This window comes from Alcanivorax sp. VBW004, from assembly GCF_009718865.1.
GTDB lineage: Bacteria > Pseudomonadota > Gammaproteobacteria > Pseudomonadales > Alcanivoracaceae > Alcanivorax.
This window is the reverse complement of the sequence record NZ_WNHC01000001.1, coordinates 1,017,656-1,075,326: the sequence shown is the minus strand read 5'-3', so window position 1 is coordinate 1,075,326 and position 57,671 is coordinate 1,017,656. Positions and strand designations below refer to the sequence as shown.

Sequence of the window (57,671 nt, the reverse complement as noted above, 5' to 3'; positions counted from 1 at the left end):
ACAGCTCCGCACTGATGTTCACCGCTGTTGCCGGGTCATCTTCGTGGAGGGCCACCTCACTGATGGGCGTATCCCACAGCGGGGCATCCGCCACAGAATGAACAGTGATCGGCTCACTCTCGGTGAATTCCCGGGTAGAGCCGTCGGACAGAGACACGTCCACGGTCATGTCCAGCAGTGGATCCAGGGTCTGCAAGGAGGAATTGAGCGCCGGCGTGAACGTGAGCACACCATCCGGAATCACTGCACCGCTGCCATCAGGCACCAGTGACGATTGATCCAGGTAAGGGTTGCCATTTCCATCTACCGGCAGTGGTTGGCCATCCAGCATCAGGGTGCCGCCTTCCAGGGCGGCATTATCAAAAGTGATGCAGGTAATCGTATCCCCCTGATCCAGATCACCCGGATCGGCGCGCAAGTCTATCGCCAACGCAGTGTCTTCATCGCCTTCCACCGGTTGGACCACAACGGTGCCATCGGCATCCCGCACATTCAGGGTTAGATCCAGATTGGCGGTATCGCCATCCCCGTCCGTAACCACGGCCTGCATGGTATCGGTATCAAACGCGCCACCGATATTGAATACATCGTCCGTATCAACAGTGAAATTCCCGTCACTGTGCAACGTCATAACACCGTATTGATTGTCGGTGACGTCGGTCAGGATAATAGTGACTGGGTCTTGCGCGTCGAAGGTGTAATCCACTCCCCGATAGGTCACCTGGGTCAGTAACCCGCCATCGGCCCCGACGGTGTTGACGTCTGCCAGTAGATTACCTGCGATGTCATCACCTTCAGTGATGGTACGTTCCAGTGTGGCCCCCTCGGGCACATCATCCTCCACATGAAATGTCAGGTGAGAATCACCGGATACATCGTTATCCGCATCAGTCACCGACACATCAAAAGACACATTGATCGAGTCGCGGGTATTATCCCCTTCCGGGTGATCCAGCGGGCCCAGCAACTGCATGCTCGCGCTGCCATCAGTTTCCACTCGTACCTGGAACACCGCATCACCCGCCGAGGTGGTCGCTACCCACCAACCATTGGCATTAGCGGAAGCCGCCAGCGTCACCGCCAGGCCACCGCTGGTCACCACGGAGGTCATGGCAACGGTCGTCGCCACTACCTGATCACTACCCGCCTGTACCTCCACCGAGGATGTCCCCTCAGGCGTGGCGCCATTTTCCAGACCATCTTCATCCAGCACCCCAGGCGGGGCGGGGTGCACGGTGGGATCCCGCCCGTCAGCAATGTCCACGGCCGCATCGGCCAGGGCCATGCTGCCGTCCGCATCAATGGCCGCCACCGGGATAGTCAGAGACATCAGGTCGCTGTCCAGATGATCCACCGGGCCGAGAATCTCCAGATCCAGGGGCACGGTACCACTGGAGCCCGACGCAATATCCACATCCGACGGCAGCGTAAAACGCAGCACTGTCTGGCCATTGACCCGGGCTTCCAGGGTCTGGTTGTTGGCCACATACCATTGCAGCTGGACGCCATTCTGGGTAACCGGCTGGCCACCGGCATCCATGACATTGGTGCCGTTGCCAACCTGGAAGGCCACTTCCACCACCGGATCTTCAGAGGCGGTAATGTCCACATCAACACTGTCGGTGCCCGTCAGCGTCTCGCCGTTCTTGGCCGGCAATTCAGTCACATCCAGCGTATCGATAATCACCGCTGCAGGATCGTCCGCATCGCTGATTTCAATACCCAGGTTCAAGTTGACCACATCACCGTCACTGTCTTCCGTGCGCAGCCGTAACGGTACGGGCAGCGGGTCCTGCCGGTTGCCATTACTGTCGAGCTGATCCAGTGCCTGATACAGGGTGAAATCGTAGTTGATGGTGCTGTCCGCCTCACCGGCTACCGGGTCCAGTAGCGTGGCCACAAACACCGGGTTGTTTACATCATCGGTATAGGCGGTCAGCGTCTGGCCATCGGCGCTGAGCTGGTATTGCAACGGCTCGCCGCCACTGGAGAGGTCGGGTTGCGAAGAGCCTGCGGCAAACCCCAGTGACTCGATCCGATCACTGCCCACGGCCACATCCACCGTTCCCTGAGCAGAGATTGAGGGTTGGCCATCCAGGGAATCTTCGTCCAGAGCCACGCTGGTGGATTCATTCAGGATCGGGTTCTGCCCATCATCAATTTCCAGCTGGAACAGGCCGGGGTCGACGTCGGTGCCATCGGTATCGGTGGCAATAATGGCGAACGGCAGGTTCAACTGATCGCTGTTGAGATGATCCAGCGGCCGGCGCAGGTCCATCTCCAGACCAATTGTCAGATCACCGTTTGCCTGCGCCACCGCATCCAGGGTGGCCACAAACACCACCACACCACCGGCCATGGCAGTAATGCTGCTGCCATCCGCCGCCACTTGATAACTGAGCGGCTGGCCCAGGCTGGTGAGCCCCAGATCATTGAGCAGGGATTCCTGCTGGCCGGCATCGTTGTAGAAGCGGGCCGTATCGGCCACCAAATCATCCGAGCCGGCTTCAATGGTGACAGTGGTTGCCGGCTGGTTGAGTTGGGTGATCACCGCTTCCGTGATCATCCCGTTATCGCTGATAACCGCACCGGCGGCGCCGTCTTCAATGGTAATCAGCACATCCGCGGAGGAGGAGTCACCATCCCCGTCGCTGCCGGTATAGCTGAATGCCAACTCCTGCACCACCTGGTGATCCAGGTTGCGAGCCGCGTCCAGGGTCCAGGAACCATCCTGATAGACCGTGAGGGTTCCCTTGTCGGTATTGACCACCGCCGGGCTGTTCAGGGCGACCGCGTAATCCACTCCGTCCAGGGTAATGACGTCCAGCGTAAAGGGCGCTTCCAGCCCGGTGTCGTTGTCGAACAGATTGCCACCGGCGGAGGTATCCTCGATCACTTCGGCGGTGTCGTCTTCGGCGAAGGGGCTGGAGTCATTCACGACCAGCTGGATGTTGGCAGCAATGGTTTCCGAGGTCCCGTCCGCATCATTCTGGGTGGCATTAATGGCCACCTGGAACAGGGACTTGTCCAGCGCCGGACGCTGATCCACCGGTAACAACAGGGTGGCATTCACGCTATCACCGGCCGCGTTCAGGGCCAGCGTCATCACGGTCTGGCCATCGCTGTCACGGACCACACTCAGGGACAGACCATCCGGGGCCACCACCACCGTGACCGCACTGCTTTCCGAAGTCATTGCCGCCAGGCTGTCCTGGGTCGCAGAGAAGGTAACCTCATCCGCCTCCTGAATGCGGATATCCCCGGAATCCTGATCGATCCCTCCGGTTTCCAGCTGGGTTTCCGACAGGACCACCGCCTCTGGCTCAATCAACGTGGGCGTGGAATCCGCAGTGGTGTTGCCCGCCAAATCCGTCACCTGGGCATTGAGAGTCCACTGGGTTTGCAGGCTCAGGCCGGACACATCCACTGGAACCGTCCAGGCTCCGCCGGACACCGTCCCGGTGAAGGTATTGGTGGTGGTGCCGTCAGACAGGGTCACGGTCACGATCTGGCCATCTTCCGCATCCGTGGTGCCAGTCAGCTCATCCACTGCCCGCAGCAGGAAAGGCGTCAACGGCAAACCGTCGGGGCCGGTATCAATGTCGATAAAGACGCCCAGGTCGATATCCGCCTGGGTGGATGCCGTGGCCGGGTTGCCGGCCAGGTCTTCGGTGTTCACTTGCGCCGTCAGGCCACCGTCCACAAAGCCGGTCAGGTCCACCGGCCCGGCACTCCAGGTGCCACCACTGACGGTGGCATCCGGCACCGTGATCTGGTTGCCGGCACTGTCGGTGAGCACAATGCTGACAGTCTGCCCGTCTTCCACGCCGGTGACGGTGCCCTGCAACTGCACCTCGCTGACGCCGGCGGCGTTGTAAACGATTTCCCCGTTCGGCCCCAGGGTGGTGTCCGCATCATCCAGAAATTCCACGGTCACCTGGGCCAGGGTGTCCTTGTCCACGGTGTCCGACGCCGTGGCCGGGTTACCGGCGCGATCGTCACTGTTGAGGGTGACGGTGAGGGTGCCATCATCCAGGCTGGACAGGTCCAGATTGGTCAGCGTCCAGGAACCGTCGCTGGCCACCGTGGTATTGAACGTCAGGGTAGACGTTCCATCATTGAGGGTGACTTCAAGGGGCCGGCCCTGCTCAATCTCTGCGGTGGTGCCGGACAGGGTAACGCTGGTGGCTTCGGCCGCGTTGATCACCACGCCCGCGGACACCTGTACGGTATCGTCGATACTGGCAAGCGTGTCGTGAATGATATCGTCGGAGGCCGACACCGGGTTGCCGGCCTGGTCCGTCACCGTGGCGGAGACCGTCAGCGGCCCCTCTTCCAGGCCAGACAAGTCCAGATTATCCAGCGACCAGGCTCCGCCAGCGACCGTGGCTGATCCAGTCACTTCGATGCCGGCAGAATCGGTGATCACCACATCCACGGTCTGACCGTCTTCCACATCGGTCACCGTACCGGACACGGTGGTGGTGTCGTCTTCATCCGCGTTGAGGTAGCCGCCAAAGCCGTCATTGATGAAATCGTCCTCGAACATGACGGTGATTTCAGCGGTAGCGTCCTTGGTCGCCGGGTAGCTGTTGGTGGCTTCGTTGCCAGCATTATCGAAGACGCTGACATTGATGGTGATCGGCCCATCCGCCAGACCACTGAGGTCCGCCGGGTCCGCCGACCAGGACAGGTCGCCCTCTACCTGGGCCGTGGTGGTGACCGTGGTCACCCCATCAGTGATTTCCACCTGAACGGTACGGCCAGGCTCCACATCGGTCACGGTGCCGTTGACCACCGTGGCCAGGGATTCATCCGCGTTGATCACATCGCCCTGATCCACCGAGGTAATCGTGATCGCCGCATTGGGATCGTGCTCAATGGTGGCGGTCGCGCTGGCCGGGTTACCGGCGTTGTCCACGGTGTCTGCGGTCAGGGTAAGCGTGCCCGGCGCCAGGCTGCTCAGGTCCTCGGTGGTGGACCAGGTGCCATCACCCTGCACCTGGGTGACAAAGGTGAGCTGCGTTCCCAGGGAGTCGGTGACCGTCAGGTTCACGTCGTCCCCGGCCTCCACATTACTCACCGTGCCAGACAGCACAGTGGCATCATCTTCCGCGTCATTAAGAATGCCGGTGTTGCCTTCAAACACCTGCGCATCTTCAAAGCGGGCAGTGATGGTGGCCTCGGTATCCTTGTCGAAGGTGAAGGTCTGGGTCGCTTCATTACCGGCGATGTCGGTACCGGTGAGCGTCATGGTCAGCTCACCGTCGGCCAGGGCCGTCAGGTCCACGCCATCCAGGGCCCAGTTATTCACGCCGTCCAGGCTCTGGTCGCCATTGACTGTGACCGTGGTGGTCACGCTGTTGCCGCTCTGGTCGGTAATCTCCACATCGAGAACCCGACCACCTTCAATGCCGGTGACCGTGCCGGACAGGTCCACCCCGGCGGCGACTTCAGCGGCATTCAGCACGCCATCATCCAGTGCCGGGCTGGCCAGATCAGCATTGATGCTGGCCACCGGATCGTAGATGAAGTTGTCTGTGGCCGTGGCGGTGTTACCGGCCTGGTCGGTGACCGTGGCGGTGAGGGTCAACTCGCCCAGCTGCAGGGACGACAGGTCCACATCCGCTGCCGACCACAGCTCACCGCTCACCGTTACGCCCGGCACGTTCACCGTATTGCCGAATGCGTCTTCCACGGTGACGGTCACCGTCTGGCCGTCTTCCACCAGGGGTGCGGTGCCTTGTAGGGTGACGGTGGGGAATTCGCTGGCATTGTAGTAACCGCCCACGCCGTCCGGCACCTGTTCGTCCACGAACTCGGCAGTAATTTCCGCCTGGGTATCCTTGGTAAAGGTGGCCGTCTGGGTGGCCGGGTTGCCGGCTTCGTCGGTGGTGCTGGCTTGCAGCGTCAGCGAGCCATCATCCAGCCCGGACAGATCCACGTCGGCCAGCAACCAGGTGCCATCTGCCGCAATGGTGGCGGTGCCTTCGATACTGTTGCCGCCGCTGTCGGAAATCGTGATGGCCACATCCCGGCCGCTTTCCACGTCGAACACGGAACCGGTGAAGTCCACGTCATCCTGTTCCGCCGTGTTGATGCTGTTACCGGCATCGGACGCGATGTCCGCCACCAGCTGCGCCACCGGATCGTACTCGATGGTGTCGCTGGCGGTGGCCTCATTGCCGGCCACGTCCTGAGCCACTACTGCCAGCACCAGCGCCCCTTGCGCCAGCGAGGACAGATTGGCACCGCTGACTTGCCAGGCACCGCCGGTGACGGTGGCCGAGAAGGTCAGGGTGTCATCGTTGATATCGGTAATGGTGATGTCGACAGTCTGGCCGTCTTCGATACCGGTGACCGTACCGCCGAAGCTGGCGCTCTGCCCTTCCACCGCGTTCAGGTAGCCGGTGATGCCCTCAGGCTGCTGGGGGTCGTCGTACAGCGCGGTGATTTCCGCACTGGTGTCCTTGAGCACCGTATCGGTAATGCTGGCCGGGTTACCGGCCTGGTCCACGGTGTCGGCGGTGAGCGTCAGGTCGCCATCATTAAGACTGCTCAGATCTGCGTTAGGCACGGACCAATTGCCGGCGGCATCCAGCGTTGCCTGAAACGTCAGATCCGAGTTCACCCCATCGCTGACGGTGATATCCACCACCGCGCCGGGCTGCACGAATTCGAAGCTGCCGGAAAGAATCGTGTCCGGGGACTCATCGTTGTTGAGCACATCATCGGCCCCGGTGTCGGCGGTAATGCTGATACCGTTGGCCAGGGTGTCTTTCAGGAAAGTGTCGGTGCGGGAGGCATCGTTGCCGGCAATATCGGTACCGGTCAGGGTCACCGTCAGGGTGCCGTCTTCCAGGGCAGACAGGTCCGCGTTGGCCAGCGTCCAGCTGCCATCGGCGGCAATGGTCACCGTATCCGTAAAGGTACCGCCAAGGCTGTCCTCGATGAGGACATCCAGCGTGCGTCCGGGCTCGATATCGGTGACGGTACCGGATAATTCCACGCCCGCCGCCACTTCGGCGGCATTGACGGTATCGTCGCCAGGCTGCGGCACTGAAAACGCCGGGCTGGTGATGTCATCATTGATGATCGCCACCGGATCATAAATGAAGGTATCGGTGGCAGTGGCCGTGTTTCCCGCCTGGTCAGTCACCGTGGCAGTGAGCGTAATATCGCCCTGCTGCAAGGCCGACAGATCCACATCCGGTGCCGACCAGGTTTCGCCACTGACGGTGACACCCGGCACATTCACCACATTGCCGAATGCGTCTTCCACGGTGACGGTAACCGTCTGGCCGTCTTCCACCAGCGGCGCGGTGCCCTGCAGGGTCACGGTGGGGAATTCCGTGGCGTTGTAGTAACCACCCACGCCGTCCGGCACCTGCTCGTCCACAAACTCGGCGGTGATTTCCGCCTGGGTATCCTTCACGAAGGTAGCGGTCTGGGTGGCCGGATTGCCGGCTTCATCGGTGGTATCAGCAGTGAGAGTCAGCGTGCCTTCATCCAGGCCGCTGACGTCCACATCCGCCAGCAACCAAGTGCCATCCGCCGCGATGGTGGCGGTGCCGGTCACCGTATTGCCACCGCTATCCTCGATGCTGATGGCCACATCCCGACCGCTTTCCACATCGAAAACCGAGCCGGTGAAATCCACCTCACCCTGTTCCGCCGCATTGATACTGGCACCCGCATCAGCGGCAATATCCGCCACCAGCTGCGCCACCGGATCATATTCAATCACGTCGCTGGCGGTGGCTTCATTGCCTGCCACGTCGGACGCCACCACATCCAGTGTCAGGTCGCCCTGCGCCAGTGAGGACAAATCCTCACCGTTCACCTGCCAGGCACCGCCGGTGACGGTGGCCGAAAAGGTCAGGGTGTCATCGTTGATGTCGGTAATGGTGATAGCAACGGTCTGGCCGTCTTCGATGCCGGTGACGGTACCGCCGAAGCTGGCGCTCTGGCCTTCCACCGCGTTCAGGTAGCCGGTAATGCCTTCCGGCTGTTGCGGGTCGTCGTAGAGTGCGGTGATCTCTGCACTGGTGTCTTTAACGACCGTGTCGGTAATAGACGCCGGGTTGCCCGCCTGATCCACAGTCTCGGCGGTCAGCGTCAGGTCGCCGTCATTGAGGCCACTCAGATCCACATTGGGCACGGACCAGTTGCCGCTGGCATCCAGGGTCGCCTGAAACGTCAGCGCCGGGTTCACCCCATCGCCAACGGTGATATCCACCACCGCGCCTTCCTGTACGAAGTCGAAACTACCGGACAGGACGGTGTCGGGGGCTTCCTGGTTATTCAGTACCGCATCGGCGCCGGTATCAGCCGTGATGCTGATACCATTGGCCAAAGTGTCTTTCAGGAAATTGGTGATCTGGGTCGCTTCGTTGCCCGCGATATCGGTGCCGGTGAGCGTCAGGGTCAGCGGGCCATCCTGGAGCGTGGAAAGGTCAGCGCCGGTGAGACTCCAGCTACCATCAGCGGCAATGGTGACGGTATCGGCAACACTGCCACCGGCACCATCCTCAATCAGCACATCCAGTGTGCGACCGGCTTCGATATCGGTGACCGTACCGGAAAAATCCACACCCGCCGCCACTTCGGCGGCATTGACGGTGTTGTCATTCACCACCGGCACAGAAAACGCCGGGCTGGTCACGTCATCGTTGATGATGGCAATGGGGTCATAAATAAAGCTGTCTACCCCAAACGCGGGGTTACCGGCAAAATCCGTGGTGCTAGCCAGCACAAAAATCTGGCCCGGTTCCAGGCCGGACAGATCAACGTTATCCGCCTGCCAGGTATTGCCCGAAATCGTGACCCCGCTCACTACCACCACGTTGCCGAGAATGTCGCGAACCTGGATATCCACCGGAAGCCCGTCACTGATGAAGTTGGCACTCCCCTGCAGGGTCACCCCATCGGAGGCCTCATCGGCATTGTAGTAGCCGTCGACACCATCCGGGGTCTGCTCATCGACGAACTCGGCGGTCAGGTCGTTAAATAAAAGGTCTCACGGGTGGCTTCGTTACCGGCCAGATCCGTGGTGGTCACCGATAACGTCAGCAGGCCCTCCTCCAGCCCGGTCACATCTACACCGGTGAGAGACCAGCTGCCATCAGACTGCACCGTTGCGGAACCGCTGGCACTGTTGCCGTTGCCGTCCTCGATGACGATGTCCAGCTCACGGCCGGGTTCCACGTCGTTGACCCGGCCATTGAAGTCCACGTCGGCGACTTCAGCGGCATTCAGAATGCGTCCCACATCGGACGTAATCGGACGCGGAATTTCGGCGACGGGATCGTAAATAATGGTGTCGCTGGCGGTCGCCGGGTTGCCGGCCACGTCTTCCACGCTGGCTTCCAGCGTCAGCTCACCAGGCGCCAGTGAAGACAGGTCCTGATTGTCGAGCTGCCAGGCGCCACCGCTGACCTGGGCAGTAAAGGTAAGACTGTCGCCGGCTTCATCAGTGATGACCAGAGTCACCGTCTGGCCATCTTCAACCTCCGTGACCGTGCCGGTGAAACCGACCATCTGGCCTTCCGCGGCATTCAAATAACCGCCCACGCCATCCGGCTGCACCGCATCGACAAACTCGGCGGTGATGGCCGCCTGGGTATCCATGTCCACGGTATCGGTGATGGTCGCCGGATTGCCGGCCTGGTCCACGGTGCTGGCGGTGAGGGTTAGCGTACCGTCGTCGAACACGTCCAGATCCACATCGGGAATCGACCAGTTGCCACTGGCATCCAGCGTGGCGGTCAATACCAGATCCGCGTGCCCGGCGCCGCTGACAGTCACCTCCACGTCGGCTCCCGCCTGCACATCGGCAAAGGTACCGCTAAGGGTGTTATCCACCGCTTCCACCGCATTGACCACATCATCAGTGCCGGTGGCGGTTTCCACATCCACACCACTGGCCAGCGTATCCTTGATGCTGTCGTCGGTGCCGGTAACCCGGTTGCCGTAAGGGTCCTGATAGGTAGCGACCGCGGTGAGCGGCCCTTCTGCCAGTGAACTCAGGTCTGCATCGGGCACCGAGAAACGGCCATCCTGCACCACGGCCGTAAAGGTCACGGAACCGCCCTGGCCATCCAGAACAATCACATTCACCACGGTGTCATCGAGAATATCGGTGGTCGTGCCCACCAGATCCACCGCATCCTGCTCAAAACGGTTTACGTAACCATCGCCGCCATCCTGAATCTGGATACTGATAGCGGCATCATTGGGAAGCAGGTCCGGGGGCGGACCCTGCCTGGTATCACGGGAATGATCCCCGGCATCGGCCACGCCACGGGTCTGGTACCCGGAAGCCGGGATATCACCTGCACCATCGCGGGAAACATTGGTGAAGAAAGATGCCAGAGAGGACTGGCTTGAAGAGGACGCCAGATCGGCTTCCGGGCTGCTGCTCTCCGGAAATTCCAGCAAGGGGACATCGGGAAGAACCGCTTCTCCAGGTTCCAACGGAACCAGAGAACCATCCTCCATCAACTTCCATACGACCCCATTCAGGTTCAAATACGCCTGAATAGCCACTGCACTTCCTTCTGCCATGGCCCTACCCTTTATTGTGGTGACGTCATTGCATTATTCACGCATGAATTCAGTTCTGCCAGTGATGTCAGCCTTAACATCGTGCATAAATTGTTGCGCAACAACAGCAACCCGGTATCAAATCCAGCAGCCCGTCGACTCTGTCACAACGCCCCAGTTTCTGGTTGAATACCGTCCCTTTCTGGCAGAAACCACCCGGCCTGTCTACACTACTATTGCTGCTGTGCCGGAAGAGTTTTTCTGAACCTGTTCGACGGGGCACACGTCCAGCCACGCCGTTTTTTTGCTATCAGTCCACTTAACCGTTGCGCACGAACGCCTGGCCAGGATTCGGCAGGGCGATTGAGATCACTTAACAGACCCTTATATGGCACGCATTCCGGAAAATTTCACACATGATCTGTTGGCCCGTACCGACCTGGTAGAGCTGATTGATGCCCGCGTGCCCCTGAAAAAAACCGGCCGCAACTACAGCGCCTGCTGCCCCTTCCACCAGGAAAAAACGCCCTCCTTCACCGTGGCTCCAGACAAGCAGTTCTATTATTGCTTCGGTTGCGGCGCCTCCGGCAATGCGGTGGGCTTCCTGATGGAATACGAGCATCTGAGTTTCCCGGAGGCAGTCAAACAGCTGGCCAGCCGGGCCGGCATGGAAGTGCCCGAATCCCGGCCGGAAACCGCCGCCGACCGGCAAAAGAAGGACCGGCTACAATCGCTCTACGACCTGCTCAGCCGCGCCGAAAAGTTCTACGCGCAGCAGCTGCGCCAGGCGCCAGAGCGGCAAAAAGCAGTGAATTACCTTAAAAATCGGGGATTGAGCGGCGAAATTGCAAAAAAATTCGCGATTGGGTTTGCACCACCCGGTTACGATAATTTGATCAACGGCCTGTCACTCACCGAAACCAGCCTGGAGCACGCCCTCACCGGCGGGCTGCTGGTACGCAAGGACGACACCGGCCGCACCTACGACAAATTCCGCGATCGCATCATCTTCCCGATCCGCGATAGCCGCGGGCGCACCATCGGCTTCGGTGGCCGGGTGCTCGGCGACGGCAAACCGAAATACCTGAACAGCCCGGAAACCCCCGTTTTCCACAAGGGCCAGGAGCTTTACGGGCTGTGGGAATGGCGCCAGAGCCGCGACCGCAGTGACCGTCTCTATGTGGTGGAAGGCTACATGGACGTGATCGCCCTGACCCAGCACGGCGTCCCCAATGTGGTCGCCACCCTGGGCACTGCCACCACCGAAGATCACGCCCGCAAACTGTTTCGCCAGGTCAACGAAGTGATTCTCTGTTTCGACGGCGACAAGGCCGGCGTCCGCGCCGCCTGGCGGGCTCTCGAATCCCTGTTGCCGGCGCTGGATGACGGCAAACAAGTGCGCTTCCTGTTCCTGCCAGACGGCGAGGACCCGGACACACTCGTGCGCCAGCAAGGCCCCGAGGCGTTGCGAGCACTTACTGACAAGGCCGACGCCCTGTCCACTTACCTGTTCCGGCACCTGTCCGAAGGGCTCGACCTGGACACCGTGGACGGCCGTGCCCGGCTGGCCCGACTGGCCCTGCCATTCCTGGACAAACCCGCCGGCCCGGTTTACCGCGCCCTGCTTACCGAAGAGCTCAGTCGCCTTACCCGGCTGGACAAGGAATCGCTGATCCAGCTCAAACCCGCCCCGGCGGCGCCTCGCCCAACAGCCCCCCCCGCCCCCTCAGAGCCCCCTCAGGATGCCAGCGCGTACGGCTACGAAGACGCAGGCTATCCGCCGGCGGAGGACGACCCTGGCATGCCCTACCCGGAAGACTTCGGCTTTGCGGACGACGGCAACCAGGGCAATGCCGGCTTCAACGGCGACAGCCCCAATCGCACGCGCCCCAACCCACGCCAGAACAGCGGCCGCAAAGGCCCGCTCACCCTGGCTGAGCGCCTGGTGTTGGTGCTGCTGGATTACCCTTCACTGATTGACCAACACCCGCTGCCCGAGGGCATCGATACCCTCCCGCTGCCGCATATCGACCTGCTGGTCCAGGTAGCCGGCCTGTGCCGACAGAACCACAGCGCCGCCGCGCTGCTTGGCGCCCTGATGGCGCTGGAGCAGGGCGAAACCCTGTCTCGCCTGCTCAAGGCCAGCCTCAAGCCGCCCATGGCCGAAGAAATGGCCACCCGGCTATGGCTGGATGCCCTGTCACAGCTGGAAGTGACCCGGCTGGAGGCCGCCCTGCTGGAAGTGGAACAGGCCGGCATGCCTGACCCGGCACACTGGCAGGCACTGCACAAAGCCCTGGCCGAAGCGCGCCAGCACGCCCGCAAACCCTTCGACTAGGCCGGCCCATGCAACACCCCCAGGGTTGCATTGACTGGCCGTAGCCCCCACATCCCGGTATAATACGCCGTTTTCCCACGCCACCATCACGCTGGCCAGCGCAAGCTTCCAGCACGACGTTACGGGCTTTATTGCATGACGACTCAAAAGCAGCAGCAACAATCTCAGCTGAAGCAGTTGATCGCACTGGGTAAGGAACAGGGCTACCTTACCTACGCCGAAGTGAATGACCACTTGCCGGATTCCATTACCGACACTGATCAAGTGGAAGACATCATTCAGATGATCAACGACATGGGCATCACCGTGGTGGAAAAAGCCGCCGATGCCGATCAGTTGACGATCGATGAGAGCGCCGACAGCACCGACGAAGTCGCCGCCGAAGAAGCCGCTGCCGTGCTCGCCTCCGTAGAAAACGAACCCGGCCGCACCACCGACCCGGTGCGCATGTACATGCGCGAAATGGGTACCGTGGAGCTACTGACACGCGAAGGCGAAATCGAAATTGCCAAGCGTATCGAAGAAGGCACCCGTGAAGTCCTGCACGCCCTCGCCTTCTGGCCCGGCGCCGTCGACATGGTGATCGACGAATACGCCCGCGTGGAAAACGAAGAGCGCAAGCTCACCGACATCATTGCCGGTTACCTGGATCCCAACGACGATGGCGCTGCGGCAACCAACGTCAACCGGGATCCTGCCTTCGCCGAAAAAGCCAAGAAAGCGGCGGAAGAAAAAGCCAAGGCCAAAGAGAAAGCCAAGGAAGAAGGCACTGACGACAAAGACAGCGACGACGATGAAGAAGAAGATGAAGGCGGCCTGGATCCTGTTCTGGCGGCAGAGCGTTTCGAGACGCTGAAAAAACTGCACGAAAAAGCCGAGCGCTCACTCAAGCGCAACGGTCGCGATCACGCCTCCAGTGCCAAGGCTCTGGAAGCCCTGGCCGAACACTTCACCCTGTTCAAACTGGTTCCGCGCATTTTCGACGGCATGCTGGTCGGTGCCCGTGACAACCTGGACCTGGTGCGTAAATTCGAGCGTCAAATCATGTCCGCCACCATTCGCCGCGGCGGCATGGATCGCAAGGATTTCATCAAGGTATTCCCTGGCAACGAAACCAACATGGACTGGATCGATGGCCAGCTGAAAACCAAAAAAGGCAAAGCCATCGCCGACAAACTCGGCGCAGTCAAAGAAGATGTTCAACGTGCCCAACGCAAGATCGGCACCATTGAAGACATCATTGGCCTGCCCGTGGGCGACATCAAGGAAATCAACCGTCGCATCTCCATCGGTGAAGCCAAAGCCCGTCGCGCCAAGAAAGAAATGGTGGAAGCCAACCTGCGTCTGGTTATTTCCATCGCCAAGAAATACACCAACCGCGGCCTGCAGTTCCTCGACCTGATTCAGGAAGGCAACATCGGCCTGATGAAAGCCGTGGACAAGTTCGAATACCGCCGTGGTTACAAGTTCTCCACCTATGCGACCTGGTGGATTCGTCAGGCAATCACCCGTTCCATCGCCGACCAGGCGCGCACCATCCGTATCCCGGTACACATGATAGAGACCATCAACAAGATCAACCGGGTACAACGTCAGATGCTGCAGGAAATGGGCCGCGAACCGACCCCGGAAGAACTGGGTGTCCGTCTGGAAATGCCGGAAGACAAAGTCCGTAAAGTACTGAAGATCGCCAAAGAGCCGATCTCCATGGAAACCCCCATTGGTGACGATGAAGATTCCAGCCTCGGCGACTTTATCGAAGACGGCAACATGGAATCGCCGGTGGACTCTGCCACCTCACTGGGCCTGGAAGAAGCCACCCGTGATGTGCTGGCCAACCTGACCGCCCGTGAAGCCAAAGTCCTGCGCATGCGCTTCGGCATCGACATGAACACTGACCACACCCTTGAGGAAGTGGGTAAACAGTTCGACGTAACCCGTGAGCGTATCCGTCAGATAGAAGCCAAGGCGCTGCGCAAACTGCGCCACCCGAGCCGCAGCGAACACCTGCGCAGCTTCCTCGACGGCGACCTGTAAAGAACGCCCGACGCTAGACGCCGGATGCAAGACACGACCCGGGCTGCGATGCAGTCCGGGTCAATAATAAAAAAGGAACTCCCTTTCCCGGAATCAAATACACGTTATAATCCGTGCCCGCATAACACGCGCGGCACGTCTGGCGTCAAAGTTTCAGCGCCGAACAACGCTTCAGGGCCTATAGCTCAGCTGGTTAGAGCAGTCGACTCATAATCGATTGGTCCCAGGTTCAAGTCCTGGTGGGCCCACCAATTTCCCCGTTCGTTTTCCTCCTGTGTTCCTGTAACCATAGTTTGGCCGCTTTGGACAAACTATGGTGATAATGCAGGCATAGTTTGTCCGCCCCTCAGCTAACCACCACTACCCCACCCGTCATAATCTAAGTCAAACTGACAAATTGTCACCCCTTCTTACAAGTCATGGTACTCTCGGGCTTCATCCCTAAAACAAAAGTACCAGAGGCACAGCCATGATCCGCTGCCATCTCGCCCGCATGATGGGCGAGCACAAGATGCGTATTGCCGACGTTGCCAGAGAAACGGGGTTAAGCCGCGCCACGGTGACCTTGCTCTATAAAGAGACAGCCCAGAAAGTGGATTTGGAAGCCATTGAACAGATCTGCGTACTATTCGATTGCACTGTGGGCGACCTGCTGGAGTTGGTGCCAAACCCAAGTGACCAAGGAGTGGCCTGATGGCATCTGAAGCAGATACCCGAGCAAATTATATCGATCCTGCATTACGGGCAGCAGACTGGCAGCCGAGTAATATCATTCGGGAGCATTACTTCACCGACGGCAGAAAAATGGCCGGAGGGGTACGTGGGCGACGTTGCTTCGTAGATTACTTGCTTCACAAAGACAATCGGTATCTGGCCGTAGTAGAAGCCAAAAAAGAATCCGAGCATCCAACCAAAGGCCTGCAACAAGCCATCGACTATGCGAGCAAGCTTCGTGTTCGTTTCGTCTATTCCAGTAACGGTAAACAAACCTACGAATTCGATCTGGAAACAGGCAAAGGCGATTACATTGAGTTTTACCCAACGCCTGCTGAACTGGAAAGGCGTTATGCCGGAGAAACAACAGATTTAAGTCAGGAGTTAAGAAACGTCCCTTTCCATTTAGAAGGGGCCATGCAGCCACGCTACTATCAAGAGCTGGCAGTTCATGCGGCAACAGATGCCGTCGGCCAAGGCAAATCCCGCATTTTGCTCACACTGGCCACCGGCACAGGTAAAACCTTCATCGCCTTTCAAATTGTTCATAAGGTATTTCAGGCACGCTGGAACCGAGATAATCCCGGTTCACGTAGGCCACGCGTTCTGTTTCTGGCTGACCGTAATATCCTGGCCGACCAAGCCATTAACACCTTCAACCCCTATGAAAAAGACCTGATCAAAATCAACGGAGAAGAAGTACGTAAACGCAATGGTGTGGTGCCAACCAACGCACACATATTTTTCGCGATCTATCAGGCGATTGCGGAACGAGAAAACATTGATGGCTACTACAAAGCCTATCCCAAGGGTTTCTTTGATCTGGTGTTGATTGATGAGTGTCACCGTGGTGCTGCCAATGAAGCAGGCTCCTGGCGAGCCATACTTGATCACTTCAGTAGCGCCGTGCATTTGGGCTTAACAGCTACGCCGAAACGAACAGACAATGTGGACACCTATGAATACTTTGGCCAACCCGCATATGTTTATTCACTGAAAGACGGTATCAATGATGGCTTCTTGACTCCCTACCGAGTTAAGCGAGTTAGAACCAATCTAGATGAATTAGTGCTCACCAAAGATGACGTGATCGTCGAAGGTGAATCTGGCCAGGATTTGTATCAAGTCGAAGACTACGACCGCAAAATTATTGTAGATGAACGAACAGAACTGGTCGCCAAAGCCATCTTACAAAATATCAACCCGCTGGAAAAAACCATTGTCTTTTGTGAGAACCAAAACCACGCGCTGACCATGCGCGACATGATTAATAAATACAAAGCCGTAAAAGACCCGCATTACTGTGTACGGGTCACCAGCGACGAAGGCAAGGTCGGCCGGGAACTGCTGGAAAAATTCCAGGATAACGACAAAGACATCCCAACCATTATTACCTCATCACAAATGCTCACTACCGGTGTCGATGCCCGCAATGTCCGCAATGTGGTACTGGATCGAACCATCGGCTCGATGGTGGAATTCAAACAGATTGTGGGGCGCGGCACCCGAGTTTTTGATGGTAAGGACTACTTCACCATCGTCGATTTTCGGGGTGCGACCAACAACTTTTATGATGAGGAATGGGATGGCGAGCCCGAAGCGCCAGAGCCAGGCGTAACACGTGAACCGACACCGCCACCCTACACGGCAGAGCCGCCCGAAGACGGCGAAGGGCTGGAACCAGAGCCAGGTGAGCCGCGCCCGAGGTTAAAGGTAAAACTTGGGAAGCACCGCGAGCTCAAGGTCATCGATATTGAAACCCGTTATATCGACGAAAATGGCAAACCTCTCACTATTCAGGAATTTGTTGAGCGGTTAATTCAACAACTGCCAGGCCTGTTCAAAAGCATTGATGAGCTTCGTGATATCTGGTCAGACCCAGACCTGCGCGAACAACTCCTGGCTAAATTGGTACAGGCTGGCTTTGATAAAGAACAGCTCTCGACCCTGCGCCGGATGTTCGAAGCCGACGACTGCGACATGTTCGATCTGCTGGCGTTTTTAGCCTTTGAACAACCCATGGCCACCCGTAAATCCAGAGCAGAAGTCGTGCGATCCAACAGCGCATTCTTCGACCAGTACCAACAGGCAAAGGCCAAACAATTCCTGCATTTTGTCCTGAATCGCTACGAGAAAACTGGCATTACTGAATTGGCACGTGAGCGCCTGCCAGCGTTGATTGAGCTATCAGGCATTGGCACCACCAGAGACGCTTCCGCAGCTTTTGGCGGAAAACCTGCCGAACTACTCAAAGCATTCAAAAACCTACAACGGCAACTTTATCACGCGGGCTAAAATGAAACTAAAATTATCCCCCAACCCTCTTTATGATCAACAACAAACCATATTTCTTGGCAAAGTAACCACTTTGATTGGCGAAAACGGATCGGGAAAGTCGAGCATACTGCAATCAATTTTCACGCAGAAGTTATCCGAACAAGATTATGTCGACCACAAGATTGTATGCTTTTCATCTGGCCAAAATGAAAAATTCTCAAACGAATTTTCAAAACACCTCCGCCAAACAAAATCCGATGAAAACAATCTGCATTTTTCGTGTTTTTATTTTGACAAATCCTGGTCTAGATTGCTTATTTTCCTTTCCACCTCGTTGAAACAAAAAGGGATGGTGCGTCAGTTTTTATCCAGCTCAGGTTATATAGAAGAGGTTGATGGCCTAGACAAATCAAGCACGCTCAAAATTGCGTTTCGAGTTGACTCTCAATATGTCCGAAAAGTCCAGGATGCTTTGAACAGAGAGGCTCGCGGAGACATGGAAACAGTAAGACAGACTGCATTTCACCGAACATTAGAGAGCTTTATCGAAACGTGCGTAAAATCAAGATATGACTTCGATGAGCCTATTAAAAAAGAACTTTTTGACCTCTATCCTGAAAATATACACTCGACATCCTTTGACACAGAAAGAGTAGAGGAGGGAGATGATCTCTCCAGTAAATTTGATCCTGAAGTTGGTTTTTTTATTCGGGCTTGCCACAATGAGAATTTCCTAAACAAAGAGGCCTCTTCTTTGTTACTTAAAGATGGTCTAGAACTAGGCGATCTTAGTGATGGCGAGTTTCAAATTCTCTTCTTGTACGCAATCATTGACTTATTTGATAGCGATAATACCTTATTCATTTTCGATGAAGCCGATTCGCATTTGCATTTTAAGAATGTTGAAAAATTCTGGTCTTGCCTTAAAAAAATACAAGGAAAGACAGTATCGACTACGCACTTGTTAGATTCAATATACTGCGTAGGCGTGGAAAATATTAGGGTTTTGAATAGAGGACAAGTTCACCTTCCTTCTGACTCTCATGAGCTAATCAAACGCCTTTCCCAGCTTTCAAATATAAAAAAATCAGAATTCAAGGCTTACACATATTATGAAAAAATAGTTGTCATAGATGATTGGAACGACTGGTATATTTTTAAAGAACTATACAAAAGATCAAATCACCATCTCAGCATGAACAATGAGAACGTCGATGAGATTCTCGACAAAATAGCAATAGCAAAGGTCAGCTCCGACTGGAATAACCATAATTGTGAATTTGCGGCATCAAAAGTAAAGTGGGTCGAAAACTTCACTAAGTTCTGCGAAGGCCTAGACATCAAGACGAAAGACATTTATTTAGTTTGCGACAGAGACAATCTACCTATAGAGGGCATTGGTACAGAACAGTCTCCGCTAGTCGTCCAAGGCATAAAGGTCAGAAGTGAAAATGGCATAAGAGCCCACGTTCTAAGTTGGCGGAGACGAGAGATAAAGCATTACCTCCTTTCACGTTCAGCATTGGGCGATTGCGTTGCCGTAGTGAATAACCACAAGCTACCTAAATCTGCACACCTTCAATACTGTCACAATGGTGATTATCTTCTTGAGGAAGATAATGATGGCCACAAAAAAATACTTGAAAGAAAAAGGGTTAGAACTGGAAACAATTCAGAGAAAGACAAACACCCCATTTATAACAATCACTTAGCATCACTACCATCTGATTATGTGAAAGATTTATTATCGCCATTCATTGAAGAGATCGAGCAAGAACCACTAGGTTTCAACCAAGGATTGTTTCAAGAATTTATTTCTAATATAGAGCCTAGTGAAATTAGTGAAGACATCACCAATATGTACAATTTTATTATCGGGAAACTCTAAGCATGTCGCTACAACAGAAAATTGACCGCATTACCGACATTCTGCGCCGCGACGATGGCATCAGTGGTGCCATGCATTACACAGAGCAGACATCCTGGGTCTTGTTCCTGAAGTTTCTCGATGATTACGAGTCGGAAAAAGAAGATGAAGCCGTATTGTCCGGCAAAGACTATCAGCCCGTATTAGATGACGAGCATCGCTGGGCAAGCTGGGCTTGTCCTAAAACAGCAGATGGCAAGTTGGACCTGTCACAGGCAAAGACTGGGGATGACCTCACCGATTATGTCAACAATCAGCTATTCCCCTACCTGAAAGGCTTTGCCAACGCCGCCGCAACGGGAGCAGATCCAAAATCCTTTACCTACAAAATTGGCGCAATTTTTCAGTACCTGGATAACAAGGTCGCTTCCGGCCATACCCTGCGTGAAGTTCTGGATATTGTGGATAGCCTGAACTTCCAGTCCGAATCTGATCTGTTTGAACTCTCGCTGGTGTATGAAGGCTTACTGCAAAACATGGGCGATGCCGGTGGCTATGCCGGTGAGTTTTATACCCCGCGCCCCGTGGTGCGCGCCATGGTGCAGGCCATTGACCCGAAACCCGGCGAGACGATTTACGACGCGGCCGCCGGTTCCTGTGGGTTTCTGGTGGAAGCCTTTGAGCACCTGAAAAGCAAAAAGAACCAGCTCTCCACCGAGCAGTGGGATTTTGTTCAGCGCGATACCTTCTTCGGCTTTGAAAAAACCTCGCTGGCTTATGTGATGGGTATGATGAACATGATTTTGCATGGCATCGAATCACCCAACCTGTTCCGTGGCAATACCCTGACCCAGAATATCCGCGATATTCAGGAAAACGATCGTTACAACATTATTCTCGCTAACCCGCCATTTGGTGGTAAAGAAAAGTCGCAAATCCAGCAAAACTTCCCTATCCAGAGTAACGCCACCGAGCTGCTGTTTTTACAGCACTTTATGAAAACCTTAAAAAGTGGCGGCAAAGCAGCCATCGTAGTGCCAGAAGGCGTTCTATTCCAAACCAACAGCGCCTTTAAGCAAGTGAAAAAAGAGCTGCTGGAAAACTTTAACCTGCACACCATCTTAAGCCTGCCCGCAGGGGTATTTTTGCCGTACTCGGGCGTTAAAACCAACGTGCTGTTTTTTGAGCGCAGCGGCGGCACCAGCGATGTGTGGTATTATGAATGCGACCCCGAGCAAAAGCTCACAAAAAATAAACCAATCACCGACGACCACCTAAAAGAGTTTGTTGAGCTGTACAGCAGCCGCGAAACCACCGAATGTTCGTGGACTGTTTCCGCCAGTAAATTGGCTGAAGACTATGACCTATCAGCCAAAAATCCTGCCAAGCAAAAAGATGCAGAGCATTTAGCACCCAGCGATATCCTTAAGCAGATCCGCACCAAGGAAAAACTGGTGTCAGGCCTATTGGATGAAATCGAAGACCTGTTGGCGGAGAAATAACCATGGAACAGGTTTTGTATAAGCTGCCGGATGGGTGGGAGTGGCAATCAGTCAAGAAGCTTAGCCATAACATCCAGTACGGGCACACAGCTAAAGCAGAGAGCAATGGCAACGCAAAGTTCTTGCGTATTACTGATATTCAGGGTGGAAAGATCGACTGGCAGGGGGTTCCAACAGTATCCCTAGAAGAAAACGAAATCAGCAAGTACGCGTTGAATGATGATGATTTAATCTTTGCCCGTAGTGGTGCAACTGCGGGAAAATCTATTCTAATCAAGAATGCGCCAAAGGATGCCGTATTCGCGTCTTACTTGATTAGAATTATTCCAAACAAAAAAGACATTTTTCCAGAATACTTAAGTTATTTCTTTCTAACACCTGCTTACTGGGAGGTTGTTGGTCAGAATGCCACAGGCGCAGCTCAGCCCAACATCAACGGAACAAAGCTTTCAGAGTTTATTATTCCTGTAGCTCCTCAAGGAGAACAAAAACGCATCGTCGAAAAACTCGATGCATTGCTCACACGCATCGACACCGCCATCGAGCATTTGCAGGAAAGTTTCACACTGGCTGATGCGTTGTATGCGAGCACGATAAATGAGCAAATGATACAAGCGATTGAGTTATCCGGTCTATCTACGGTCGAAAAACATATTGAGCAAATTCAGACAGGAACAACACCACCAACGAAGCAACCCGAATTTTATGAAAATGGTGACATTAACTGGTTTGCACCTTCTGACTTTGGTGATCACGATATCCTGTCTGATTCCAATAAAAAACTCAGTCAAAAAGCATTTGATGCAGGTAAAGCACGTAAGTTTGATTCTGGTACGATCATGCTCGTCGCCATCGGAGCGACCATCGGGAAGATCGGTTATTTAGAGCAAGATGCCAGTTCTAACCAGCAAATTACCGGCATTAAATTCCACAGCAACATAATTCCCAGATATGCGTACTACTGGTTTAGGTTTATTAAACCTGAAATTCTGACAAATGCGTCAACCGCGACATTACCCATCATCAACCAGAAAGGAATTAAAGCACTTTCGTTTTGTGCGCCAAGCAAACAACTACAAGAAACTATTTGCAAAAATATCGATGAAGTTTCTAGTTTCAGAAACTCAGTAAAATTTGAATTAAATGAAAAAGTAGAATTAATGCGTTCATTGAAAGCATCAATTCTCGATTCCGCCTTCAAAGGCGGGCTCTAAGGAGGGAGTATGGCATTCGACACCACAGTTTTTGAACAAAAAGAGTTCAGAGAAGCAATCAATAATCTCGAAGAATTGCTCTCACACTCAAAAGCGGTTCTGTTAGGTGCAGGTGCAAGTGTTTGCGCTGGGCTTCCATTAACAAACCAGCTAACAGAAAGAGCACTAATAAATGACAAGCTCTCAGATGATTCAAAGCAGATATTGACTGCCATACAAAACTCTTTTTCTGACGCAAATCCAGCTTCGCATATAGAAGACTACTTAAGCGAACTCGTAGATTGGCTTGCCATCACTACTCGACGAACAAATCGCAATGTAACGGCTAGCGATGTATCTATTGGAGGTACTGAATATAGTAATAATCAGTTACTAGCAGCGATAAACGAGATAAAACTCGCTATTTTTGACGTAATTAAAGTTGATGTAGATTCTGCTGTACATGAGCGCTTTGTTCAGGCACTGCATCGACCAATGCGACCAGGGAAAGACAACCAGTCGAGCACAATCGATTATCTGGTGATGAACTACGACACGTTAATTGAAGACTCACTCGCACTATCACAATTAAGGTATGCCGATGGTTTAGAAGGCGGTGTCTCCGGCTGGTGGAACCCCTCGACGTTTGAACAGAACAATCTAGATGCCAGAGTATTTAAGCTACATGGCTCCATCAATTGGGCTGAACATGCCTCTTCATCAACACCATTACGTATTGCTCCGCATTTGAAATGCAGTAAAGAGCAAGCTGCGAAGATTATGATTTGGCCTGCATCGACTAAATACCGTGAAACTCAGCTCGACCCCTACGCCAATTTAATGCACAGAGCGAGAGCTGTTTTAAACCCGCGAGGCGGTAGCCAACGGGTTTTATTGATTGCAGGTTATAGTTTTGGCGATGCACATATCAATCTAGAAATCGAGCGTGGTTTAAGGGCTTCAAATGGCAATTTAACCGTGATTGCGTTTACGAGCGACCCTGTACCTAGTGGCGCGCTGAAAACCTGGAATGAAGATAACTCAATCAACGAACAAGTACTGATTTTTGCTGATAAAGGTTTTTTCCACGCCGACCACAAGGCCACGTCAGAGAATAGCATTGAATGGTGGATGTTTGAAAACCTAACTCAGGTCCTTGAAGGAGGTATTTGAAATGGATAACAGATACATGAAACCCATTGATAATCTCTCTATAGGGAAAATTATTGAGGTGGATGGCTCGCGTATTATCGCTGAGCTCGACCCTACGATTTCAGACTTGTCTCGAGTATTTGCTGGTGAAAACTATCCGATTGGGCAGTTTGGCTCAATCATCAAAATTCACTTTGGCCGCCGCTCTATTTATGGGTTAGTCAGTCGATTACGTATGAAGGCCGACTACCAGCTAGAAAAGGGCTTGCCTGTTGCGTCTTCAGATGAACGAATTATTGAAGCGGATTTGTTCGGTGAGGGTGAATGGCGCAGAAAAGGCGAAAGCGAATTTGTTCTTGAATTTGAGCGAGGTGTAGCTACCTACCCACTGCCTCAGCAAACGATTTATCTAACACCAAAATCAGAGCTGAGGTTTATTTACGGGGACGCAAAAGGCGCGGTGATTCAACTGGGTGAACATGTTGGTTCAGGTGGTGCTCCTTGTTACGCTGAGTTGAATGAATTACTAGGTAAGCACACTGCCATCCTTGGCTCTACTGGTGCCGGCAAATCGGGTACTGTGGCGGCAGTTATTCACAGTATTCTTGAGCGTGGCCAGATAGCTAAACATAAGAACTGGCACCCGCAAATTATTATCCTCGATCCGCATAATGAATACGGCAAAGCGTTTCCCGCACACCAACGTTTATCGACCGATGAAGGTTCACTAAAACTACCTTATTGGTTACTCGATTTAGAAGAGTCACTGAGCTTGTTTATCGGCAAGACCGAGTTTGCAGCAACCTCACAATCAAACATTATAAAAAATGCATTAATTGCCGTTCGTGAGCAGGCGGCTGAGCAGCTTGAGCTTGATAAAGGCCAGTTAACGGTTGATTCGCCGATACCCTACATTATCGGAAATGCAGAAGGCTTAGATCATTTCGGATTCAAAGATGGCACCCGCTACGAAGAAGGGTTAATTGGTGCCATTAACGCACAGCGCCCAGATAACAAAGATAAAAAATCCCATGAGGATTACAGCAAAGTCATTCGCAAGATTGACTCATTGCTAAAGGATGGCCGGCTTAAATTTATGATGGAAAGCTGGAGCGGTGGCGAAGACCCACTACCCGCTATCGTCAATCAATTTTTAACCCAACTAACCACAGTACAGATTGTGGACCTTTCAGGTGTACCTAACGAAGTTGCAGGGGTCGCTAGTGCAGCCATCGCCAGAATTGTTTTCCAGCTCAAGGTCTGGCAAACAGAGGAAGAGCGGAAAGATAGCCCCGTTCTGTTAGTGTGCGAAGAAGCACACCGATATGTGCCGAATCGTGGTGAGGCCCAGTATGAAGCCGCTCAATCTGCAATTCGCAGGATTGCGAAGGAAGGTCGAAAATATGGTGTTGGACTACTATTAGTTTCGCAGAGACCTAGTGAAGTTGAAGCGACAGTACTGTCACAATGCAATTCATGGATCGTACTTCGAATAACAAATGATTCCGACCGCGAGCATGTTCGCAGTGTGTTACCGGATTCGATGTCTGGCTTAACCAAAATGCTGTCCGGTTTAAGGCGTCAGGAGGCCATATTTGTTGGTCAAGCAGTCACGCTGCCAACCAGAGTGATGATTCGAAGTTTGCCAGATGACAAACTGCCTCGCTCAAATGATGTTGATTTTGATAAAGGTTGGCAGAAACAAGCGATGACAATCGCGCAAATTGGTGCGGTCGTAAAGAAATGGCGGTATCAGTCAAAATGAATGTTAAATTAGATCCCTTGCTTAATTTTTAATGTTAAATCGGGGCCTTGACGGCCCCTTTTTTTCAGGACGAATAGAGAGCGGAATAGACCTCCCCAATCGCGCCCTTGAGCAGGAACTTGGGCAGCCCCGTTTCCTCCCTGAGGCATAAGTAGGCCTGTTTCCTGGATTTTGGATACCCTGAGTAGGATGAATTCGTGAAATACTGTAAGGCGGAATTCAGCGCCTTTTCACGAGTCCTTTGTCGCTGGGCCACAATCATGGATTGGTGGCGTTTGACCAATGCACTGACTGCAGTGGGATAACGGTACTCAAGGTACCCAACCGAGACGTTAAGCTCAGCCGCCACTTCCTTCATCGGTCTCGGCCTAACACAGGGATCCAGGTATCGACGGAGTTTGGACTGAATCGCATCGTGGTTTCGCTTCTGCCTGGACTTTCGTTCGCAGAATCCCGCCGGTAACTCACAGAGCCATTTCTGGCTCAGCACCTGAGTTGAATTGATCGCACTGCCTGATATCAGGGTATAGAGATCAATCCCCAGCCCATAGCAAAGCCGCCTTGCCGTACTGAAGCTGACGGGCTTCTGTTTATGGTACAGGCTGATCCATTCATCTCTTGGAAATGCCTGATACAACTCCAGCTCCTTACCGTTCCCCCAATAGTGGTCAAACAAGTCTCGTAGAGAACGCCAAATCCCGCCTTCCAACTCAGCAGTAAAAGGCTGCTGCGCCATATCAACGAAGAACTGATGAACATCAGCGCCTTTCATTTCCCAGCTACGAGCAATTTCAGGCGCGAGTTTGTCCGGGTTTCGGGTGCCCAGGTGTCTGCCGCATTGCTGACAGAATCCAATCGCCCTTTTCCTTATGTAACCCGTCTGCTTACAACTGCAGAATGCACACTTAGATATCAGCTCTGTTCGATGACTCGGGCAGTGAGTAATAGCTGACAGATGCCAGATCAACTTGAAGAAGGGCTGCTGCCCCAGGGCCTGCCACTCACTCATGCACTCAGGGCACCACCGGAAGCCTGGAGCAACCTCATTGGGGGACCTACCAATATCGCTGGTCATGAATAGGAGCCGAGACTGGGATAATTCCAGCCCAGTCAGCTTCTCCAGAGCGCCCTGAATTGCAGCGCTGGATCGGTTATTTCTCACCATCTCAGCGGGTTTCAGAAACGCGGGAACAGGCTGGGCTTCGGTATCAAGATGCGTAAGCGCTGACGTTTGCTTGTTGATGTGTCGCAGCAGTTCGCCAACGAATATTCCATGCTCATACGCCACTCTGTACACATAGGAAGCCAGAGATTCCACATCACAGGTTCCAGCACCCTCTAGCTCGATTGGAAATAACATATCAGCCATGCCCCTCTGTCCGATTGCCCGGTGCGTAACGCTTGGGTTTACGCTGAAATGGCTTTCCCTTGTTCTTTGGTGGCATCACCTTCATTGCTCGGTCACGGGGTGACTGTGAGTGTGCATCTGCTGGCTCGAACAGCTTTTCCCCCTGATAGATCTCCTCGGAGATAGCCGCCAAATCAGCTTTGGAAAACATGACTTCCCTTAGCAAGGCAGGTGACAATTGCTTTTCCGTAGCATGAGAGCGAGCAACTGCACGGCCAAGCCAGTTGCGCAGGAGGCCGATGCAGCCAAGAGAACCGTGATATAGCATCTCCGAGGACTGAGTCAGCACCCGGTCTGTGGCAATGTCCGCAATAATCTGGTCGTAGGTGGCCAGAATTTTCCCAAACTCCGCCAGATCATCATCCGTTGCATAGTATCGAGCGAGGTGGATCTGGGATTTTCGGCCGATCATGTGCGGTGAATGACCAATCACCTGAAGGATGGGATAGGCTCCCACCACAACCAGCACCAGCCCGCAGGTTTTCGCCATGCACTTCCATGAGTCCATTACCGCGTAGCCGCCCTGAGAATCCTTGCTTACATAACGGACATGTTGAGCCTCATCCACAAACAAGAATCGGGTCTTTCTCAGGCGAAAGGCATTCTCCAGTGCAAAACGGAGTGTGGGCTCATTGGTCCTGTCAGCTTTGGTATTCGCGGGCCCATCACTGAATTCCTGCCCTATGACCCCATAAATTGGGTGCCTGACCGCCTGATGCAGCTTTAATGTGAATGCTTTGGTAGAAAACCGCCCATGAGGACCGGTGTTTTCCGCATCGACGATAACAGCCGGAAGAATCCCGTCCCGCTCGAAGTCGATCTCGCCACACAGTAAACCAACCAGTTCAGTAATCAGCTTCGTTTTCCCTGCTCTGGAAGGCCCAGTAATGCAGACCACATCACCGGGAGAAGCTAGGGAGAGTGCCGCGAACGCCTCTCCCAGTGCTAGCTGCCAGTTACGATGCACGATTTTTGTACTATTCAGCTTTGAGATAACCTGAGGAGCCTTCATCGCGATACCTCCCATGACTCTGTCATCAGAGGCTCAACTGAAGCAGACCGGATCCTCGCGAAGATGTCTTGTGGAACCCGATCCTCCTCTATCTCTGACTGGATATTGATAACAGGAGTCGAGGTATCCGCAGCCACTTGATCCATCTCTTTGATCAATCTAACAAGATCTTCATCCGCTTGCTCCCGAATCAAACGCTTGTCTTTAAGAGCCTCGGTAACCTCAAGGGATTGAACATGTTGCTCAATTGGGTCCAGAGTTATGAAATTCGAAGCTGGGGATGCGAAGCATGAGATCCAGCGATTATTCATACCCGCGTAGACTAGGTAAGGGTTCTCAACATCCGGCCTTACCTCAAGGTGCTTCTTTCTTCCTGTTATCGCGCTCAGATCTGGTGCCCAGTAGAACATCTCGCCAATGTGCAAACCTCTCTGAGGATCTACCTTGTAGGACGTCGTCTCAACACTGGTAGCGATCATAAACCGGTGATCCAGTGAGGCCTTTCTAGCTATATATGGGAATTCTTCCTGACCGGTCTTGAGAAGATAGGCAGGAGAGTAACCTCCGGGACACACCGGCTTATTGTTCCTCCACTCAATAAATGCCAGTAGTTCCCGATATAGATCATAAGGCTTGAGAACAGCATGTTTTTCGGGAGAAAAGCTTCTGTCTACGGATCGGACCTCCTTATAGTCAGCTGTGTTTCCCGGGCGGCTTGATAACCACATCTTCTTAAAATCCCCAAAAAGCCCCTCAATTTCAGAGCCATAACGAGGATGGGCGCTTGGTCGAAGCGAATAATCGACCTCTTTATCGGCCAAAAGTGAAGCAAAATATACAGATTTGAATTCCGCGCCCCTATCCACGATCAGCTCAGATGGCAACCGACCGTGCCTCCTGACGCAATCACGCATTACTTTCGCAATAGACCGCCTGGAAGGAGGTAGCAAGGACACCGACATCGAAATAACTGCACCGGAGTAGATATCAATCATCCCGGTGATGGTGGGCCTTGCGGCATAGACATAATCACCACCACTAAAAATAATCACGAATATGTCAGCCGTATAATGATCAACGGAGGCCGTTTTCCAGCCATATGAGGGCTTCAAGCCTCTATACTGTACAGGTACCGCAGCGACCTTTGAGTTAGCCAGTCGCTTACCACCTCGTTGCTCCCCCAGTAGCTCGCCCGGCACCTTCTTCAAATGGTTCCAAAAAGTCGCCCAGGAGACCGGATCTGAGTTCGGGTGCTTTTCCTTTGCTCCGACTTTGTAAGCAATGTAGCTTCTGTAGTCAGAGATGCCTTTTTGGGGCCCATGATCATTATGTAAGTAATCATGCAGATGCCTTGCTACATGGGCGGGTAATCTCTGCTGTCTGTTGCCTGATAGGTGATAGTCGGGCAACAGCGATTGAAAGGGGGTCAGCCCAATTTTCTCCCCATCCCTCACCTTCGCCTGCCAGCGCCGAGTACTTCTCGATTTTTCTCCATCCTGCAACCGACTCAATCTTTCCAATGCCTTAGCTGCACGAGCAGAGGAGGGAGCCAACTCCATACACACCGCAATTGGCTCTAACGTCGAAAATGGCCGCGCCTGATTGAGAAACGCTACACCTTCATCCAGAAAGTCCTGGCGAAGGGAAACCAGAAAACCTTTTGGTGAGGAAATAAGTGCTCTATTCAGATCTCCGAGAACCAGACCATCGTCAAGCATCTGTACTAGCTGTGTGTAATCAGGGTATTCCAGCTTGTCTTTAAGGTCATAAAGGGACATCCAAACGTGGTCGGAAAGTGATCTATGAACAGCGTTCCATTCAGATTCGGTGTACCTGGTTTCTTGTCGTGATAGAAGCAGACTTTGCAGATTAGAGATCTTGTATCTCAGTTCAGGTTGATAACAGAACACCGAATGGCCCAGGCCCATATCTGCCAGGCACTTTTTAGCAGGCACATACTCGACCTTGCCTGATTCTCTCTTTTCCCAGTTACGTGGAGATGTCTTGACTAATTCCTCCGCAGTCGCCTTATCTTTGACCTCTACAAGGATCACGCCATCACGCCCAAGAACCATAAAATCTGGCGTGTACCAGATTCTCCTGTCCCGCCCATTCTTATCCTGGATGACGACCTTTATCTGCTCAGCCTGGTCCCAAAACTCCAAAACTCTGCTGTCATGCTCGCATAGTGTCACGAAGGCCCTCTCAGGCATCCGGCTTTCTGTCGAAATCGTCATCCCCATCTTCTCGGATGACACAAATGAGATGACATTACTCTTGGCCCTGGTGCCCACCATCCTGGATGGCTCGGAATTACGCACCCTCTCAACGTACTCTCGTGCCGGCCCATGCAGGCCCACTTGGCGGCAATAATCCTCAAACTCGCTTTCACTAAGCATAAATGTACCCCTCCCGGAGTATTGAGAGCCGCTACCAAACAGGCATAGGGGCCCCTCAAGACCGGGATCTTGATATCAAAAGTTGACGTCTCGAAATGGGGAAGGGATACTGGAGGCTCCTACACCGAAGGCATGCCTTCCCCAAAAGCCGAGACCTGTAACGGGTTTCGGTTTTTTTGTGCCTAATTCATTGCCAGCCTCCTAATTATGGTCACTTCTTTAGACTCAATGGGACTCATTGAGACACTAATTATTTGAGGTGGAGATCATTCTATCTACACTTCTGGCAACGTCCTCCGCCTTAGCAAAATACCCACTTTTCCTCGGAAAACGATGAAGCGCCACAGGCAAAGTTCCTCGCTGATGAGCTTTTCTTACTGCCTGAACCGAAGGGTACTTATAAAAATCAGCGACTTGCTTAAGATCAAGCAATTCGCCATATTTTTTTCTAATAGAATCCAATCTTTCAGAAATTAGTTTTTTGCTCATATCAACACACATCTCGCCCGACCACACCTGTCCCAACGAGTCAAATTAAAGGTTGAAACTACATGATATAAGTGCAAAATTCTCGGTAAAATTATCACTTAAAAAATGAAAATATTTTACCTAAAGAAAATTAATAGCTCTAATTGACTTAATGAAGACTCAAGCAGAATGACTAACATCTCTCGATCTCTACCACGAAAAATACAGACAAAGATCTGGCTCGAATGCATTCTCAGGGAGCATGACTTAGGTCAAACGGATTTTGAAGCCATGATCACAAGAGGCTCAGAGCCAACAAGGCAAGTGTACAAATGGTTTAGAGGCGACAACTCCGTAACAAAGTCTAAAGTGGATCAAGTAGACAATATCCTTCCAGGATCGTCAGAAGTTTTTAACCTTCCTCTTTTTGACCTTCTCCAAAATAAGCCGATAAGAAAGTCTCAACTTAATCGCTTAATTTCAAATTACTGTGACAGTGACTCTCTTTTCTGGAAGCTGCCGAAAACTTACAAGGGAGCCCCAGACGGAGAATCATTACCGATAGATAGTATTTATAATGTCGACCTGCTTTATCAGCGGGGTGGAATATTCAGCTTTATCGCGATTCTTTACATAGTAAGACTGGCAGAAATGAAGAAAGACTCTTTTCTTCACCTTAAAGCTGTTATGTATGCCTATAAAAGCTTCCCTTCATTGGCTCGACATCCGGACTTCATAGGGCACTGGGAGGATATATTAACGGCCTTCATACAGGTTCATCATCGCGTCGAAATCACCATGCTCAAATTGACTCCTAATTTCGAAACGATCAAAGAACAAATTGAGTCTAAAAACTTTATAACTCTTAGGAAACTTAGACCAAGGCACCCAGTAACTGGCCACTTTATGGACAACGCTCCCACTTTCATAGAAACCAAATTCGGGCCATTAGAAAATACTAACTGAACACGCCATTCCTAATTCGGCCAATTAAATCTTCAACGTCTCTGGTGCCTATTTCCGTTCCTGAACGCATAAGCGGCGACTCGCCATTAAAGATTTCTCTGGGCGCCAGCATCCACATGACTGCTGACTGTTCATTCCCGTTCATCATCGAAATGGCCAAGTCGAGCACCCTGGCCAACCTGATCACTCTGTCTGACTCGTCCGGACGCAAATAACCTCTAGCTTTTCTACGGCTCATTGTGGAGGGAGTAATAAGAAGGGCTTTGCCTATTTCACTATTTGGGATCTGAAAGATCGCCTGAAGCTCGAGAAGAGCCCGATAAGGCAGCCCTGCCATAATCGTTTCGATCAGCGTTGGTTGCTCAGATAATGACACCCCGCCTATACGTTCAACGACAGTTTTATCTGCGTAACTATTCATCCCCATATACCCATCTCTACAGTTAAACCGACTTAGATATCTATTGCGGAACATAAAAAACACTAAATTCGCAAAATCATTACTGATATAGACAGTCAGTACTAGATCAGGCCTCTGTAAAGTATGAGGCTCTCTAGGCTTGTCGTTATCGAGGGAAATTATGTTCGTTCATTCTTGGGCTGCTCTCTATCCGCCAAAAGATCATCACTAACGCCTTCGGAGCCGAAATACTCGTTCCAAACCGGATCGGTCGGCCGTTCATAGCGTTTGACGGACCCCTTGAGACGCTCCAAAGGTGTAATCCCTTGAGGTAGTGGGTGGGCCAGCTCATCGTCATGGGCGGTGTAGGCATCATAGCCGTCGACTAGTTCTTTTTCGCTCGGACGTTTTGTAGCCATATCAGTGCGTACTCCATATTTTATGTCTATATATACGAACCTGTGCTAACAACTGTCGTGCAATCCGGTCAGCCCGGCAACTCTGTCACGTACCGACGCAGGTAGACAGTGGCGTGGAGTAAAACGGGACCTGAAGAACCCGAAACCAAACCAGGATCCGGAATATACCGATCGCAAGATTTTCAAGCTTTGCATCAAGAAGACCACTTACTGAGCACAGTGCGTAACCAATGAGCTAGACCCTACGGCCTCCTCCGGGTGAGCTAAGTCTGACTCCGTAACCATACCGAGATGAGGTACAAGCCTCTAGTGCGTCTCTAAGATCAGGTGCGGGAGCAACTTCAACTGAATCGCCACCAGTTTGCTAGACACCTTTTAGCCATACAAAATGGCAATCTGAGAGAGGTCCATGAGCAGCAAACGCCATCCCGAAGAATTCAAGATTGAGGCGGTTCGTCAGGTGACGGATCGTGGTCACAGTGTGGCTCAAGTAGCTGACCGACTCGGTGTCACCACCCATAGCCTGTACGCCTGGATCAGGAAGTTTGGCCTGGATTCTGAGCAGCATCAGGCCAATGCAGATGACCAAGCCGAGATCCGCCGGCTCCAAAAAGAGCTTAAACGCGTTACCGAAGAGCGCGACATTCTAATAAAAGCCGCGGCGTACTTCGCCAGTCAGTCCGATTGAGGTACGCCTTCATACAAGAGCACAGCGAGCGGTGGCCAATTCGCTCACTGTGTTCCCTGTTGGTCGTTCACCCCAGTGGCTTATATACCTGGCAGAAACAGCCTCGTTCAGCTCGTGCCATTGAGGACGAGCGCCTGTCCGGGCTGATCAGGCAGTTCTGGCTGGAATCCGGAGCCGTGTATGGCTACCGGAAGATCCACACGGATCTACGTGAGAATGGCGAGCGATGCGGGCCCAATCGAGTCCACCGTCTGATGCGCTACACGGGAATACGAGCGCAGGTGGGGTATCATAAGCCACACCATAGGGCTGGGGAGCTACACAAGGTGACACCGAATATCCTGCAGCGGCAGTTCAATCCGCAAGCACCAAACGAGAGCTGGGTAACGGATATTACCTATATCCGCACACATGAAGGCTGGTTGTATCTGGCGGTTGTACTGGATCTGTTCTCAAGACGGGTGATCGGTTGGTCAATGCAATCCAGGATAACCAAGGAGCTGGCCCAGGATGCACTGCTGATGGCGGTCTGGCGTCGCAAGCCTGAAGGCAAAGTAGTTGTTCACTCCGACCAAGGCAGCCAATACACCAACCACGACTGGGACTCGTTTCTAAAGGCGCATGACCTGGAGGGGAGTATGAGTCGGCGCGGTAACTGCCACGACAATGCTGTTGCTGAGAGCTTCTTCCAGCTGTTGAAGCGGGAGAGAATAAAGCGAAAGATTTACAATAGCCGGGACGCGGCCCGGACAGATACTTTTGATTATATCGAGATATTCTATAACAACCGGCGACGTCATGGTTCTAATGAATAGCTGTCACCGGTAGAGTATGAAAAGCGTCACCAAGAACGGCTGAGAAGTGTCTAGTGAACTGGTGGCGATTCACTTATCTGGGATGAAAGATATCGGGACTTGTATATCTCAACAAGCTTTAGAACTGCTTGTTGCCAGGCAAAACCAGCGCCAGTAGTGATAAAATTACTCGACACAACTAAAGACTCGTTCGCCACAACATTTATATCAGGATAACGCTCTTGCAAAGAGTGCGCATAATCCCAATGGGTAGTTGCAGCTTCGCCAGACAACAGACCACAATCAGCCAACAGGAAAGCCCCTGTGCAAACAGACACTATCTTAGCGCCTTTATTTTTTTGTTTGGCGAGCCAAGAGCAGACGGAGCCAGAGCATACTCTTTTCTCTATAATCAATTGTGAAGAAACCCAAACAACATCTGGATCCGGGCAATTATAAAAATCATAATCTGGTACGACGTTAACACTACAGGCGGTTTTACCTTCCTTACGAGACTGCGATACTGTGTAAGCGTTAAATCCACCAGAATATACAGGGTCATCTTTACACAGGGAGTTAAAACTTTTCAGCATTTCCAGGGGACCAACGGATGAATATAGAAATGAACCCTGGGTCAGCAGGAACGCAACATTAACCCGCCTCTGATTCATTAGACTTTTCCGGCAGCCCTTTATCTCTCCAGCTAATCATACCCCCTTTAAGTTGATACGCATTAAACCCAAGAGCTTTAAGCTTTCTTACGGCAGGTATACTTCTATGCGCCGATCTGCAAATAGCGATCACCCTCTTGTCTTTTGCCAGCTGCAAACCAAGCACATTTTCATCGGTAAACGCTGTAATAGGGAGATTAACAGCGCCTTCTATATGTCCATTTTCAAATTCTGACACGGTTCTTACATCAACTATTTTCCAGCTATCAAGCTCTTTGGCGAGTTCGGATGCAGAAATTTCAGGTACTTTTCCGAAAGGTAACCAATTAGTTAATTTCATTACTTGGCTCCATACTGATTGTTGAGGTAAGAAACGATCATTTTAGACTCAAAAAGCCCTCGATCATTATTCGGATCATACAGATATGGAACTTGGACTTTTCCCGCTTTCTCTAATAGCTTTGCTCTGTTACTTCCGGGAACAGGGACATACTTTTTGAATGTTGGTCGCAGCCAAGGGACGCCTTGATCGCTCAGTTGTTGCTTCCCACAATTGCGCAAAACGTATGCTATACCTAGCTCAGTCAACTGCTCTCTAACCAGTCTGGAGTAGGGACTAGACTCAAAGCTGTATAACTCCAAGAGCATTTTAGGCGGGTTAGAATCACGACCACGAATTCCCTTGGCAAACCTCACACCTGATGCCAGCCTGCTAACTGAGGGGAGTGACGGCTCGGAGGTGGCGACATCTTTAGTATAAGCATTATTCAAATAAGCAATAATGCTATAACTACCACTGACTACCTCGCCTGTATTGGGGTCTGAAAGCACAGGAACCTGGTGTTTCCCAGTAAGCGCTTCTACTTCGCTCCAGAACCCTGGGGTTCCTTTTGGGCAAGGCTTGATAATTACGTCAAGCCCTAACTCAGTCATCACTTCTCTTACTGGCCGACAGTATGGACAACCTTCCATATCATAAAGAACCAGAATCTTTTCAGGTTGAGATTCACGGACGACGGAACGAGTACCTCGCCACGATCTTAATGTTGATGCAGTAACTGATGAAATTATATCAAGCATTATATTTCCTTTTACAACGGCTTAATGACAACTTTCTTGTCATTTCTAGCCTTGAACATCAGAAAAACCAGGATTGGCGCACTGAATATAGAAACTACGATCTCGGTAAAGAGGTTGCTGCCTTCAACTTGATCCCCGCGCAACCTGTGCAGAAGTGCATCAAATGAATTGCCTGAAAGATTCCCAAGATAAATAGCATGGAGATATGCATATATCTCCAACCTTTTCCAGACGTCAAACTCCTCTTTTAATCTTTGAACAGAATCGAAATCCGCTTTAGTTCTATTCTCTGAAAAGTTTTGTGCAAAAAGGACTGCTACAGCAGTTTTTTTAGGCAGCGATACCGCTTCAGGGTTACTGATAAACTCATTCAGCTCATCAACATCAACTGCATTTTTCAATGCAAGATTGGTATGGAGCCAAGTGCAATAACGGCAGTCATTGACGGATGTACAACCGAGCATAACTTGCTCTCTCAAGGCAGCAGATGTAGACGGCTTAATTAGAGCAATCAAAAACCTCGGCAGATAGATTGCATTCATCGCAAGCGATCTAACAAACCCAACCAAACTAAATGTTCTTTTGCTATACATATGTAGTCCTCCTAACTGCCAAATACAGATTAGCGTTTTGCCTTACGCAGCATTTCCAATGCAACATGCCTAGACCAGGCTGCTATTGTCATTGAAGGCGGCGTCCCGGGTGCTGCGGGAAGGGCCGAGGCATCAACAACATAGAGATTTTTTTGATCATGAATCATACCGTCATGTCGAACGACGCCATCTTTGACGCTAGCCGATAATCTCGCGCCACCAAGTGGGTGTACTGTCAGCTGGAAATTTTTCAGGTATCTGACGGGGCTCTTGCTTCTGCAAGCGACTTCGTCAAAGTCTCTTTGCACATCATCAAGAATGGGATTTTCAGATTTCTTATAGTTGATCCTCATTTTCCCCGCTGACCAAATAACCATTCCATTAGCTTCGTCTGCACCCATACCAACAAGAACAGCATCACTTTTTAGCTTTCGTTTAATGAATGAGGGAAGAGGTAATTGGTCGATACCACTAAAGCCATACCGTGTCAGGTTCACACCGGGCATGGGCTTGCCGGTCTTTGGATCACGCAGCCCAAATCGGCCATGGGTAGGAGTCCCAAGAGAGAGGTCGCGTTTTTTATCATTCAGCGCCCACCAAGCAACACTATCCCCGTTACCGGCAAAGCCTTTACCTAGCGCAGGCATTCCATGGAGTCCGCCAATGGATCGGCTATGGAACAAAATACGAAGTGTGTTCAACGTGCCACAAGCAAGTACGACATTGTCCGCAAGAATGTAAACACGACGTTTTAATTTGTGATCAAATACTTCGAGCCGATATCTGTCCTTCGCAATTCCCCATATGCTCAAGCACTCATGTCGATCAGCAATGACCAAACCATTATTTAAAGCTGGAACCAACATCACCTTGTCAAGAGATGCTTTAGCACCGTTTGCACTACCGAAAAAACTATTATCTTTATAATCGCTTTGATAGCCTTCCAGCCGCATTGACATTTCCGGTTGCTCAACTGTATCGCTTGCAACGAAATGCTCAGAGTCTTTAAAAGCTTCAGGTGTCCAGTTGGGCACATTGTCCGCCTCTATAATTCGACGGGCACCCATTTTCTCAATCATCCACTCGTAATGCTCTTCCATCTTCAGGGATGAGACTTGTTTCGCATGGCCATCCCAATAATCTTTTTTTTCAGGCCGCACGTTCATAGCGCTGTAGACATGGCTTCCACCGCCCACGCTGTTACTACATACAACCGTCATTTCTTTACCAAGATGAATGTCGAATAATCCGCGAGAAGATAGCTTAACTCCATTTCCAGGCAGCAACCGGCCGCCCAGCCTATTTACCAAGGTAAATACCGCTTTTAAACCTCGTGGGAAAGGTGCGTAATCGGTTACATCCGTCGAACGGACTGCAGGGGTGTCTCGCCAAGGCCCTCTTTCAAGCAGTAATACATCTTCACCGGCCTCAGCAAGCGTATTTGAAAGAACACTTCCACCAAATCCGCTTCCGATCACTACCGTTTTATAGTGAGAAGCGACCATTAGCCCTCTACCTCTAGCGTAAAATACAAAAGCGTTTTAACACCGGATTTGGCTCTGTACTGCATTCGCGCCAGGTAAAGACCTTCCTGAAAAACCCGAATCTCACCCATTATTGGTTTTAAGAAAAATGCATTTTTCTCTACACCATAATCGAGAAAAATCTCTTCTGATTCGTTTTTATCGAAACAATAAAAACCCCACTGGGCAATAAAAGGCCCAATCCCCCAAAGGTTAGCGCCTCCATCCTCAGAAAAGGCTTTACCACGCCAAGGGTTCAACCAGGTCGTAAGCAGGCGGTAAAGGAGTACTTTCAATATAGCCGGCAACCAGTCCAGTCCCTTGACAGCAAATAATGTCCCCTTGTAAGTGCCCGGGATCAATTGTCCTTTAACTGGCTCCAGCGTGGAAAAAAGGGCAGAAAGCTCACTCTGCCTATGGTTTGACAAGAAAGTCCGAGGGGGGAATGACAATGATGCTTTTATTGAAGTCATGATGATTCCTTTGCCATTGATTGCAAAGGAATGTATGACATAGACAGGGGGGCGACAAACGATAAGAAATAACTCTTCAGATTAGCCAGGCTAATCCGAAATGACTACCGCACCTCAATTTCATCCAGTTGAGTTTTCAGCCAGTCTATAAATTCCCGCCCACCAACGGGAAGCGACTTGTTATTGGGATAAACCGCGTAAATCGCCTCATCTAGAGGCCCTATCGGCGGAAATGGGGCTTCAACCCTGCCTGACTCCACTAATGGCATTTCTACTGGATACAAAGCGAGAGCAGCCCCAAGAGACTCTGCAGCCTGTACAGCAGCAGGATAATCATCAACGTAGTACTGAGAGCCTCTGGAATCACACAAGCCCAACTGATCAAAAAAGCGCTGCCAAGCGCCCGGTCGACCAGTCATATTAACCAAAGGAATTTCTTCAAGCCTGGTTATATCCCCTTTTAAATTGTACTTTTCAGTAAACCCAGGGGGCATAATAATAAGAGCACTTACGTCGGCGATCTTCTCATGATTCAAACCTGCCCAAGGCGGCTGCCCAAAGCGAATTGCTATATCAGTGTTTGTTGCAACAAGGTTTGTATTGGAAATCGAGGTTTCAATGGCCAAGTCAACATCGGGAAATCTATCCCGAAAATCGTTTAATTTCGGCAAGACCAAACGTCCTGCAACTGGAGGCATAACGCTGATTTTTACTGGCTTGGATTGATTCGCTTTCAGCGCTTCGGTTGCCTTGCGAAGACCATTGATATGGGGAGCTATTTTACTTAAGTATTTCTGACCATCGTCAGTTAACGACAATCCACGATTCTTCCGATCAAATAGCTTTACGCCTAGATTTTCTTCCAATAAAGAAATTTGCTGGCTAACAGCGGAAGGAGTTACATGAAGGGTTTCGGCGGCGACCTTGAAACTCTGAAATTGTGCAGCCGCTTCAAATGTTAACAGTAAATTAAGGTTGGGAAGCTGATTACGCATATTGAAAAGCCGGACAAAGCCCTAAATTATTTATCTCTGATTGCACACACCGGGGAGGGATACCCCCCAGTGTGTTTTTGCTTTAGAGCGGCGCTATGTATCAAGGCTAAAATATGGGTTACGACCTTTACGTGTAAGCATGGCTACAGACCCATAAAGCGGAGTCATTGTCAAAACCACAGCCGCTTCTACTAACAAACTCGAATCTTTCGGGCCCTGTCCCCGCAAACGCGCCAGGAATGCATCATATGTATTCCCCAGCTTGTTAGTCAGAAAGACAAACTTCACGAGCCAGACTATATCTTCTGCAACCTCTTTCGGATAGAAAGATGATAATAGTTCAGTCGTAGAAGCTTGGCCATCTGTTTTTGAATAGTTAAGCGCATAAACAACGGCTATGCGTTCATATTCAGAGACTACAGAGTAATCCCCGGAGAGAAGCGACTCAATATCTGAAGGTTCGACGCCAAACCGAATCGCCAACTCTGAGTGCATCCAGTTACAATAGCGGCATTCCAGAACAGAGGTCACCACCAGCATCAACTTCTCTGCAAACATGGGCGACACTCTCTGCTGGCTGTACGCCGCGGCCACCTTTGCAAGCATTGAGGGAGTGGAACCTAACTGGCTTCGGAGCTCGCCGAATCGCAATATAGGCTTATTAAAAACCATGCTCTATTTCTCCAGTGAAAAATAGAGTACAGTAAAATAACCTGTACGAGTACGGTATAGCATGCGGGCTAGATAATACTGCTCACCCAAGGCTCGTAGCTCCCCCCGAATTGGCCACAATGATGGCGGGTTTTCCGGCACATCATAATCCAACTCGATTACTGGGCGACCGTCGTCATAAGCCTTGCCTCTCGTTACACGATAGAAACCAAGTTGGCGCTTACCGTGGCGATTAAGCAACATGTTTCCACCTTGCCGACCATTAATAAATTTGCCTTTCCAAGGAGAAACGGGTGAATTAACAATTGCATGTAAAGGCCCACGCAATAATCGAGGTAAACGACGCACTCCTTCAACGGCATAAAGTCGCCCTTGGTATGCCTCGCTTAGTTCATCAATTTTAGGGGGCGATAAACGGGCAAAAACGGAATCAAGGTCCTCCTGGTTCATCGTGCCGTTGAGCGACGTCGGTAATTGATGCATATTGATCACATTGTCAGTGTTAGTAGTAGTCATACCGCATTACCCCGCTCTGCGTAGCTTTCAGAAAAGTTCAGGAAATCAGAAAGGGTTTTAATTGGGTTTTGCCTTCGTGTAATGGAAAGATACATCCCAACCACTGGAAGAATGCTCCCAAAGAACAGCGATGCCACCACCGCTTCATCCAGCGCATTGCTGTCTTCCGCAGGCTCACCACGCAAGCGGGAAAGAAAAGCATCAGATGTATTACAAATCATGCTGAACAACATAATAATTCGAGCTGTTGTCTGAATATCCCCTCGCTCCTCGATGGTATACTTATTTTTCATTTTCTTAATCAATTCCGGCGTGACGCCAGAAAAGTTTCGATTCGCAAGTTCACGAGCATAGGAAATCGCCAGGAATTTTTCCTCGTCAAAATCCTCAGGAGCAATCCCTTCCAACTGAGCCAACTCCTCTTTGCTCACCCCGGCCTGGAGAGCAAAGTCATGATGGGCATAGTTACAGTATTTACATGCATTCAATGTTGCGATTGCCACCATTATTTCTTCTCGAAATGCAGGATCAAACCGCTTTGAAACAAGTATTCCATACAGATTTTCCGGGCTAGCCGCCAAGTTCAATCCATGTACAGCCAGCTCTTTTAGAGAAGCCGTCTTATGTTGAAATGCAGAGAATACTCCCGAGGGTTTATTGCTGCCAAATCGTTTAAGCATGATGGATCTCCTCGTTATTATCGATCAGCAATGGCTGTACAACCGCTTCGTAATGTTCTGCGAACTCAAAGAAATCTTTAACAACCCTGCTTAATCGTTGCTTCTGCGCAACCGCTACCAACGAATACATTACGGGTATAATGGTCATTGCAACGCCAGAGATCACCAATTCACCAAAGATAGAACTGTCTTTGGCTGGCTCACCGTTAAGCCTATGATAAAAGGCCTCTAATTTATTACATGAAAGATTCATTATGGTTATGAATCTAGCAACAAAATCGATATCGTATTGCTCTTGGTCAGTGAACTCCTGAATAAATCTCTCTTTTAATTCTGGCTTAACAGACCCAAAATCTGATAACGAGCGAGCAACGGCATAATCAATGGCAATTTTCCGACGCGGATCAAAATTTTGGTAATCCGCTTGCTCAAGCTGACGCAAAGTTTCTTCACTAACGCCAGCGTGCTGAGCGAACTCATGATGTGTAAAGTTACATATTGTGCAACCATTTGCCCTCGATACCGCGACCATTATTTCTTCTCTAAAATCTTCTGGCAGTCTATTTTTTACCGCGATAGCGTGAATATCTTTTCTTTGAGCCTAGCAAACACAGATATAGCATCACGCACAGCCCAGCCAAGTGAGTATTTTCTCTTTCTAAATCCGTCCAAACCACTGACAAGTGATTCATTATATGGGGAAGTAAAATCCGCTTTCATGCCCTAGTCTCCAAGCTGAATCTATAGAGCTATAGTAGCCAGATATTAAATGCAGGCAGGTTAAGCGTTGACAGATTTCAGTCATTAGAAGACAATTTGAAGCATATAACAGGAGTCTGATGTGACATCTAAAGCCATAGTGGGGAGCTATGTATTGGTGCTAGCTGATCTATTGGATCGGAGAGGCTTGGACAGTAAAAAGTGGTTAAGGGATTCCGGTTTAGAGCCGAGCAGTTTAGACCAACCGCGGCAATACCTTGATATCCAGGAAGTAACCAATGCCATACGAACGGCAGTAAAGATCAGTCATGATCCTGCATTGGGTTTGTACTTTGGACAACAATTAAATTTAAACACCCATGGCTTGCTTGGAGTGGTAGGTCTGCTAAGCAGCAATGTCGGTGACTCACTTGAGGCCGGCTTCCGTTACTCTGCAACTCGATCACCACTTGTCGACCTACGCTTAACAGAAAGCGGAAACGACGCAATAATTCATATCGCCTTGAACACTGACGTACCAGATGATATTGAGCGCTTCACATTAGAAAGTCTGATTTATAGTTTTGGTACGATGGCTCACTTCCTATTTCCCGGCGACATACCTCCAGTTACTGTTGAGGTCAGTATCGATAAACCACCTCATGCAGAGCTATACAGCATATTGTACAGGTCACCACTTACAATCCGCTTCAATGCTCATAGCAATCGGATCATTTTCCCAAATGAAGTTCTAAAGAGACCACTTCCTCTGGCAAATTTACAGACGCGCAAGCTAGTAGAAAAAGAAGTTTCAGAAGAGCTAGCTCTACTTACAGGTGATTCAGAACAAGAGAATGACATTATTTCAAGAGTAAGAAAATTGATTACCGAAATGCCAGGATATTATCCGTCCATGGATGAAGTTGCGGAGCGCCTGGCTATGACTAAACGCACCTTGCATCGACATATCGAAAAATCAGGCACCAACTTCAAGAAACTCACGGAAGAAATCCGATTCAAAGATGCTAGCCATTACTTAAATGACACAGATCTATCAGTAACGCAGATAAGTCACCTTCTTGGTTATAACGACTCTTCGAATTTTACTCGTGCATTTCATCGCTGGTCTGGTTTCACACCGTTGCAATACAGAAAAAAATCAAGATGACCGTTCCCACCAAAAACCAGGGCCATGAGGGCAACCCCACAGCCCAATTTAGATGTGTTTACTAGCAACCTGTCGCTATGTACTCGCAGCTATGGAAACGACCATCCCGACCTCTATATGCCCTTTTGCTTGGGTAATACCAACTCATTCTGTCGCGGAACAAGCTGTCATTCAGTAGGCGATCATCGGAATCTGCGTAGCCTTTTTCGCCTGGCAGTTTGAGATAACGGTCGAACCAAGCCAATGTGTAATACTGGGCCACAGGATTAGCCCATCCCTTACCGATATCACTACCATCCGGGGCAATAATTTTCCCTCCCTCCCAGTAAGATGAGGGAAATGGATGGATCAATGACCATTCATAGTGTGTTGCGCCCCGGATATTAACTTGATACGTATCAACACCACTGTCGCGCCATAAATCAACACCTGCATTTTTGTTTTCTGCCGGGGGCTCTGAATGAGGCACAGGGACCAAAAAGTAATCGCCAGATTGCCCCATTGTTGGAACTCTGGGAATAACGTCAACATTATCCAGGCTATTTCCTAACATGAGGTTATCCCAAGCCACAGCAACTTTCACAGGGTTACTTTCATGCATCTTTCCTTGCCAGTCACTCTCGCCTTGCACCACTGAAACTGCCGTTGCACCCATTGAATGGCCAGCAATTCCAAGGCGCTCAGGGTCAAGGAGTTCGTGGATCGGGTTATATTCTGTCGTTTTAGCCAAGTTCAGATCTGACCTGGGACCAGGAGCACCCGGTAAGTTATGCGGATATACGTTATCCGGGGTCGAATAAAAGAAATCAATTGCATCAATCAAATTTCTTCGGAATACAACCGGGTTTGCATTACTTCCTAGCTTCCCGCCAGGAGCGGTTAAGTCTGAATACCCCTGCCCTCTAGGATCAAATGTCATTACAATATAGTCATTCTCAACTAACAACTGAGAAGCCCACCAGTACAGTGTTTCCGGCGCCTGCACAGATCCGTTAACTATAATAATGGCAGGATATTTTTTTCCTGGTTCAGGCTCTTTAGGGGCCCATACTCGTCCACTGATCCTGGCCCCTTCATTATCATAGAAGTTCACAGGATAAAACGTACCTATGGTTTCGTACCATTCGTCTGAACCTGGGTGTCGGAAGGGATCCCCAGCACAATGTGGAATAATCGAACCACACAGATTTAGCAAACTGTTCCAGAAGGGGTCAGTTAGCGTTCTTTCGACAAACACCAAAGAGTCTATTGCTCCCTGAGCAATGAGGCGCGTTTGGAACTTTAAATCTAATAACTGCTTAAATGTTGCTTCTGTTGCCTTCCTGTAGTTCTGAAGCTCACATTTCGTCCACTGAGAAGACGGGTAAATGGCTGCACGACAGGCAGAAATTTCGATCTGGTCCGTCTCCTCTTCCTCCTCTTCGCTGTCATTTGGCTCGTTTGGCTCGTTTGGCTCGTTTGGATCATCAGTATCTATAGGTTCTCTCGGTTCAGATGGCTGACTAGGTGTCAAGTCGACCCGAGCAGCATCTGAATCTGAACCACAAGCCGACAGAAAAAAGGTTAATGCAAAAACCAGGAAGACTTTATAGGAGCAATTATGTTTACATGGGAAATTCACGCAGCTCTCCGTAGCATATAGTTATTCTGGGTATACGGATTTAATGGTTGATGGGGCACCTTCACCCCATCAATCTGATACCACCCTCAGATGGTTGATAGATCGACTCCGTAGTTGAGTTCCTCTGCGAAGTCCGGCAGTCCGTAACCGATGGTTTTCTTGTAGAAAGGAGAGACCTTCGCAGTCGGTGCCTTCTTCTTGTGCTTCGTGGTGTAGAGCATTCGTGCCCGCATCACCTCGAAGGAGTAACCACGCCCTTCACGGTTCTTGTCCTTGGCCAGTCGGTTGATGGACTCCGTGTAAGCGTTGGTGACGGGCATGTCCGTTTCGAAGTAGGTCATGATCTCTTCGCGCCAGTTGCCCACCGCCCTGACCAGATCGCTCCAGACTTCCTTCTGGCCCTTCGGGATGGTGGCTATCCAGTTGTCCAGGGCGGCTTCTGCCTGGGGTCGTGTGGTGGCGTCCCAGATGCCGTAGAAGCGCTCCTTGTGCTCGTAGGCGGCCAGCAGTTGCGGGAATGCGCCTGTCCAGGTCTCCATGATGAGGCGCTCTCGGTCTGAGACTTCGTGAGCGCGTTTCAGCAGGATTTTCCGGTCTCCCTTGAGGGTTCGGCTTTGGGAGGGCTTCAGCTCCTTTCTGAGGCCCTTACGCACCTTCTCCAGCGCATCGTTGGCCATGCGCACCACATGGAACTTATCGACCACGATGCGGGCCTGTGGCAGCACGGCCTTGACCGCTGCCCGGTAGGGATTCCACATGTCCATGCTGACGATCTCAACCTTCTGCCGGTCTTTCATCTTCATCAGGTAGTTGGTCACCACGTCCTGACGGCGGGTAGCCAGCAGGTCGAGCAGGGTTCGCTCCTCGATGTTTGTCAGGATGCAGCGGTAGCGTTTGTTCAGGTACAGCTCGTCGATGCCCAGAATGCGGGGCGTCTCAAAGCGGTGCCAGCGCCCAAGGAACTCGGTTCGGGCGCTGAAGATGTCGCGTACCGTTTTCTCGTCCAGGCCGGTCTGGGCTGCCACGAAGGTGTAGGGGTGGTTGAAGGATTCCTTCTCTATGTACTCATGCAGCCGCAGCGTCATGCGGAAGCTGTCCGCCATCTCCGGTAGCCGGGGCCTGAAAGTGGTCTTGCAGGCCCGGCAGGTATAACGGCGGCGGATCACCCAAAGGGTGACGCGTTTTCCGTGGATAGGGAGATCACGGTACGCGACGTCGCGCTTTCCGAATCTGGCAAGCTCTCCCTCTACATCGCACTCCTCACAAGCTATAGGGTGAGGAGCTTCTAAATGGAAATGGAGATCGTGCTCTTCTACCTTGGTCCCCTGAATTTGGTATTTCGGAAGATGGAGAATATTCGCGGGCTCGCAGGCCACATAGCCTCCTTACTTTGTCCAGATTTTCGAAGTGTCAGAGAGCGTGCCTGCCTATTCTACAGAGCTAAGAACTGTAGCCGGATAAGTTAACAACAAAATGGCTAGCGTCCCCATTGCTGTTGCCATGGCCGCGATCAAAAAGATCTGTGAGAGACCGGCCAGCGTGAGAACATAGCTCCCAAGCACTGCGCCAAGACCAATCGCGCCATTGAAGATTGCCACATAGATTGCAGAGGCCGGCAGCGCGTCAGCGCCCGCTTCCTTGAGAATCCAAGTTTGGAATCCCACCAGAACAGCGGCAATTGCACCACCCCAAAGGATCAGCAATAGCGTCGTGCCCAGCAGCCCGAGCCCGCCTGCCAATGCGGATAGCAGCCACAACGCCACTGAAGCGAGACATAGTGCGACCAGGAGTGAGGTGGTCCCCGAAATCAGGACCAGGCGTTAAGCTCTGATCATGACGATTGGAGACGATAATCATGAGCAGGAAACGCAAGCAGTACAGCAGTGACTTCAAGGCCAAGGTGGCTCTCGCAGCCCTCAAGGGCGATCAGACAACGTCGGAGATCGCCGCCCGCTTCGAGATCCACCCCACCATGGTCAGCCAGTGGAAGCGTGAACTCCTGGACAACGCCACGGGCGTCTTCGAAGGCAAGGATGGTAAAGCCGCCCAGAAGAGCCAGGAGGAGATCGACACGCTTTACCGCGAGATCGGCAAGCTGACGGTGGAACGCGATTTTTTGTCGCGCAGGCTCGATCGTTGAGCCGGGCTCAGCGCTTGGCCTTGATCGAGCCGCCATCCTCCGACAATCCCAGCCTGCGCCGGCAGTGCCAATTGCTCGGTATCAGTCGCTCATCGCTATACTACCAGCGCCGTGAGTTACTCGCCGAGGACCTGATGCTAATGAGGCTGATCGACGAGGAGCATCTGCGGACGCCGGTCTACGGCTCCCGGCGGATGACGACCCATCTCAACCGCTTGGGGCACACGGTGAACCGCAAGCGGATCCGTCGCCTGATGCGGCAGATGGGGCTGCACGCGGTGTACCCGAAGCCGCGCACCAGCCAGTCTGGCGTGGGGCATCGGGTCTATCCTTACCTGCTCAGGGATCGCGTCATCGATCGTCCCAACCAAGTCTGGGCCACTGATGTGACGTATATCCCAATGGCGCGAGGGTTCATGTACCTGGTGGCCATCATGGACTGGCACAGTCGCCGTGTGCTGGCCTGGCGGGTATCGAACACCCTGGATACGGACTTCTGCATTGACGCACTGGAGGAGGCCCTGGAGCGCTATGGGCCGCCGAGCATCTTCAATAGCGATCAGGGCTGCCAATTCACCAGCCAGGCGTTCACCGAGGTACTGAAGGCCCATGGCGTCCGGATCAGCATGGATGGAAAAGGCTGCTACCGGGACAACATCTTCGTCGAACGGCTCTGGCGTAGCGTGAAGTACGAGTGCGTCTATCTGAAGGCCTTCGAAGATGGTGCCCACCTACGCCGGGAGCTGAGGAAGTACTTCACTTGGTACAACCGTCAGCGGCCCCATCAAGGGCTGGACGATGCGACACCCGATGAGGTGTACTTCGCTCAACCACTGACCCAGGCGGCCTGACGCCTGATGATGGTCCGGTCAGAGCTTAAATCGTCTGTCAGGTGGTCCAACGGATGGGGTCCACTTCACGTTCCACTTTGGCTGAGCTCCATGTATTTCACAGAGCCCTTCGGAAAATCCTTGCGAACCAAAAGCACTTCATCAACCTGTCACGTCAGTGACACGACGGTGTCATCCCTCAGCTTTACCGTTCAATTGTAACTCGCAATACGGCGAGCTTATTTATTGCAAAAGGTGATCCTGTGGCCCCAACTCAATCAACCAATGTGATGCTTCGAGTCGAGAGTATGGGCGTAACCTACCCGGGAAACGTCCTCGCGCTCAAACCCACCAACGTTCACTTTCACAAGGGCGAATTCACCGTGCTACTGGGACTTTCAGGCGCGGGTAAATCCACTCTGCTTCGTTCACTGAATCACCTGGTTAAGCCCACAACCGGGAAGGTTGTGTCTGGCGAGTTTGGTGAACTGACCAACCGTAGAATCCTGCGACAGCACCGCAGCCGCACCGCCATGGTGTTCCAGCATCACCAGCTGATCGAACGATACACCGCGTTACAGAATGTGCTGACAGGCAGACTTGCGTATCACGGTACTTGGCGAAGCCTGCTTCCCCTGCCCCGGCAGGACCTGGAGTTGGCTCTGCAATGCCTCGACCGCGTAGGTCTGGCTGACAAAGCGCTTTCCCGAGTAGATCAGTTGTCCGGCGGCCAGCAGCAGCGGGTTGGAATCGCCAGAGCATTGGTGCAGCAACCATCCATGATTCTTGCCGATGAGCCCGTTGCCAGCCTGGATCCGGCCACTTCTGAAAAGGTACTCGGCCTACTGCGCGATATTTGTCAGGAAGATGGAATCACCGCGGTTATTTCCTTGCACCAATTGGAATACGCCCAGCGTTTTGCAGACCGGATCATCGGCCTTTCGAACGCTCATATCGTTTTTGACGATGCTCCTGAAAACCTGAAATCGAAACACCTGGACGAGATTTACCACCGTTCACCCAGCGTGGTAGCTGCGGAAGGCAAACCAGCCATCCATAAACCTAAGACCACCCCGATAACGACAGACGTACTGGAGATAGCACAATGAAGACAATGATTCACTCTTTGCTGGCTCTGATAATGATGCTCGGCATCCATTGGCCAGCCCATGCCGCAGATACAGACCCTGATCTTTTGAAAGTTGCCTTGCTGCCGGATGAGAACGCGTCAGAACTGATCAAGCGAAACCAACCTTTGAAGGATTACCTGGAAACCACTCTTGGTAAGGAAGTAGAACTGATTGTTACCACCGATTACTCCTCCATGATCGAAGCCATGCGTTTTGGCCGAATTGACCTGGCTTACTTTGGTCCGTTGTCCTATGTGATGGCCAAGAGTAAGAGTGACATTGAACCCTTTGCCGCCATGGTGGTAGACGGGAAGCCGACTTATCGCTCCATCATTATTGCCAATGCGGACTCTGGCGTTGGCTCCTTCGCGGATATCAAAGGCAAGAAAATGGCCTACGGTGACCGCGCATCCACTTCCAGCCACCTGATCCCCAAGACCGTACTCCTTGAGAAGGCAGAGCTCGAAGCCGGAAAGGACTATGAGGCTCATTTCGTCGGTAGCCATGACGCTGTTGCGGTTAACGTCGCCAATGGCAATGCCGACGCCGGAGGGTTGTCCGAAGTTATCTTCGAGCATGTGATGGACCGCGGCTTGATTGATCGGAGCAAGGTCAAGGTGCTGGGCTACAGCGGTGACTTTCCTCAATACCCCTGGGCCCTGCGTTCGAACCTGGCCCCTGAGCTGAAGAGCAACATTCAGAAAGCCTTTCTGCAGATCGATGACCCGGAGATTCTCGACAACCTGAAGGCTGAGGGATTCGCGGCAATTACCGACGAAGATTACGATGTCATCCGCGCTATGGGTGGCCTGCTCAATCTTGATTTCGCAAAAATGTGAGGAGTGCCCCATGAGCTATACAACGACGGAACCGGCGACTCTGTCGCCGGCCCCGTCGGCCTCCGTGCTGGATGAGCACGCGAAAGGCTGGCGGAAAAAACTCGGACAGTCGCTGTTAGTGCTGCTCATCATTTTTGTCGCAAGTTGGTACGTAGGGCTGCTCAATTTCAATACACTTGCCAATGGCGTGCCAGCCATAGGCACACTCATTGGCGAATCTCTTCCACCTGACTTCACCAATGTGGCCAGCTGGGTGTCGCCGTTAATCGACACGCTTGCGATGAGTATTGCCGGTACTGCCATTGCAGTAACCTTGTCTGTGCCACTGGCATTCCTGGCTGCGCGCAACACCTCTCCACATCCGGTGGTGCTCCAAGTAACTCGAACCCTTTTAAACGGTTTGCGTTCAGTCCCGGAACTAATCATGGGCATCATCTTCGTGGCTGCTGTTGGTTTTGGGGCGTTGCCTGGCGTACTGGCGCTCGGTCTTCACTCCATTGGCATGGTTGGAAAGTTTTTTGCCGAAGCGATTGAGCATGTAGATGAGGCGCCAGTGGAAGCGGCCGATGCTGCCGGCGCTACTCGCTTGCAGGTGCTCTATCACGCCGTGCTGCCACAAGTACTTCCTCAGTTCGCGGACGTGTCCATTTATCGCTGGGAATACAATTTCCGTGCCTCGACCGTAATGGGCATGGTGGGTGCCGGTGGTATTGGCTTCGAATTGATGGGCTCGCTGAGAATCATGCAGTATCAGGAAGTCAGCGCCATTCTCATTGTCATCTTGTTGATGGTCACCGTCGTGGACAGTCTCAGTGGCCGCCTTCGTAAGAAATTCAAATAAGGAGCGTCGATGAAACCCAAGGTTGTGATAACCCATAAGGTCCATGACAGTGTTCTGGATGAACTTGCCCAAGATTGCGAGCTGGTCACCAACCAATCCGGCGCCACGTTGCCCCAGGAGGAAGTGGCTGCGCGCGTTGCAGACGCTGATGCGATGATGGCGTTCATGCCAGACCGAGTTGGAGTGGAGTTCCTACAGGGGTGTCCGCGCTTGAAGGTGATTGGTGCAGCCCTGAAAGGCTATGACAACTTTGATGTGGATGCCTGCACGCGTCATGGGGTTTGGCTGACATTTGTACCGGATTTGCTAACCGTGCCTACTGCAGAGCTAACGGTCGGGCTGACGATCAGTCTCACCCGACAAGTCAAGGCGGCGGACCACTTCGTTCGATCCGGTGAATTTACTGGCTGGACACCACGCTTCTATGGGCAGGGGATCGAAGGCTCACGGATTGGTATTGTGGGTATGGGGGCCATCGGCCAAGCGGTGGCGCAGCGCCTGAACGGATGGGGAGCGGATTTAATCTATTCCCAGCCGGAACGTTTACCCGTGCAGCATGAGCAGGCACTGGGTTTGTCCCATACTCCCCTCAAGATGCTGCTGGCCCAGTCAGATATTGTGATCCTGGCACTGGCGCTCAATGAGCAAACCCTCCACACCATTAATCGCGAAACGCTAACAGGAATGAAACCGGGCGCATTCCTTATCAATCCCTGCCGTGGATCTGTGGTGGATGAGGGTAGTGTTCTGCAAGCGCTTCAATCCGGTCAGTTGGGGGGGTACGCCGCTGATGTGTTTGAGATGGAAGATTGGGCGAGAGAAGATCGTCCGAGGGAGATCGCCCAGGGGCTCAGGGCCCACCCCAACACGCTGTTTACTGCTCACATCGGATCGGCAGTCAGCCAGGTGCGTCTGGCTATCGAGCAACGCGCTGCTCGGAACATTCTGCAAGTGCTTCGGGGTGAGCGGCCGGGTGATGCGATCAATGATCCCAGTGGCCGCGAGAGCGGCCCATGCTGAATCTTGTCTGGCTGAAGAGTTTCGTGGCGGTGCTGGACCACAACGGGTTTCAGGCCGCAGCCCGCCAGTTGGACATCGCACAACCCACACTGTCCCAGCACCTTCAAAAACTCGAAAACCAACTTGGCGTTTTATTGGTCCACAGGGGGCGCTCTGGCTGTGAGCCAACCCGGGCTGCCTTAACCTTGTTGCCTTTTGCCCGAAGTCTGCTCCGGCTGGAGGAGCAGGCGAGATCTTCCATTATGGAGGCTCGACTTCGCGTTGGGGCGAGCTCCAATATTGGGATTTATATGCTCCAGCCCTACATCCGTCGTTACAAGGAGCTGGGCGTAGGGCCCGAGGTGGATGTGGTAATAGATTCCAATCCGACTATTGCACGGCATTTATCGGACGGTGAGCTGGACGTGGCGATTATGGAGTGGTGGCATGATCTACCCGGATTCCATGCTCAGGCGTGGCGTAACGAGCCCGTTGTTCTAATCGTTCCGCCTGGTCACCCGTTAGCCCGTCGAACCGATATCGACCGCGATACGCTGTCTAACATGGCTCTGATCGGCGGCGAACCCGGCACCGGCACTGGCCGGCTTTTGGCGACCTACTTCGGTGAGCATGGGCCATTTCCGACGGTATCTATGCAGCTGGGTAGCACCGAAGCCGTCAAGCAAGCGGTTAAGGTCGGACTTGGCGCATCGTTGGTGCTTGAAAGTTCTGTACGGGAGGAGGTCCAAAATGGAAGTCTGGTGGCTATTCCCGTGAGTGAGCCTGGCCTTAGCAAGGAGCTGATGGTGATTTATCCGAGCAGCCTGGACAAACACAGGCCAGTATACTCGTTTGTTGGGCATCTCTGTGAATAGCTATTGGGTCCACCTCACGCATATCTAGCTGGGAATGCAGATACTGAGCCTCACGCTCACTTCGACAACGCAGTATTCCGTCATCTGCATATCGGCAGAATGGGATATCCGGATGACGAACGGTCAGCCAACGATCCAATGCATAATGCAGAAACAGGTTTGCCAGAACTGGCGATAACGGGCCACCTTGTGGTGTGCCAACGTTCCGTCGTTCCTGCTTACCATCTTTCGTCTGCATCGGTGCCGTTAGCCAGCGCCTCACATACAGCAGCACCCAGGATTCAGAGCAATGGTGGTCAAGAGCCTTGAGCAATAGCTCATGATCAATATGATCAAACGGGTATACGGATTTAATGGTTGATGGGGCACCCCCACCCCACCAACCTGAGATCATCCTCAGATGGTTGATAGATCGACCCCGTAGTTGAGTTCTTCTGCGAAGTCCGGCAGTCCGTAACCGATGGTTTTCTTGTAGAACGGAGAGACCTTCGCAGTCGGGGCCTTCTTCTTGTGCTTCGTGGTGTAGAGCATTCGTGCCCGCATCACCTCGAAGGAGTAACCGCGCCCTTCACGGTTCTTGTCCTTGGCCAGTCGGTTGATGGACTCCGTGTAAGCGTTGGTGACGGGCATGTCCGTCTCGAAGTAGGTCATGGTCTCTTCGCGCCAGTTTCCCACTGCCCTGACCAGATCGCTCCAGACTTCCTTTTGGCCCTTCGGGATGGTGGCTATCCACTCGTCCAGGGCGGCTTCTGCCTGGAGCCGTGTGGTGGCGTCCCAGATGCCGTAGAAGCGCTCCTTGTGCTCGTAGGCGGCCAGCAGTTGCGGGAACGCGCCTGTCCAGGTCTCCATGATGAGGCGCTCCCGGTCTGAGACTTCGTGAGCGCGTTTCAGCAGGATTTTCCGGTCTCCCTTGAGAGTCCGGCTCTGGGACGGTTTCAGCTCCTTTCTGAGGCCCTTGCGCACTCTCTCTAGGGCATCGTTGGCCATGCGCACCACATGGAACTTATCGACCACGATACGGGCCTGGGGCAGCACAGCCTTGACCGCTGCCCGGTAGGGGTTCCACATGTCCATGCTGACGATCTCGACCTTCTGCCGGTCTTTCAGCTTCATCAGGTAGTTGGTCACCACGTCCTGGCGGCGGGTGGCCAGCAGGTCGAGCAGGGTTCGCTCCTCAATGTTGGTCAGAATGCAGCGGTAGCGCTTGTTCAGGTATAGCTCGTCAATGCCCAGGATGCGGGGCGTCTCGAAGCGGTGCCAGCGCCCCAGGAACTCGGCGCGGGCGTTGAAGATGTCGCGCACCGTCTTCTCGTCCAGGCCGGTCTGTGCCGCCACAAAGGTGTAGGGGTGGTTGAAGGATTCCTTCTCCACGTACTCATGCAGCCGCAGTGTCATACGGAATCCGTCCACCATCTCCGGTAGCTGGGGCCTGAATGTTGTCTTGCAGGCCCGGCAGGTGTATCGGCGGCGGACCACCCAGAGAGTGACCCGCTTGCCGTGGATGGGCAGATCACGATAGGGAACGTCACGCTTGCCGAACCGTACGAACTCACCCTGCACGCCGCATTCCTCGCAGGCGATGGGATCGGGCACGTCCACCTGGAAGTGCATTTCGTCGTCGGTTGATTTGCAGCCCAGTACTTGGTATTGCGGCAGGTGAAGGATGTTGTCGGGAAGTTCGGTCATGGTGTTGTATAGGCGTAGGTGTCAGTCAGATCCATCCGGCTCGGCATTGGTGTTTGCTTTTTTACCCAACAAGCTGCTGGAAACGAAAAGTAAGGCACCGAGGACAATTGCAATATCAGCCAGGTTGAAGGCCGGCCAATGCCAGTCTCGCCAATAGAAATCAAAGGAATCCACAACATAGCCGCGAAAGACCCGGTCAATCAGGTTGCCCATGGCGCCACCGAGGATAAGACTGTAAGCGATGGCTTCTCCTTTATGACGATTTTCAAGGATCAGCTTGATCAGAAAAATCGAGACCACTACCGCGATTCCGATAAATAAGTAGCGCTGCCAGCCTCCACCATTCGCAAAAAGACTGAATGCGGCACCGGTGTTCCATAGGTGCACCCAGTTAAAGAACGGGGTCACCGAAACATACTCGCCATAGGCCATTGATTGCTGCACCAGCCACTTTACAGCCTGATCAGACGCTGCCAGCAGGCCCGATATGGACAATAGGGCATACGGCGAGAGCTTTTTGCCAATAATGAGCATTATTTAACCCTTCAACGCCAAAATGCGTCTGGCACCGTTAAGTACAATGCCCCCCGCGATGGTGCCGATAATCAGATCCGGATAATTGGAACCGGTCCACGCGACCAGGGCGCCGGCGGTGATGACCCCCAGGTTGATCACCACGTCGTTGGCCGAGAATATCCAGCTTGCCTTCATGTGCGCCCCGCCTTCCCGATGTTTGGATATGAGCAGCAGACAACTGGTATTGGCAATCAATGCGACGAATGCGATAGCCATCATCACCAGCGATTCAGGCTCACTACCGAATACAAAGCGTCTCACCACCTCTACGAGCACGCCCACAGCCAAGATCAGTTGCAGTACACCAGCAAGATGCGCGGCACGTACCTGCATTTTCACGCTATGTCCAACCGCATAAAGGGCAAGCCCGTACACCGCCGCATCGGCAAAATTGTCCAGGGATTCTCCAATCAGGCCGGTGGACCGGGCGATCAGACCGGCAGTCATTTCCACCACGAACAGAAGTGCATTGATGCCGAGCAACCAGCGCAGGGTCCCGGATTCTTGCTTAGCAGAAGCTGCCGAAAACTCGGCGGCCTTGATGGTCTCCGGATTTGCAGCGACGGTTTCCTGAAGCGAGGCGCCTAGCCCCAAGGTCTTCAGTTTCGAGGTGACGGGCTCGACCTCGCCGTCATGCACGACCTTCAGCCGGCGGTTCGACAAGTCGAAGGACAGCGCCCGAATCTCCTCAAAGCCGTTCAGGGCTAGGCGAATCATTCGTTCTTCTGATGGACAGTCCATCTTCGGCACGGCATAAACACTGACCCATCTCCCTGGCGCCTCGGAGGAGGCCTGTATATCGGTATCCGCTGCGGACGTTGCATCACCGCCACAGGCGCCACCACAGGATTTGCTCATGATACGACTCCACTTGAACAATGTTGTGGTACCATTTAAAACTATAAAGCTACTATAAGGTCAATAGAGTAAAGAATCCGTTGGGGAGGAGGCTGATGCGCATTGGTCAGTTGGCGCAGTTGGTAGGGGTCGAAACACAGACGATCCGCTTCTATGAACAGCAGGGCTTGTTGCCGCCGCCTGATCGGCAGGACAACGGTTACCGTGTCTATACCGAGAAGCATGGTGAGGGGCTGGCCTTCATCCGTCGCTGCAGAATCCTGGGCCTGTCACTGGCTGAGATTCACGAACTACAGAGCTATCAGGACGACCCTCATCAGCCTTGTACCGCCGTCAACGCCTTGCTCGATGATCACATCTCTCATGTGCGGTCGCAGATAACCGCTCTGCAAGCGCTTGAGAAACAACTCGTTTCACTGAGAGCGAGTTGCAACGATGACCGGGAAGTTGAGGCGTGTGGGGTTCTTGCTGGAATTAGCGAAGGAAACATGCACCAGCAGTAGGTGAAGCATCAACCAGATAATCCGATGAGATGCCGGTCCGTCTCACTCTCATGCAAAGGTAAGATCAACCATTTAATCCGCTTACCCGTTATTCTTTATACCTCCATGATTCATCGGTCTCATTTCTATGAGAATATTGAATCAAACGAGGCTCCCGAAAAGGGGAAACAAATATTGGCCTACAATCTACCCGCGGCAACCCCGCTTAACATTTAATATCAATTAAACACACATTGATAAAATCGGCATCCTTCTTAATTGCTAAAAGCTATTTCATCATGCAATCAAGCATTGCTCAGCCATTCCACTCTTCTATTATGAAAAATCCTTTGGGTCATTATTGTTCACTCCAGATCTTGTTGATGAGCAGGGCCCTTTACATAAATAACAAACACCGGGACATCATAATTAGTAAATTACTATTTACTAAAAATTAGATAACAATTACTCAGCCTTTTTAGATACTTATGTGAAAAGCTTCAACAACCTTCAACATAATATGGACTTGGATTTTTCTCTGGGTCGCGGGGCTTGCCGTTACTGTCTGAGGCTATAGAAATTCAAAGGTTATCAGATCGACAATTGTTAGCACTCACATACCCGCAATAACAGCCCCCTTAAGGGCCGGACAAACTATGCCATCAGAATCCGGCCAACTTATGGCTACACGAACATCCTGTTTTTGTAACCATAGTTTGGCCGTTTTGGAGAAACTATGGTGATAATGTCGTCACAACCAAGAAGAATCTCAAACGGAAGATGACAAACCCAGAGTATGTCTTGGCTCCACTCCGCAATATAGAAATCAAGGGAACTGGTCTCGCTCCCCTAACTTCAGCTGTGGCCGACACATCAGTTTCAGGTGATGTTATAGCAGCCCGCAAGATGCATAATTACACCATGCATGCATATTGAAAGCCTTATAATCACCTGTTTAAAAAAAGGAATTTTGCGGGATATGCTGGTCTACAACGCCACTAAGCAGCAGTTCATCGACGATGTTCGCGCCAACGTTATCACCGATGCCATCGAGAACGAGGTGGCACGCAAATTGAACCGCAACTCGCCGCGCAGTGAGGTGGCGTCATGGGAGAACTCCCTTCGCTTCATGATGAGCGCACTGTTAGACGAAGCAATTCCCGCGTCGGCCGGAGTGGCCATCGAATACAACATTCCGCTGACCAATCGCCGCGTGGACTTCATTCTGACCGGCAAGAACCACCAACGGAATGATGCGGCAGTCATCGTGGAGCTGAAACAATGGCAATCCGTCGAAGTGACGAAGAAGGATGCCATCGTGCGTACCCAGCTGGGCGGCGGCGTACGTGAGACCAACCATCCGTCGTATCAGGCATGGTCCTATGGCGCGTTGATCGAAGACTACAACGAGACAGTGCGCTCCGAGTCGATCCGCTTGGTGCCCTGCGCCTACCTGCACAACTTGAAGCAGAGCGACGCGATCAATGATCCCTTCTACGAGCAGCACACAAGTCGGGCGCCGGTTTTTATCTCGCAGGATGCCATGAAGCTCTCGGCGTTTCTTGGTCAGCACATCAAGTACGGTGACAGCAACAACATCATGTATCGCATCGAGCACGGTGCGATCAAGCCGAGCAAAAGCCTAGCGGATGCACTGGCATCGATGATGCAAGGCAGCGCCGAATTCCTGATGATCGACGAGCAAAAGCTGGTCTATGAAACTGCGCTTGACCTCGCTCACCGCGCAAGTAACGGCGCCAAACAGTGCCTCATCGTCAAG

47 protein-coding genes and 1 tRNA gene (2 of these 48 running past the window's edge) are annotated in these 57,671 nt (G+C 52.1%); 21 read left to right on the top strand and 27 right to left on the bottom strand.

From position 1 onward, the window contains the following. A protein-coding gene (locus F1529_RS04810; RefSeq protein ID WP_155132550.1) for a type I secretion C-terminal target domain-containing protein crosses the window boundary here: on the bottom strand, positions 1–8,923 show its 5' portion. The gene continues 4,256 nt to the left of window position 1, outside the view; only the first 8,923 of its 13,179 coding nucleotides appear in the window; its start codon is at positions 8,921–8,923; its stop codon lies off the left edge, out of view. A 74-nt stretch (positions 8,924–8,997) separates the two neighbouring features. Beyond that, positions 8,998–10,566 (bottom strand): Ig-like domain-containing protein, encoded by a 1,569-nt coding sequence (locus F1529_RS04805; protein WP_155132547.1) that lies wholly within the window; start codon positions 10,564–10,566, stop codon positions 8,998–9,000. Between the two features lie 367 nt (positions 10,567–10,933). Here F1529_RS04805 and dnaG point away from each other — a divergent pair, with 367 nt between their 5' ends. The 10 genes from dnaG (at position 10,934) to F1529_RS04755 (ending at position 25,390) form a co-directional block, all read left to right on the top strand. Continuing rightward, positions 10,934–12,883 carry a DNA primase gene (gene dnaG / locus F1529_RS04800; protein ID WP_155132544.1) on the top strand — a complete coding sequence of 650 codons (1,950 nt, stop codon included), beginning with the start codon at positions 10,934–10,936 and terminating at the stop codon, positions 12,881–12,883. Positions 12,884–13,018: 135 nt separating this feature from the next. Beyond that, positions 13,019–14,920 (top strand): RNA polymerase sigma factor RpoD, encoded by a 1,902-nt coding sequence (gene rpoD / locus F1529_RS04795; protein ID WP_007151383.1) that lies wholly within the window; start codon positions 13,019–13,021, stop codon positions 14,918–14,920. A gap of 174 nt (positions 14,921–15,094) precedes the next feature. Beyond that, a tRNA-Ile gene (locus F1529_RS04790) sits at positions 15,095–15,171 on the top strand. A 218-nt stretch (positions 15,172–15,389) separates the two neighbouring features. Further along, the gene (locus F1529_RS04785) at positions 15,390–15,614 is read left to right on the top strand and encodes a helix-turn-helix transcriptional regulator (protein ID WP_093472777.1); all 225 of its coding nucleotides are present in this window, start codon (positions 15,390–15,392) and stop codon (positions 15,612–15,614) included. Then, positions 15,614–17,929: an EcoAI/FtnUII family type I restriction enzme subunit R gene (gene hsdR, locus F1529_RS04780; RefSeq protein WP_155132541.1), complete on the top strand. Its 2,316-nt coding sequence runs from the start codon at positions 15,614–15,616 to the stop codon at positions 17,927–17,929. The genes F1529_RS04785 and hsdR overlap by 1 nt, the downstream gene beginning before the upstream one ends. Then, positions 17,814–19,799, top strand: a complete 1,986-nt coding sequence (locus tag F1529_RS04775) for an ATP-binding cassette domain-containing protein (protein WP_155132538.1) — start codon at positions 17,814–17,816, stop codon at positions 19,797–19,799. Before hsdR ends, F1529_RS04775 begins: the two co-directional genes overlap by 116 nt. Positions 19,800–19,801: 2 nt before the next feature. After that, a complete protein-coding gene (locus F1529_RS04770; RefSeq protein ID WP_155132535.1) occupies positions 19,802–21,280 on the top strand; it encodes an N-6 DNA methylase in 1,479 nt (492 codons plus the stop codon). Between the two features lie 2 nt (positions 21,281–21,282). Continuing rightward, entirely contained in the window at positions 21,283–22,494 is a 1,212-nt protein-coding gene (locus tag F1529_RS04765) for a restriction endonuclease subunit S (RefSeq protein ID WP_155132532.1), read from the top strand. A gap of 9 nt (positions 22,495–22,503) precedes the next feature. Continuing rightward, positions 22,504–23,646, top strand: a complete 1,143-nt coding sequence (locus tag F1529_RS04760; RefSeq protein WP_155132529.1) for an SIR2 family protein — start codon at positions 22,504–22,506, stop codon at positions 23,644–23,646. Between the two features lie 16 nt (positions 23,647–23,662). Then, the gene (locus tag F1529_RS04755; RefSeq protein ID WP_230457707.1) at positions 23,663–25,390 is read left to right on the top strand and encodes an ATP-binding protein; all 1,728 of its coding nucleotides are present in this window, start codon (positions 23,663–23,665) and stop codon (positions 25,388–25,390) included. A 64-nt stretch (positions 25,391–25,454) separates the two neighbouring features. Here the strand turns inward: F1529_RS04755 and F1529_RS04750 are convergent, their stop codons facing one another. The 4 genes from F1529_RS04750 to F1529_RS04735 all read right to left on the bottom strand — a co-directional run bounded on the left by F1529_RS04750 (position 25,455) and on the right by F1529_RS04735 (position 30,698). Next, a complete protein-coding gene (locus F1529_RS04750) occupies positions 25,455–26,759 on the bottom strand; it encodes a TniQ family protein (RefSeq protein ID WP_155132523.1) in 1,305 nt (434 codons plus the stop codon). Continuing rightward, entirely contained in the window at positions 26,752–27,825 is a 1,074-nt protein-coding gene (locus tag F1529_RS04745; protein ID WP_155132520.1) for an AAA family ATPase, read from the bottom strand. The genes F1529_RS04750 and F1529_RS04745 overlap by 8 nt, the downstream gene beginning before the upstream one ends. After that, positions 27,807–30,209 carry a DDE-type integrase/transposase/recombinase gene (locus F1529_RS04740; protein ID WP_155132517.1) on the bottom strand — a complete coding sequence of 801 codons (2,403 nt, stop codon included), beginning with the start codon at positions 30,207–30,209 and terminating at the stop codon, positions 27,807–27,809. The genes F1529_RS04745 and F1529_RS04740 overlap by 19 nt, the downstream gene beginning before the upstream one ends. A gap of 246 nt (positions 30,210–30,455) precedes the next feature. Continuing rightward, positions 30,456–30,698 (bottom strand): hypothetical protein, encoded by a 243-nt coding sequence (locus tag F1529_RS04735; RefSeq protein ID WP_155132514.1) that lies wholly within the window; start codon positions 30,696–30,698, stop codon positions 30,456–30,458. Between the two features lie 270 nt (positions 30,699–30,968). On the opposite strand from F1529_RS04735, the gene F1529_RS04730 reads away from it, so the two are divergent. Further along, a complete protein-coding gene (locus tag F1529_RS04730) occupies positions 30,969–31,643 on the top strand; it encodes a hypothetical protein (protein WP_155132511.1) in 675 nt (224 codons plus the stop codon). Here the strand turns inward: F1529_RS04730 and F1529_RS04725 are convergent. Both F1529_RS04725 and F1529_RS04720 read right to left on the bottom strand, forming a co-directional pair. Beyond that, positions 31,636–32,064, bottom strand: coding sequence for an antitoxin Xre-like helix-turn-helix domain-containing protein (locus F1529_RS04725; protein WP_196220370.1), 429 nt, complete (start codon positions 32,062–32,064; stop codon positions 31,636–31,638). The genes F1529_RS04730 and F1529_RS04725 overlap by 8 nt on opposite strands. Positions 32,065–32,222: 158 nt before the next feature. Next, entirely contained in the window at positions 32,223–32,462 is a 240-nt protein-coding gene (locus F1529_RS04720) for a hypothetical protein (protein WP_155132505.1), read from the bottom strand. Between the two features lie 409 nt (positions 32,463–32,871). Here F1529_RS04720 and F1529_RS04715 point away from each other — a divergent pair. Continuing rightward, positions 32,872–33,965 (top strand): IS3 family transposase gene (locus F1529_RS04715; protein ID WP_155132502.1). Its coding sequence is split into 2 segments (ribosomal slippage): positions 32,872–33,112 and positions 33,112–33,965, totalling 1,095 coding nucleotides; the frame shifts between segments, so codons are not numbered across the junction. A 50-nt stretch (positions 33,966–34,015) separates the two neighbouring features. On the opposite strand, the gene F1529_RS04710 is transcribed toward F1529_RS04715, so the two are convergent. From F1529_RS04710 to F1529_RS04655, 12 genes are all read right to left on the bottom strand, one after another. Next, complete coding sequence (locus tag F1529_RS04710; protein ID WP_155132499.1) at positions 34,016–34,615, bottom strand: DJ-1/PfpI family protein; 600 nt, start codon at positions 34,613–34,615, stop codon at positions 34,016–34,018. Next, positions 34,596–34,955 (bottom strand): rhodanese-like domain-containing protein, encoded by a 360-nt coding sequence (locus tag F1529_RS04705; protein WP_155132496.1) that lies wholly within the window; start codon positions 34,953–34,955, stop codon positions 34,596–34,598. The genes F1529_RS04710 and F1529_RS04705 overlap by 20 nt, the downstream gene beginning before the upstream one ends. Next, entirely contained in the window at positions 34,955–35,695 is a 741-nt protein-coding gene (locus F1529_RS04700; RefSeq protein WP_155132493.1) for a glutathione S-transferase N-terminal domain-containing protein, read from the bottom strand. The genes F1529_RS04705 and F1529_RS04700 overlap by 1 nt, the downstream gene beginning before the upstream one ends. An 11-nt stretch (positions 35,696–35,706) precedes the next feature. Continuing rightward, positions 35,707–36,288, bottom strand: a complete 582-nt coding sequence (locus tag F1529_RS04695) for a carboxymuconolactone decarboxylase family protein (RefSeq protein ID WP_155132490.1) — start codon at positions 36,286–36,288, stop codon at positions 35,707–35,709. 29 nt (positions 36,289–36,317) lie between these two features. Next, positions 36,318–37,793 carry a GMC oxidoreductase gene (locus F1529_RS04690; RefSeq protein ID WP_155132487.1) on the bottom strand — a complete coding sequence of 492 codons (1,476 nt, stop codon included), beginning with the start codon at positions 37,791–37,793 and terminating at the stop codon, positions 36,318–36,320. Further along, a complete protein-coding gene (locus tag F1529_RS04685; RefSeq protein WP_155132484.1) occupies positions 37,793–38,284 on the bottom strand; it encodes a hypothetical protein in 492 nt (163 codons plus the stop codon). Before F1529_RS04685 ends, F1529_RS04690 begins: the two co-directional genes overlap by 1 nt. A gap of 104 nt (positions 38,285–38,388) precedes the next feature. Further along, complete coding sequence (locus F1529_RS04680; RefSeq protein ID WP_155132481.1) at positions 38,389–39,279, bottom strand: LysR family transcriptional regulator; 891 nt, start codon at positions 39,277–39,279, stop codon at positions 38,389–38,391. Between the two features lie 93 nt (positions 39,280–39,372). Then, a complete protein-coding gene (locus F1529_RS04675; protein WP_155132478.1) occupies positions 39,373–39,837 on the bottom strand; it encodes a hypothetical protein in 465 nt (154 codons plus the stop codon). Positions 39,838–39,954: 117 nt separating this feature from the next. Then, positions 39,955–40,467 carry a hypothetical protein gene (locus F1529_RS04670; RefSeq protein WP_155132475.1) on the bottom strand — a complete coding sequence of 171 codons (513 nt, stop codon included), beginning with the start codon at positions 40,465–40,467 and terminating at the stop codon, positions 39,955–39,957. Then, the gene (locus F1529_RS04665; RefSeq protein WP_155132472.1) at positions 40,464–41,147 is read right to left on the bottom strand and encodes a carboxymuconolactone decarboxylase family protein; all 684 of its coding nucleotides are present in this window, start codon (positions 41,145–41,147) and stop codon (positions 40,464–40,466) included. Before F1529_RS04665 ends, F1529_RS04670 begins: the two co-directional genes overlap by 4 nt. Then, positions 41,140–41,679 (bottom strand): hypothetical protein, encoded by a 540-nt coding sequence (locus F1529_RS04660; RefSeq protein ID WP_155132469.1) that lies wholly within the window; start codon positions 41,677–41,679, stop codon positions 41,140–41,142. The genes F1529_RS04665 and F1529_RS04660 overlap by 8 nt, the downstream gene beginning before the upstream one ends. Before the next feature lie 35 nt (positions 41,680–41,714). After that, entirely contained in the window at positions 41,715–41,867 is a 153-nt protein-coding gene (locus F1529_RS04655; protein ID WP_155132466.1) for a hypothetical protein, read from the bottom strand. A gap of 121 nt (positions 41,868–41,988) precedes the next feature. Here F1529_RS04655 and F1529_RS04650 point away from each other — a divergent pair, with 121 nt between their 5' ends. Then, the gene (locus F1529_RS04650; protein WP_155132463.1) at positions 41,989–43,014 is read left to right on the top strand and encodes an AraC family transcriptional regulator; all 1,026 of its coding nucleotides are present in this window, start codon (positions 41,989–41,991) and stop codon (positions 43,012–43,014) included. Positions 43,015–43,075: 61 nt separating this feature from the next. Here F1529_RS04650 and F1529_RS04645 read toward each other — a convergent pair whose 3' ends face one another. The 3 genes from F1529_RS04645 to F1529_RS04635 all read right to left on the bottom strand — a co-directional run bounded on the left by F1529_RS04645 (position 43,076) and on the right by F1529_RS04635 (position 46,398). Then, positions 43,076–44,635 carry a hypothetical protein gene (locus tag F1529_RS04645; protein WP_155132460.1) on the bottom strand — a complete coding sequence of 520 codons (1,560 nt, stop codon included), beginning with the start codon at positions 44,633–44,635 and terminating at the stop codon, positions 43,076–43,078. Between the two features lie 86 nt (positions 44,636–44,721). After that, positions 44,722–46,011, bottom strand: a complete 1,290-nt coding sequence (locus F1529_RS04640) for an ISL3 family transposase (protein WP_026949880.1) — start codon at positions 46,009–46,011, stop codon at positions 44,722–44,724. 51 nt (positions 46,012–46,062) lie between these two features. After that, the gene (locus F1529_RS04635; RefSeq protein ID WP_026949879.1) at positions 46,063–46,398 is read right to left on the bottom strand and encodes a hypothetical protein; all 336 of its coding nucleotides are present in this window, start codon (positions 46,396–46,398) and stop codon (positions 46,063–46,065) included. 92 nt (positions 46,399–46,490) lie between these two features. Between F1529_RS04635 and F1529_RS04630 the strand changes: the two genes are divergently transcribed. The 6 genes from F1529_RS04630 to F1529_RS04605 all read left to right on the top strand — a co-directional run bounded on the left by F1529_RS04630 (position 46,491) and on the right by F1529_RS04605 (position 52,289). Beyond that, positions 46,491–47,626, top strand: a protein-coding gene (locus tag F1529_RS04630; protein ID WP_155132457.1) for an IS3 family transposase whose coding sequence is annotated in 2 segments (ribosomal slippage) — positions 46,491–46,761 and positions 46,761–47,626 — 1,137 coding nt in all. Because the reading frame shifts where the segments join, the coding sequence is not laid out codon by codon here. A 242-nt stretch (positions 47,627–47,868) separates the two neighbouring features. Then, entirely contained in the window at positions 47,869–48,714 is an 846-nt protein-coding gene (gene phnC, locus F1529_RS04625) for a phosphonate ABC transporter ATP-binding protein (protein WP_011784779.1), read from the top strand. Beyond that, on the top strand, positions 48,711–49,574 hold the full coding sequence (phnD, locus tag F1529_RS04620) for a phosphate/phosphite/phosphonate ABC transporter substrate-binding protein (RefSeq protein WP_155132454.1): 864 nt from the start codon (positions 48,711–48,713) through the stop codon (positions 49,572–49,574). The genes phnC and phnD overlap by 4 nt, the downstream gene beginning before the upstream one ends. Before the next feature lie 10 nt (positions 49,575–49,584). Continuing rightward, positions 49,585–50,415, top strand: coding sequence for a phosphonate ABC transporter, permease protein PhnE (gene phnE, locus F1529_RS04615; protein ID WP_026949875.1), 831 nt, complete (start codon positions 49,585–49,587; stop codon positions 50,413–50,415). 9 nt (positions 50,416–50,424) lie between these two features. Beyond that, on the top strand, positions 50,425–51,435 hold the full coding sequence (locus F1529_RS04610) for a phosphonate dehydrogenase (RefSeq protein WP_026949874.1): 1,011 nt from the start codon (positions 50,425–50,427) through the stop codon (positions 51,433–51,435). Beyond that, positions 51,429–52,289 carry a LysR family transcriptional regulator gene (locus tag F1529_RS04605; RefSeq protein WP_011783503.1) on the top strand — a complete coding sequence of 287 codons (861 nt, stop codon included), beginning with the start codon at positions 51,429–51,431 and terminating at the stop codon, positions 52,287–52,289. The genes F1529_RS04610 and F1529_RS04605 overlap by 7 nt, the downstream gene beginning before the upstream one ends. Here the strand turns inward: F1529_RS04605 and F1529_RS17765 are convergent. From F1529_RS17765 to F1529_RS04585, 4 genes are read right to left on the bottom strand one after another with little or no spacing between them, the layout of a single operon-like run. After that, positions 52,204–52,683 carry a reverse transcriptase domain-containing protein gene (locus tag F1529_RS17765; protein WP_155132451.1) on the bottom strand — a complete coding sequence of 160 codons (480 nt, stop codon included), beginning with the start codon at positions 52,681–52,683 and terminating at the stop codon, positions 52,204–52,206. The genes F1529_RS04605 and F1529_RS17765 overlap by 86 nt on opposite strands. Positions 52,684–52,685: 2 nt before the next feature. Next, a complete protein-coding gene (locus F1529_RS04595) occupies positions 52,686–53,975 on the bottom strand; it encodes an ISL3-like element ISPpu12 family transposase (protein WP_004574636.1) in 1,290 nt (429 codons plus the stop codon). Positions 53,976–53,996: 21 nt separating this feature from the next. Continuing rightward, positions 53,997–54,509, bottom strand: a complete 513-nt coding sequence (lspA, locus tag F1529_RS04590; RefSeq protein WP_008740521.1) for a signal peptidase II — start codon at positions 54,507–54,509, stop codon at positions 53,997–53,999. A gap of 3 nt (positions 54,510–54,512) precedes the next feature. Then, positions 54,513–55,409 (bottom strand): cation transporter, encoded by an 897-nt coding sequence (locus F1529_RS04585; RefSeq protein ID WP_004364974.1) that lies wholly within the window; start codon positions 55,407–55,409, stop codon positions 54,513–54,515. Between the two features lie 95 nt (positions 55,410–55,504). Between F1529_RS04585 and cadR the strand changes: the two genes are divergently transcribed. Both cadR and F1529_RS04575 read left to right on the top strand, forming a co-directional pair. Then, entirely contained in the window at positions 55,505–55,912 is a 408-nt protein-coding gene (cadR, locus tag F1529_RS04580) for a Cd(II)/Pb(II)-responsive transcriptional regulator (RefSeq protein ID WP_004364961.1), read from the top strand. 958 nt (positions 55,913–56,870) lie between these two features. After that, positions 56,871–57,671: the beginning of a DNA/RNA helicase domain-containing protein gene (locus F1529_RS04575; protein ID WP_155132448.1), read on the top strand. 1,593 nt of this gene lie beyond the right edge of the window; the window shows 801 of its 2,394 coding nt (coding positions 1–801); its start codon is at positions 56,871–56,873; the stop codon falls past the right edge of the window.

Coding starts and splice junctions, on each gene's coding strand:
- F1529_RS04725 (WP_196220370.1), bottom strand. CDS start 32,064: ATGAATAGTTACGCAGATAAAACTGTCGTTGAACGTATAGGCGGGGTG.
- F1529_RS04610 (WP_026949874.1), top strand. CDS start 50,425: ATGAAACCCAAGGTTGTGATAACCCATAAGGTCCATGACAGTGTTCTG.
- F1529_RS04730 (WP_155132511.1), top strand. CDS start 30,969: ATGATCACAAGAGGCTCAGAGCCAACAAGGCAAGTGTACAAATGGTTT.
- F1529_RS04745 (WP_155132520.1), bottom strand. CDS start 27,825: ATGGGAGGTATCGCGATGAAGGCTCCTCAGGTTATCTCAAAGCTGAAT.
- F1529_RS04735 (WP_155132514.1), bottom strand. CDS start 30,698: ATGAGCAAAAAACTAATTTCTGAAAGATTGGATTCTATTAGAAAAAAA.
- phnE (WP_026949875.1), top strand. CDS start 49,585: ATGAGCTATACAACGACGGAACCGGCGACTCTGTCGCCGGCCCCGTCG.
- F1529_RS04595 (WP_004574636.1), bottom strand. CDS start 53,975: ATGACCGAACTTCCCGACAACATCCTTCACCTGCCGCAATACCAAGTA.
- F1529_RS04675 (WP_155132478.1), bottom strand. CDS start 39,837: ATGTTTGCAGAGAAGTTGATGCTGGTGGTGACCTCTGTTCTGGAATGC.
- F1529_RS04605 (WP_011783503.1), top strand. CDS start 51,429: ATGCTGAATCTTGTCTGGCTGAAGAGTTTCGTGGCGGTGCTGGACCAC.
- F1529_RS04685 (WP_155132484.1), bottom strand. CDS start 38,284: ATGACTTCAATAAAAGCATCATTGTCATTCCCCCCTCGGACTTTCTTG.
- F1529_RS04740 (WP_155132517.1), bottom strand. CDS start 30,209: ATGCTTAGTGAAAGCGAGTTTGAGGATTATTGCCGCCAAGTGGGCCTG.
- F1529_RS04755 (WP_230457707.1), top strand. CDS start 23,663: ATGAAACCCATTGATAATCTCTCTATAGGGAAAATTATTGAGGTGGAT.
- F1529_RS04670 (WP_155132475.1), bottom strand. CDS start 40,467: ATGACTACTACTAACACTGACAATGTGATCAATATGCATCAATTACCG.
- F1529_RS04585 (WP_004364974.1), bottom strand. CDS start 55,409: ATGAGCAAATCCTGTGGTGGCGCCTGTGGCGGTGATGCAACGTCCGCA.
- hsdR (WP_155132541.1), top strand. CDS start 15,614: ATGGCATCTGAAGCAGATACCCGAGCAAATTATATCGATCCTGCATTA.
- F1529_RS04710 (WP_155132499.1), bottom strand. CDS start 34,615: ATGAATCAGAGGCGGGTTAATGTTGCGTTCCTGCTGACCCAGGGTTCA.
- F1529_RS04805 (WP_155132547.1), bottom strand. CDS start 10,566: ATGGCAGAAGGAAGTGCAGTGGCTATTCAGGCGTATTTGAACCTGAAT.
- rpoD (WP_007151383.1), top strand. CDS start 13,019: ATGACGACTCAAAAGCAGCAGCAACAATCTCAGCTGAAGCAGTTGATC.
- F1529_RS17765 (WP_155132451.1), bottom strand. CDS start 52,683: ATGATCTCAGGTTGGTGGGGTGGGGGTGCCCCATCAACCATTAAATCC.
- F1529_RS04660 (WP_155132469.1), bottom strand. CDS start 41,679: ATGGTCGCGGTATCGAGGGCAAATGGTTGCACAATATGTAACTTTACA.
- F1529_RS04770 (WP_155132535.1), top strand. CDS start 19,802: ATGTCGCTACAACAGAAAATTGACCGCATTACCGACATTCTGCGCCGC.
- F1529_RS04690 (WP_155132487.1), bottom strand. CDS start 37,793: ATGGTCGCTTCTCACTATAAAACGGTAGTGATCGGAAGCGGATTTGGT.
- F1529_RS04695 (WP_155132490.1), bottom strand. CDS start 36,288: ATGTATAGCAAAAGAACATTTAGTTTGGTTGGGTTTGTTAGATCGCTT.
- lspA (WP_008740521.1), bottom strand. CDS start 54,509: ATGCTCATTATTGGCAAAAAGCTCTCGCCGTATGCCCTATTGTCCATA.
- F1529_RS04680 (WP_155132481.1), bottom strand. CDS start 39,279: ATGCGTAATCAGCTTCCCAACCTTAATTTACTGTTAACATTTGAAGCG.
- F1529_RS04720 (WP_155132505.1), bottom strand. CDS start 32,462: ATGGCTACAAAACGTCCGAGCGAAAAAGAACTAGTCGACGGCTATGAT.
- phnD (WP_155132454.1), top strand. CDS start 48,711: ATGAAGACAATGATTCACTCTTTGCTGGCTCTGATAATGATGCTCGGC.
- F1529_RS04700 (WP_155132493.1), bottom strand. CDS start 35,695: ATGCTTGATATAATTTCATCAGTTACTGCATCAACATTAAGATCGTGG.
- F1529_RS04655 (WP_155132466.1), bottom strand. CDS start 41,867: ATGAAAGCGGATTTTACTTCCCCATATAATGAATCACTTGTCAGTGGT.
- F1529_RS04705 (WP_155132496.1), bottom strand. CDS start 34,955: ATGAAATTAACTAATTGGTTACCTTTCGGAAAAGTACCTGAAATTTCT.
- dnaG (WP_155132544.1), top strand. CDS start 10,934: ATGGCACGCATTCCGGAAAATTTCACACATGATCTGTTGGCCCGTACC.
- F1529_RS04760 (WP_155132529.1), top strand. CDS start 22,504: ATGGCATTCGACACCACAGTTTTTGAACAAAAAGAGTTCAGAGAAGCA.
- cadR (WP_004364961.1), top strand. CDS start 55,505: ATGCGCATTGGTCAGTTGGCGCAGTTGGTAGGGGTCGAAACACAGACG.
- F1529_RS04765 (WP_155132532.1), top strand. CDS start 21,283: ATGGAACAGGTTTTGTATAAGCTGCCGGATGGGTGGGAGTGGCAATCA.
- F1529_RS04785 (WP_093472777.1), top strand. CDS start 15,390: ATGATCCGCTGCCATCTCGCCCGCATGATGGGCGAGCACAAGATGCGT.
- F1529_RS04750 (WP_155132523.1), bottom strand. CDS start 26,759: ATGGCTGATATGTTATTTCCAATCGAGCTAGAGGGTGCTGGAACCTGT.
- F1529_RS04665 (WP_155132472.1), bottom strand. CDS start 41,147: ATGCTTAAACGATTTGGCAGCAATAAACCCTCGGGAGTATTCTCTGCA.